Genomic DNA, 57,671 nt, shown 5'->3' on the forward strand with positions numbered 1-57,671 from the left:
GCCCTGTGCGGCGCCACCATGTGGCGCACCACCCGGGTGAAGCAGCGGCAGCGCCGTGCCGACGCGCCGTCCGGCGGCCTGCGCTCCCGCTGACCTTGCCTGCCGGGCCTCGTCCGGCCGCCCTGGGCCCGGTGCGAATCGCCCGGTCCGGTTGTCACCGCGATGGGGCCAGGCCCAGCCGGGCGCGTGCGTCCGCCGGACTGGCGATGGCGCGGCCGGCACGTCGCGCACAGTCTGCCAGGGCCTCCACCAGCACGCCGTTGCCGCCCGCGCGTTCGCCTCCCGGCAGGTAGAAGGTGTCTTCCAGCCCCGTGCGCAGCATGCCGCCGAGTTCGGCCACGCGCTGGTGCACCGGCCAGATCTCGCTGCGGCCGATCAGCGTGGCCTGCCACACCGCGCCGGGCGCCAGGTAGCGCGGCAGCAGGTTCAGCAGGTCGATGTCGCAGGGCATGCCCGAGGCCACGCCCATCACGAAGTTGTACTCGGGCGTGCCCGTCACCATGCCGGCCTTCAGGTACATGCCCACCGACCGCACGATGCCCACGTCGAAGCACTCGAACTCGGGGTGCGTGCCCGTCTCGGCCATCACCGCGAGCATGGCCTGCACCTTGGCCACCGGGTTGTCGAAGACCATCGGCGGCCAGGCCCACCGGCCGTCGTCCTTGATCTTCAGGTAGTTCAGGCTGCCGGCGTTGCACGCGGCGATCTCGGGCCGCACGCGGCGGATGCACGCCGCCGGGCCGCTGATGTCCTTGCCGACCACGCCGGTCGTCAGGTTGATGACCACGCCCGGGCAGGCGTCGCGAATGGCGCCGACCACGGCCTCGGCCACGTCCGGGTCCCAGCTGGGCAGGTGGCCCATGCCCTCGTCCTGCATGCGCAGGTGCACGTGCATGATGCTGGCGCCGGCGTTGAAGGCGTCGCGCGCCTCGGCCGCCATCTGCGCCGGCGTCACCGGCACCGGGTGCTGGCTGGGGTTGGTCAGCACGCCGGTGAGCGCGCAGGTGAGGATGGCCTTGTCGGTCATGTCGCTCTTTCGTCGATCGTCAAGTCGGCCCGATGTCGCGGGCTGGAAACGCGCGACGGCTCACGTCGGTGCCCACGACGGCTTGCGCTTCTGCAGGAAGGCGGTGGTGCCCTCGATGCCTTCGGCGCCGAGCACCGCGCGCGAGAACACCGCGGCCGCCTCGGCCACCAGCGCTTCCGGTGGGTGGAAGCGCGCCTTGGCCATCAGGGCCTTGGTGGCGGCCACGGCACCCGGCGCGTTGTTGAGGATGCCGTGCAGCACGTGGTGCAACGCGGAGTCGAGGGCGCCGGCGGCATGCACCTCGTGCACCAGGCCCAGCCGCAGGGCTGCGTCGGCATCGAGCTTGCCGCCGGTGATGGCCAGCCGGCGGGCATCGGAGAAGCCCAGCCGCTCGACCAGGAAGGGGGCGATCTGCGCCGGCACCACGCCGAGCGAGGTCTCGGGCAGGCGGAACACCGTGCTCTGGCCGGCGACCACCACGTCGGCCACGCAGGCCAGGCCGAACCCGCCGCCCATCACCGTGCCCTCGACCACCGCCACCAGCGCCAGGCCGGTGTTGGCGTAGGCCACGCACAGTTCGCCGAAGGCGGCGTTGACCTCGGCGATCGGGTCGGTGCCGCCGCCGGTGCCGTCGGACAGCCGCGCACGGGCCGCGGCCATGTCCTTCAGGTCGCCGCCGGCGCAGAAATGCCCCCCCGCGCCGCGCAGCACCAGCACGCGCGAGCCGGCCGTGGCCTCGGCCTCGGCCAGCACCGCGCGCAGTTCGCGCACCATCTGCAGCGACATCGCGTTGCGGCTCTCGGGCCGGTTGAGCGTGACGTGCCAGACGCCCGCGTCCACCTTCACCAGCAGGGTCTGCCGCGCGGCGTCGGCCGTGCCGGTGTCGTCAGGGGCGGCCATCAATGCGCTCCCTTCGGCAGCGTGCCCTCGAGCTTGGCGATGATGCCCAGCATGATCTCGTCGGCGCCGCCGCCGATGGACACCAGCCGGCTGTCGCGGTAGGCCTGCGAGATCGGGTTGTCCCAGGTGAAGCCCATGCCGCCCCAGTACTGCAGGCAGCTGTCGGCCACCTCGCGCACCAGGCGCCCGCACTTGAGCTTGGCCATCGAGGCCAGCTTGGTGACGTCCTTGCCGCCGACGTACAGCTCGACCGCGCGGTAGGTGAGGGCGCGCAGCGCCTCGACCTCGGTGCGCAGCTCGGCCAGGCGGAAGTGCACCACCTGGTTGTCGAGGATGCTCTTGCCGAAGGTCTTGCGCTGGCGGGTGTACTCGATGGTCTGGTCGATCAGCGCGTCCATGCCCTTCAGCGACGAGGCGGCGCCGAACAGCCGCTCTTCCTGGAACTGCAGCATCTGGAAGGCGAAGCCCATGCCTTCCTGGCCGATGAGGTTGCGCTTCGGCACCCGCACGTCGTCGAAGAACAGCTGCGCCGTGTCGGACGAGTTCATGCCGATCTTGCGGATCTTCTGCTTCGTGATGCCCGGGGCATCCATCGGCACGATGATCAGGCTCTTGTTCTTGTGCGCCGGACCTTCGCCGGTGTTGGCCAGCAGGCAGCACCAGTCGGCCTGCAGGCCGTTGGTGATCCACATCTTGCTGCCGTTGATGACGTAGTCGCCGTCCACCGCGCGGGCGCTGGTCTTGATGGCGGCCACGTCCGAGCCGCCGCCGGCCTCGCTGACGCCCAGGCAGCCGACCATGTCGCCGGCGATCGACGGTACCAGCCATTCGCGGCGCAGGTCGTCGGAGCCGAAGCGGGCCAGCGCCGGCGTGCACATGTCGGTGTGCACGCCGATGCTCATCGGCACGCCGCCGCACTTGCAGGCGCCCAGTTCCTCGGCCATCACCATCGAGTACGAGAAATCGAGCCCGGCACCGCCGAATTCCTCGGGGTACTTCAGGCCCAGCAGGCCCAGGTGGCCCAGCTTCTTCAGCACCTCGTGCGCCGGGTACTGCTCGGCGGCCTCCCACTCGGGCACGTGGGGGTTGAGCTCCTTGTCGACGAATCGGGCCACGGTGTCGGCGATCTGGCGGTGCTCGGGGGTGAACTTCATGGTGGGGGATGTCCTGGAAAGGGGTTCAGAAACGGGCCACGCCGAAGGCATTGGGGCGCAGCGTCCGGGCCTCGGCCTCGGCGGCCATGGCCAGGCACAGCGACAGCACGCGCCGCGTGTCGCGCGGGTCGATCACCCCATCGTCCCACAGCCGGGCGGTGCCGAAGAGCACGTGCGATTCGCGGTCGATGCGCTGGCGTAACTGGTCGCTCATCGCGGTCAGCGCGTCCTCGTTGGCGGCCAGACCCGAGCGCGCCAGCTTGGCCGCGCCGACGATCTTCATCACCTGCGCGGCCTGCGCGCCACCCATCACCGCGGTGCGCGCCGAAGGCCAGCTGAAGATGAAGCGCGGGTCGAAGCCGCGGCCGCACATGCCGTAGTTGCCGGCACCGAAGCTGCCGCCCAGCACCACGGTGAACTTGGGCACGCGCGCATTGGCCACGGCCTGGATCATCTTGCTGCCGTGCTTGATGGCGCCGCCGCGCTCGGCCTCGAGGCCGACCATGTAGCCGGTGGTGTTCTGCAGGAAGACCAGCGGCGTGCCGCTCTGGTCGCACAGCTGGATGAACTGCGCCGCCTTGGTCGACCCGGCGGGCTGGATCGGGCCGTTGTTGCCGACCAGGCCCACCGGCCGGCCGTCGAGCCGGGCGTGGCCGCACACGGTGTCGGGTGCGCAGCCGGGCTTGAATTCGAGGAAGTCTGACGCGTCGACCAGGCGGGCGATGACCTCGCGCACGTCGTAGGGCTCGCGGTCGTCGGCCGGCACCACGCCGGGCAATTCGTCCGGGCTGAACAGCGGAGCCGGCGCGGCAGGCCGCGCGGGCACGGTGTCCCAGGGCAGCTTGTCGAGCAGTTCGCGCGCCATGCCGAGCGCATGCGCATCGTTGTCGGCCAGGTACTCGCCCAGGCCGGTGACGGTGGCGTGCAGCTCGGAGCCGCCGAGTTCGTCCTCGGTGGCGTCCTCGCCGATGGCGGCCTTGACCAGCGGCGGGCCGGCCAGGCAGATGCTGCTGCGGTCCCGCACCAGCACCACGTAGTCGCTGAGCCCCGGCAGGTAGGCCCCGCCCGCGGTGGACGCGCCGTGCACCACCGCCACCTGCGGGATGCCGGCCGCCGACAGCCGCGCCTGATTGGCGAAGGCGCGGCCGCCATCGACGAACATCTCGCTCTGGTACATCAGGTTGGCGCCGCCCGACTCCACCAGGTAGACCAGCGGCAGCCTGTTCTCGCGCGCGATCTCCTGCGCCCGCAGGGCCTTCTTCAGGCCCATCGGCGAGATGGTGCCGCCCTTCAGCGACGAATCGCTGGCCGAGATCAGCACGCGCTTGCCGGCGACGGTGCCGATGCCGGTGATCGAGCCGCCGCCCTGCACGCTCTTGCGGCCGTCGTCGTCGTGCATGCCCAGGCCGGCCAGCGGCGAGAGTTCGAGGAAGCCCGAGCCGCGGTCGAGCAGGCGGGCGACGCGCTCGCGCGGCAGCAACTGGCCGCGGGCCTCGAAGCGCGCGGCCTTGGACGCCGACTCGGCCACCACCAGCGCCTCGAGCCGGCGCACCTCGGCCAGGCGCTCGGCCATGCGGGCGGCATTCGCCGCGAAGGCGGGCGAGCGGGTGTCGAGGCGGCTGGAGAGGGCAGGCATCAGCCGAGCACCTTGGGCAACGTGGCCCGGTGGAAGCCGTCGAAGGGCTGGCTGCGCTGGTGGTCGATCGACGGGTAGATGGGGGTGCCCAGGCCGGCACCGCCGTCGATGGCCAGGGTGACGCCGGTGATGAAGGCAGCCGCCGGCGACAGCAGGAAGACGATCGCCGCGCTCACCTCGGCCTCCACGGCCAGGCGGCGCAATGGCACATGGTGCTCGAGCTTGGGGATCAGGGTCTTGGCCAGGCCGCCGTACGTGTCCAGCCCGCTGGAGGCCACCCAGCCCGGCGCCACCGCGTTGACGCGCACGCCGGCATGGGCCCATTCGAAGGCCGCGGTCATCGTCAGGTTGGCCATGCCGGCACGGGCCGCGCCCGAGTGCCCCATGCCGGGCATGCCGCCCTTGTGGTCGGCCGTCATGTTGACGATGGCGCCGCCGTGGGCCTGCAGGCACTGCACGAACAGCTCGCGCATCATCAGGAAGCCGCCAGTGAGGTTGGTGGCCAGCACCGCGTCGAAGCCGCGCTTGCCGATGGCCAGCAATGGCGCCGGGAACTGCCCGCCGGCGTTGTTGACCAGGCCCGTGATGGGGCCGTCGGCCAGGGCCTCGGCGATCTGGGCCTTGACGGCGTCTTCGTCGCGGATGTCGAAGGCGCGCCATGCGCACTGGCCGCCGTCCTCGGCGATCTCGGCGGCCACCTGCTGCAGCTTGTCGGTCTTGCGGCCGCTGATGATCACCCGGGCGCCCAGAGAGGCCAGCTCGTGCGCGACACAGCGGCCGATGCCCGAGCCGCCGCCGGTGACCCAGACGCGCTGACCGGCGAACAGGTCGGGCCGGAAAACGCTGCGGTAGTGCGTGCGGGTGGGCTCGGCCAGGGAGGGGGCGGCAGGCGTCATGGGTACCGCATTGGATCGAAAGGTGACGTTAACGTCAACGATGTGCCTGATCGGTGAATACGCGGATGCAAGCGGCAGGCGGCGACGCTAGCATGCCGGTCAATCTCGAACGGCGCCCCAACGGGTGCCTTCGCCCACGCGTCACGGAGACCCCATGGACATCACCGCCGCCACCGACACCCTTCGCGCCAAGGTGGGCAACGACTGCGGCATCGGCGCCGTGCTCAAGTTCGACTGCGGCGCCGATGGCGTGGTCGTGCTCGATGGCCGCTCGGTGCCCAACACCGTCGACAACGCCGACCGCGATGCCGACTGCACCATCGCCATCACGCTGGCCAACCTGGGCGACCTGCTCACCGGCGAGCTGGAGCCCACCACCGGTTTCATGATGGGCAAGTTCAAGGTGTCGGGCGACATGTCGGTGGCCCTGAAGCTGCAGCGCGTCGTCTGAAGGACCCGGATTGAAGCGCGACGCGCAGCCCGCCGCACCCACCGCGCAAGAGGTGGTGGCGGCGCACCGCGACGACGGCGGCGCCGACCTGTTCGGCATCACCGAGCTGTGCCAGGAGTTCGGCATCTCGGCGCGCGCGATCCGCTTCTACGAGGACAAGGGCCTGCTCGCCCCGCGGCGCATCAACGGCACGCGGGTCTACACCCGGCGCGACCGTGCCCGGCTGGCGCTGATCCTGCGCGCCAAGGCCATCGGCTCGTCGCTGGCCGAGATCAAGCATTACCTGGACATGTACGGCGCCCATGGCGAAGGTCGGGCCAAGCAGTTGAAGTACGTGCTCGATCGCACCGACGACGCCATCGCCGACCTCGAGCAGAAGCGCCGCCACATCGACAGCACGCTGGCCGAACTGCGCCACATCAACGACACGGTGCGCGCGGCCCTGGCCGCCAAGGGCTGAGGAGCCGCGGATGGGCGATGCCGCACTGGGCTTCAGCTGGCGCAGCTTGAAGAACGGCGACGTCGAGGTGCTGCACCACGGCCGTCGCGCCGCCACGCTGCGCGGCCACGACGCGGCCGATTTTCTGGCCGAGGTGGCCGCGGCCGATGCCGACGCGCAGCAACAGGCCATGGCCCGACTCACCGGCAATTACAAGCGTGGCAACGAGCGCCTGGCGGGCGAGCACCCGCGCAACCGGCGCTGACCTGCGCACCCCGAACGACCCCGCAAGGAGATCCGCATGACCGAGGCATTCATCTACGACCACCTGCGCACGCCGCGTGGCAAGGGCAAGAAGGACGGCAGCCTGCACCAGGCCACGCCGGTGTGGCTGCTGCGCACGCTGCTGCAGGCATTGCAGCAGCGCCATGCGCTCGACACCTCGCTGGTCGACGACGTGGTGCTGGGCTGCGTCACGCCGGTGGGCGAGCAGGGTGCGGACATCGCCCGCACTGCGGTGCTCGACGCCGGCTGGGCCGAGACCACCGCGGGCGTCACGCTCAGCCGCTTCTGCGCCTCGGGCCTGGAGGCGGTGAACCTGGCCGCCGCCAAGGTGATGAGCGGCATGGAAGACATGGTGGTGGCCGGCGGCGTCGAGTCGATGAGCCGTTGGCCGATGGGCAGCGACGGCGGCGCCTGGGTCATGGACCCGCGCGTCAACCAGGCCCTCGGCTTCACGCCGCAGGGCATCGGCGCCGACCTGATCGCCACGCTGGAAGGCTGGGGCCGCGAGGAGGTGGATGCCTTCGCGCTGCGCTCGCACCAGCGCGCCGCCGCGGCGCGTGCCGACGGCCGGTTCGCCCGCGCCGTGGTGCCGGTGAAGGACATCGCCGGCCTGACGATGCTGGCCGAGGACGAGACCATCCGCGCCAACGCCACGCTCGAGGCCCTGGGCCGGCTCGAGCCGTCGTTTGCGGCGATGGGCCAGATGGGCTTCGATGCCACGGCGCTGCGCAAGTACACGACGGTCGAGCGCATCCGCCACGTGCACCATGCCGGCAACTCGTCGGGCATCGTCGATGGCGCGGCGCTGATGCTGCTGGGCTCGAAGGAGGCCGGTGCCAAGGCCGGCCTGAAGCCGCGTGCGCGCATCCGCAGCATGGCCGTGATCGGATCGGAGCCCACCATCATGCTCACCGGCCCGGCGCCCAGTTGCGAGAAGGCGCTGCGCAAGGCCGGCATGGCGGCCCGCGACATCGACCTGTGGGAGATCAACGAGGCCTTTGCGGTGGTGCCGATGAAGTGCGCCCGAGCGCTGGACATCGACATGGAGCGCGTCAACGTCAACGGCGGTTCCATCGCGATGGGCCACCCGCTGGGGGCCACCGGCTGCATCATCCTGGGCACGCTGCTCGACGAACTGGAACGGCGAGACCTGTCGACGGGCGGCGCGACGCTGTGCGTCGGTGGCGGCATGGGCATCGCCACGATCATCGAGAGGGTGTGAACATGAGCGCGATCGAACTCCAAGTGGGCGCCGACGGCATCGCCGTGGCCACGATCAACCTGGCCGGCAAGCCGATGAACGTCGTCAACGACGACCTGATGGGGCCGCTGGCCGCCACGGTCGAGCGGCTGGCCAGTGATGCCTCGATCAAGGGCCTGGTGCTCACGTCCGGCAAGGGCGACTTCTGCGCCGGCGGCGACCTCGACCGCCTCTCTCGCCTGCCCGACGCCCAGGCCGCCTTCGACGTGACCACCGCGATGAAGGCGGTGCTGCGCAAGATGGAGACCAGCGGCAAGCCCGTGGTGGCGGCGATCAACGGCCACGCGCTCGGCGGTGGCCTCGAGATCGCGCTGGCCTGCCATGCCCGCATCGTGATCGACGACGCGCGGCTGAAGCTTGGCCAGCCCGAGGTCAAGCTCGGCCTGCTGCCGGGCGGCGGCGGCACGGTGCGCCTGCCGCGGCTGGTGGGCATCCAGGCGGCGCTGCAGATCTGCGGCGAAGGCAACGACATCGCGCCGTCGAAGGCGCTGTCCATGGGCCTGGTCACCCAACTGGCCAGCGACCGCGATGACCTGCTCGCCAAGGCCCGCGCCTGGTGCCTGGCCAACCCCAAGGCGCGCCAGCCCTGGGACCTGCCCAAGTTCCGCTTCCCGGGCGGCGATTCACGATCGCCGGCCGTGGTGCAGATGCTGGCCATCGCGCCGTCGATCGCCGCGGCCAAGACCTGGGGCAACTACCCCGCGGTCGGCCACATCATGAGCAGCATCTTCGAAGGCGGCCTGCTCGATTTCGAGGCGGCCAGCGTGGTCGAGTCGCGCTACTTCGCGGCCTGTGCCACCAGCCAGGTGGCGCGCAACCTCATCAACACGATGTGGTACCAGCTCAACGCGCTGAAGAAGGGCGCGTCGAGGCCGGCCGGGCTGCCGCAGCGCAAAGTGGGCAAGCTCGGCATCCTGGGCGCCGGCATGATGGGCGCGGGCATCGCCTACGTGTCGGCCCGGGCCGGCATTGACGTGGTGCTGCTCGACACCACGCAGGAGGTCGCCGACCGCGGCAAGGCCTACTCGCAGGGCCTGCTCGACAAGGCCGTCAAGCGTGGCCGCAGCACGGCGGACAAGCGCGATGCCTTGCTGGCCCGCATCCAGCCGACGACCCGCTACGAGGCGCTGGTCGGCTGCGACCTGGTCGTCGAGGCGGTGTTCGAGGACCGCGCCGTCAAGGCCGAGGTGACGAAGAAGGCCGAGCACGCGATCGGCGCCGACGCCGTGTTCGCGTCCAACACCAGCACCTTGCCGATCACCGGGCTGGCCCAGGCCAGCGTGCGGCCGGCGCAGTTCATCGGGCTGCACTTCTTCTCGCCGGTGGACAAGATGCCGCTGGTCGAGATCATCGTCGGCAAGGACACCTCGCCGGAGACGCTGGCGCGTGGCTTCGACTACGTGATGCAGATCGGCAAGACGCCGATCGTCGTCAATGACAGCCGGGGCTTCTACACCAGCCGCGTGTTCGGTACCTACGTGATGGAGGGCATCGCGATGCTGGCCGAGGGCGTGCACCCGCGCAGCATCGAGGTGGCCGGCCTGCAGGCCGGCATGCCGATGCCGCCGCTGGCGCTGCAGGACGAGGTGTCGTTGAGCCTCGGGCTGCACGTGGCCGACCAGACCAAGACGGACCTGGCCGCCGAGGGCAAGCCCTACGCCGATCACCCCGGCATGGCCGTGGTGCGCCACCTGTGCGAGCTGGGCCGCATCGGCAAGAAGGCCGGCAAGGGCTTCTACGACTGGGGCGAAGGCGACAAGTCGCTGTGGCCGGAACTGACCCGCCTGTACCCGACCGCGGCACAGCAGCCTGAACAGCGCGAGCTGATCGACCGCCTGATGTTCGCCCAGGCCAACGAGACGGCACGCTGCCTCGAGGAAGGCGTGCTGCGCTCGGTGGGCGATGCCAACATCGGCTCGATCATGGGCTGGGGCTTCGCGCCTTTCCAAGGCGGCACGCTGCAATTCATCAATGCGATGGGCACGCGGCGTTTCGTCGAGCGCTCGCGCGAACTGTCGGCGCGCCACGGTGCCCGCTTCGAGCCGGCGGCGCTGCTGGTGCGGCTGGCCGAGACCGACGCGCCTGTGGCCTGAGCCGCGATTGGCCGAGGCAGGCCGATGCGTCGGGTCGGCCGATTCGGGTATCGTGACGGGGCCACCCCACACGATGCCCGACATGCCCGTCAGTGACAACGCCGATCCCAAGGGCAGTGCGCCGGCCAATCCCGGTCGACGGCACTGGCTCGAAGCGGCGGCCGTCGGCGGCGGGGCCGTCGCCTTGCCGCCGCTGGCCTGGCTGGCAGGGGGCGCTGGCGGCGCTGCCGCAGCGACACCCCCGGTCGCCACAGCCGGTCCGACAGGCACCGCTGCAACCCCGTTGGCCCTGCTGGCCGAGGAGCGCATCGACGAAAGTGCGCAGGGCCTGACCTCGGAGTACCTCTACGCCAACTGGTACCGCTGGCGCCACCCGCGCGGCGATTGGGTCGACGCCGCAGGCAAGCCGCAGGGCTACCAGGCATTTGGAGCGTCGGTTGCATCGGCGCAGGGACTGCTGCGCATCGACATCACGCGGGCCGTGCAAGCCGGCCAGCCACTGCAACTGGTGCTGCGGACTTCGTCTCCCGATGGCGGGGCATTGGTCGCCTCACGCAACGCACCCGACGTGACGCGGCGCCCGTTCCTGGCCATCACGCCGTCCGGCGGCAAGCCGCTGCTGCTCGATGTCTCGGCCGATGCCGAAGCCAATGGCAGTACCGTCACCGCCAGGGGAGCCGAGCCGGCGATGAAGGTCTCGGCCGACACGCATGCGTTCCTGGCCTTTCCGCCCGTCGACATCAAGCCGGCCAGTGCCATGCTGGTGCTGCACGTGGAGCAACTGATCGGACAGGGCGGACGGCTGGAGGTCTATCGCATGGCCTCGCCGCGTCTGCCCGATGACCCTTCGCGCGTCAGCCTCGAGAGCGACCCGCGGGTGTTCTTCCGCAGCGCCGCGTTCGAGGAGCCGCTGTTCGAGGGCATCTTCAACACCCGCGGCAGCAACAACTTCGAGCAGCGGCGTGTCGTCGACACCGATCGCGGCCGCGCCCTCGAACTCAGCTTCGATCCTCGCACCAGCCTGGTCCTGGACGCCAGCGTGGCGTTCGTGCCCGAAGCCACCGAGGCGGCGTTCGAGTACGACCTGAAGGTGCTGCCCGGCTTCACGCCGTCCGACGGCGGCAAGATGCCGGGGTGGTCGTCCCGCACCAAGCCCGATGACAAGATCGCGCTGTCGAGGAACAAGGCCTTTGCCGGGTGGCCGCCCGGCTCGATGGGCACGCTGCTGGCGGGCAAGGGTGGTGATCGCGTCAATGGCCACGACGGCTGGTCGCTGCGGGGTGGCTACATCGTGCCCTGGGCGGCCAAGCATCCGCTGCATGGGCAGATGGGCTTGACGACCTATGCCTACCACGCGGCGATGCAGGACCAGTTCGGCGATTCGTGGCCCTGGACGCAGTGGGGGCCCTCGTCGGCCGTCGTCGGGCAATGGCAACGCATCCACCAGCGCCTGCGCGTCAACACCCCCGGCAAGCGCAATGGCCTGCTCGAGGCCCGCATCGACGGCCGCCTGGTGTTCCGCAAGACCGACGTATACCTGCGCGATGGCCAGCGCTGGGACCTCAACGACCTGGGCGTGGCCACCGAGGGCGGCATCGGCCGCGTCTGGCTGAACGTGTACCACGGCGGCACCGCGCTGCCCCCGACGCGTTGCGCCGCCATGCTGCTGCGCAACCTCAAGGTCGCTCGGCTGGCATGAGCCCCGCCCGGCCGCCCGAAGGGGCTCATTCCCGCCCGGCGGGACGGGCCGAAGGCCCAAGGGTGCCCCAGTGACCCCCGCCCGGCCGCCCGAAGGGGCTGATTCCCGCCTGGCGGGACCGGCTGCAGGCCGTAGGGTGCACTGGTGACCCCCGCCCGGCCGCCCGAAGGGGCTCATTCCCGCCTGGCGGGACCGGCCGCAGCCCGGTGGGTGCACCAGTGACCGCGGGCGAGCGCTTCGACCGCCTCGATGCCCTGCGCGGCGTGGCCATCGTGTGGATGGCGCTGTTCCATTTCTCGTTCGACCTGAGCCACTTCGGCCTGGTGCAGCCGCGCCAGAACTTCTACGCCGACCCGTTCTGGACCAGCCAGCGCACCGTCATCGTCAGCCTGTTCCTGGCCTGTGCCGGGCTGGGCCAGGCCGCGGCGCTGCAGGCCGGGCAGGGCTGGCCGCGCTTCTGGCGGCGCTGGGCGCAGGTGGCGGCTTGCGCGGTGCTGGTGTCGGCAGGGTCGGCGTTGATGTTCCCGCGCAGCTGGATCAGCTTTGGCGTGCTGCACGGCATCGCGCTGATGCTGGTGCTGGCGCGGCTCGCCGCGCCCCTGGGGTGGGGCCTGTGGCCACTCGGGGCACTCTGTGTCGCGCTGCCCCAATGGGTGCAGGACCCCTGGTTCGACACGCGCTGGACCAACTGGCTGGGCCTGGTCACGCACAAGCCCATCACCGAGGATTTCGTGCCGCTGCTGCCCTGGCTGGGCGTGATGCTCTGGGGGCTGGCGGCGGGGCAGTGGTTGCTGGTGCACCGCCGCGGCGTGCTGGCCGGCGCGGTGCCCGCGGCCCTGCGGCCGCTGGCGTTGCTGGGCCGCTGGTCGCTCACGTTCTACATGCTGCACCAGCCGCTGTTCATCGGGGCGCTGATGGCCTGGATCGCCATGACGCGCTGAATGATCCGGCGTGGCCGGGCCGGTCGGCGGACGCCGGGGGGCTACCATCGCCGCATGAGCTCACGCATCCTCTTCGGCTTCCATGCCGTCACCGTGCGGTTGAAGACCGCCCCCGAGTCGATCGTCGAACTGCACGTCGATGCCTCGCGGCGCGACGCCCGCATGCGCCAGTTCGTCGAGCGCGCGCAGGCCGCGGGCGCCAAGCTGATCGAGAGCGACGACGACCGCTTGATCCGCCTGGCCGGCAGCCCGCGGCACCAGGGCGTGGTGGCCAAGGTGAACCCGCTGCCGCAGCGCCATTCGCTCGACGAGGTGCTGGACGAGGTGGAAGGCCCGGCGCTGGTGCTGGTGCTGGACGGCGTGACCGACCCGCACAACCTCGGCGCCTGCCTGCGCGTGGCCGACGGGGCCGGGGCGCACGCGGTGGTGGCGCCGAAGGACCACGCCGTGGGCCTGAACGCCACGGTGGCCAAGGTGGCCAGCGGCGCCGCGGAGACGGTGCCCTACCTGATGGTGACCAACCTCGCGCGCACGCTCAATGAACTGAAGGAGCGCGAGATCCAGGTCATCGGCACCGCCGAGGACGCCGAGCAGACCCTCTACGACATCGACCTCACCGGCCCGGTGGCGCTGGTGCTCGGCGCCGAGGGCGCCGGCCTGCGGCAGCTCACCCGCAAGACCTGCGACGTGCTGGTGCGCATCCCGATGGCCGGCGCGGTGGAGAGCCTCAATGTGTCGGTGGCCTCGGGCGTGTGCCTCTTCGAGGCCTTGCGCCAGCGCCGGATCGCGGCCGCCTGATGATGGACGAAGCGGTGCTGGCCCGGGTGCGCGAGCGTTTGCGCGGCGCCACGTCGGTCTGCGCCTTCACCGGCGCGGGCATGAGCGCCGAGAGCGGCATCGCCACCTTCCGCGATGCGCTCACCGGGTTGTGGGCGCGCTTCGACCCTGCACAACTGGCCAGCGAGGAAGGCTTCCGTGACGACCCGGCACGCGCGTGGGCCTGGTATGCCGAGCGCCGCGCCGGGGTGCGTGCTGCCGAGCCCAACGCCGGTCACCATGCGCTGGCGGCGTTCGCACGGCGGCACCCGGGACGGCTGACGGTCGTCAGCCAGAACGTCGACGACCTGCACCAGCGCGCCGGCAACACCGACACGGTGCGCCTGCACGGCGACATGCTGGCCGACCGCTGGTTGCAGCGCTGCCCGCGGGCGCAGGCCTGTGACCCCGCCGACGCGGCACCCGGCACGCCGCCACGCTGCGCCGAATGCGGCAACCTGGTGCGGCCGGGCGTGGTGTGGTTCGGCGAGGTACTGCCCGGCGCCGCTTTCGACGCTGCCGAGCGGGCGGTGCGGGGCTGCGGGGTGCTGCTGGTGGTGGGCACCTCGGGGGCGGTCTGGCCGGCCGCCGGCCTGGTGTCGCTGGCGCGCATGGCCGGGGCTCATGTGGTGATCGTCAACCCGCAACCCAGCGAGATCGACGACGAGGCCGACGAGCTGGTCGCCGGCACGGCCGCCGAGGTGTTGCCGGCGCTGCTGGACACCCTGTAGCGCTCGCTACACTCGGACGAACCGTCCGGAGACCCGCCGCCATGCCTGTGTTCGCCATCAACCACCCCCTCGTGCGCCACAAGATCGGCCTGCTGCGCGAGGACGACATCTCGACCAAGAAGTTCCGCGAGCTGACCAACGAGATCGCCCGCCTGCTGGCCTACGAGGCCACCGCCGACTTTCCCCTCGAGAAGGCCACCATCCAGTGCTGGAGCGGCCCGGTCGAGATCGACCAGATCGCCGGCCGCAAGGTCACCGTGGTGCCGATCCTGCGCGCCGGCCTGGGCATGCTCGACGGCGTGCTCGACCTGGTGCCCAACGCCAAGGTCAGCGTGGTGGGCCTGTCGCGCGACCATGAGACCCTGCAACCGGTGCACTACTTCGAGCGCTTCGTCGGCCACCTGTCGGAGCGCACCGCGATCATCGTCGACCCGATGCTGGCCACGGCCGGCTCGATGATCGCGACGGTGGACCTGCTCAAGGCCCGCGGCTGCGTGGACATCCGCGCGCTGGTGCTGGTGGCCGCACCGGAGGGCATCGCCGCGCTGGACAAGGCCCATCCCGACGTGCGCTGCTGGACGGCCGCGATCGACAGCCACCTCAACGAGATCGGCTACATCATCCCGGGCCTGGGCGACGCCGGCGACAAGATCTTCGGCACCAAGGACGACCACACGCGCTGAGGGGCGCCTTGCGCGGCAGGCGACCGCGGCGCGGGTCAGTGCAGCGGCGGCGCCTGGCGCTGCAGCATCTCGCCGGCGGCCTGGGCCGACAGCGGCGTGCCGAGGTGGAAGCCCTGGCCCAGCACGCAGCCCATCTCGCGCAGCATGGCCATCTGGTCGGCCGATTCGATGCCCTCGGCCACCACCGACTTGCGCAGCGCGCGGCCCAGATCGATGATGGTCTGCACCACGGTGGAGGCGTCCGAGCCGGCGCTCATCCGGCCGACGAAGGAGCGGTCGATCTTCAGGCTGTCGATCGGCAGCAGCGACAGCTGGCTGAGCGATGAATAGCCCGTGCCGAAGTCGTCCACCGCCAGCCGCACACCCAGCCGGCGCAGCGCTGCCAGCGTGTCCATCGCGCCCTCCACCGACGACATCAGCATGTGCTCGGTGAGTTCCAGCGTCAGGTGCTGCGGCCGCAGCCCGGCTTCGACGATGGCCCGGCTGACGCGGTCCACGAAGTGGGGCTGTCCCAGGTCTTGCGCCGAGACGTTGACGCTCATCGTCAGGTCGGCCAGCGCCGGGTGGATCAGCTGGAAGCTGCGCAGTTGCCGGCAGGCCTGGTGCAGCACGAACTCGCTCAGCTGGGCCATCTGCCCGGTTTCCTCGGCGATGGCCAGGAAGGCCGCGGGCCCCAGCGTGCCGTCCACCGGATGGCGCCATCGCACCAGGGCCTCGAAGCCGCTGGCGCGCCCGCTGGCCAGGTCGAACAGCGGCTGGTAGTCCAGCGCCAGTTCACCGTCCTGCACCGCGTGGCGCAGGTCGCCCTCGAGCCGCAGGCGGTCGGACACGGCCGTGTGCAGGCTGGCGTCGAACAGCGCGTAGCCGGCCTTGCCCCGGCTCTTGGCCTTGTACATCGCGGTGTCGGCGTCGCGCAGCAGTTGCTCGCCGGATTCGCAACCGAAGGCGCTGTAGGTGATGCCGATGCTGGCGCTGGCCACCAGGTCGACCTGGCCGAGGCGGAACGGCTTGCGCAGCGCGGCCATCAGCCGCTCGGCCAGCACGATCGCGTCGCGGCTGTGGGCCGAGGCGGGGCCCGCCTGGTCGGCGAGGATCGCGAACTCGTCACCGCCCAGGCGCGCGACCACGTCGCTGGGCCGCAGGTTCTCCTGGATGCGCCTGGCCATCTGCACCAGCAGGTCGTCGCCGGCGCCGTGGCCCAGGCTGTCGTTCACCAGCTTGAAGCGGTCGAAGTCGAGGAACAGCACTGCGAAGGCATGCGAGCGGTCGGCCTGGCAGCGCGCCACCGCGCCGCTGAGGCATTCGAGGAAGCGCCGGCGGTTGGGCAACCCGGTGAGCGGGTCGTGGAAGGCCAGGTGCTGCAGGCCGGCCTCGGCCTGGCGCCGGGCCGACACGTCCTGCGCCTGCAGGATCAGGCAGGGCGACTCGGCATCGGGCTCGGTGAAGAAGCTGCAGTGCACCTGCACCCACACCGTGTGGCCGTCGCGATGGCGGCAGCGCAGTTCGGCGGCAAAGGGCTCGAACTCGCGGTGGTCCGACCGGCCCAGGCACTCGTCCAGTGCCGCCACGTCGTCGTCCAGCATGAACTCGTGCAGGCGGCGCTGCAGCAGATCGGCCTCGTCCCGGCCGAGCAGGGCTCCGAGGGCGGGGTTGGTCTGCAGCAGCCGCCCGTCGAAGGCCATCAGCGCCATGCCGATCGAGGCGTGCGTGAAGGCCGCGTGGAAGCGCCGCTCGCTGGCCTGAAGCTCGCGCAGGTGTCTGGCGGTGGCCTCGGCCTCGCGCGCCGCGGCCTCGGCCCCGGATTCGCGCATCGCCTCGGCCGATTCCTGCTGCTTGAAGTAGAAGTGCAGCGTGACCAGCAGCATGGCCAGCAGCGGCACCATCATCATCAGCACGCCGATGCCCTGCTGCCGGTAGGTGATGAACAGCAGCGTCGCGATGGACGCGCTGCCGGCGTAGGCCATGCCCACCCAGCGGAACACGCTGACCAGGTCGCGCAGCGCGAAGAAGGGCTCGCCGCGCTTGAGCCGCGGCACGCCATTGATCATCTGCGCCGACACCAGGAAGTAGCTGGCGGCGAACACCATGGTGGCGCCCAGCAGCGTGGCGGCGTCGGTCCAGCCCGAGGTCTCGATGCGCGCCAGCGCCGCGTCGAGCAGCGAGCCGGTGCCGAGCATCGCCACCGCCGCGATGGCCGGGCTGACGATGCGGCTGGTCCAGCGGCGGGAGGTGCGGTACGAGCCCATCGCCGCCTCGCCGGCCGCCGCCACCGTGGCCGCCGCCGGGCCCTGCACCAGCAGCAGCAGGAAGATGAAGATCTCGCCGGCGACGAAGGAGTTCTTGGAGCCGGGCACCCGCACCGGGAACAGGCCGGCCAGCATGGCCAGCAGCATGCCGCCGATGACCTGGGCCCAGCGCGCCAGAGACGAATCCGCCAACACCACCAGGCTGTGCAGCAGCGCCGCCGCGCCCAGTGCCACCGCTGCGCACCAGAACCAGGTGGCACGCCGGTTGTAGTCCGGCATCAGAGCGGCATGCAGCCGGCTCCACCACGCGCGGGGCGGGGGTGGTGAGACTAGGTCGTCGGCGGTGCTCACCCTGCGATTCTTGCTCAGGTCGACGACCGGTCCCCGGTGCGCCGCCCTTTGTCCGGGCGCTTGGCCGGTGCCGTCATCGGCACCGGAACCGCTGACCTTTGGTTCAGATCAAGGCTCACCGGTGACGTTCGCTTCGCGCTTGTTGGTCGGGTTCGTCGTGCCGGCCTCGCTGAGTACCAGGCCTTCGCTGAGGACCAGGCCTTCGCTGAGCACGAGCCCCTCGCTGAGCACGAGCCCCTCGCTGAGCACCAGACCTTCGCTCAACACAAGGCCTTCGCTGAGCACCAGCCCTTCACTGAGCACCAACCCCTGCGACAGCGTCTTGCCACTGCTCAGCCAAGACGACAGCGTCGCCGAGGGCAGGAACACGCCCGTCTTGCCGACCATCGACGAGGTGCCGGCCAGTTCACCCAACGTCACCACGCCCGGGGTCAGCAGTGCCGTGTTGGCCGCAGGCGACGACAGCACGGCCATCGGGTAGACGTTGTTCGTGTTGGGCCAGTAGCGCACCGTCATCTTCTTCACGCTGCCGCGCGCCCACAGCAGGCGCGGGTCGAAGGCCGGCTGCCATTGCTTGAACAGGGCCTCGCCGGTGACGACGCGGTTGCCGCCCACGAACACCAGGCGGCCCCAGGGCACGGCCTGGCCGTTGATGACCGAGGTCGGCGCGGGCAGGGTGGCGCCGCTCCACCACAGCAGCGACTCGCCCGCGGCGATGGTGCCGCCGGCCGCGATGCGCTGGGCCATGTCGTTGCGGATGGCGCCGGCCAGGCGCACGGCGCCGTCGATGTTCAATGCGCCCGCCCCCTGCTGCACCAGGTTGGCGTTGGGCAGGGTCTGCGCGGTGTACTGCAGGATGGCCTTCACGAGACCGGGCGTGAGGCCGTTGTTGGCTTCCAGCATCAGGGCCACGGCGCCGCTGACCACCGGCGCGGCGACGGAGGTGCCACTGAGTTGCATCAGGGCCTTGTCCTGTGCCTGGGAGACGCCGCTCACCTGCGCCAACGCGGCGTAGCGCGTGGCCAGCACGTTCCAGGCGCCGCCCGCGGCCACGGTGTCCTCGCCCAGCGCCGAAATGATCTTGTTGCCCGGTGCCACGAGGTCGGGCTTGAGCAGGTTGTCGTACTGGCGCACGCCGTTCGCGTCGACCAGCGAGCCCCGCGTCGGACCGCGCGAACTGAAGTTGGCGACGACGTCGTCGGTGCGACTGGTGGTGCCCTTCATGTTGAGCGCCCCCACGGTGATGACGCTGGGCTCGTGGCCGGGCGAACTGATCGTGCCGTAGGCCTGCTTGCCCGCGGCGTTGAGGCCGAAGTTGCCGCCCGCCACCACCACCACGATGCCCTGTGCCACCGCGCTGCGCACGGCGCGCGCCAGCGGGTCGGTCTGGTACGACTCGGTCGAGTCGGCACCCAGGCTGAGGTTGATGATGCGGATGTTCTTGAACTTGCCGTAGTAGATGACCCAGTCGATGCCGGCCAGCACGTCGGACAACTGGCCGTAGCCGTTGTCGTCGAGCACGCGCACGTCGAACAGGTTGGCGTTTGGCGCGATGCCGGTGGTGTCCACCGCCTGGTAGGCCCCGCGGCCGGCGGCCACGGCCGCCACGTGAGAGCCGTGGCCGTAGCGGTCGGCCTTGGGCGCGAAGCCGTTCTGCAGGATGCCCAGGTAGGTGGTCATCGTGGGGCTGCCGGGGTAGAGCACGCCCGACACGTCGATGCCGGCCTTCCAGTCGGTCACGCCGGCGCGCACGGCGTCGCCGGCCTTGGTGAAGCTGATGGATTCACGCACGCGGCTGGCACCGCCATCGTCGAGGAACTCGGCGTGCTGCCAGGAGATGCCCGAATCCAGCACCGCGATGCCGATGCCCTTGCCGGTCACGCCGGTGATGCCGTTGTAGTTGGTGGTCCCGGTGGTGCGGACGGCCGCCGTGCCGGTGACGGCTTCGATGGTGCTGGCAGAACGCGTCATCAGGCGGTTGGGCGAGATGCTCTGCACGTCGGTGCGCGAGGCGATGGTGGCCACCTTGCTGGCCGGCAGCATCGCGGCCAGCGCCAGCACCGAGCTGTAGCGGTAATAGATCGAGCCACCAGCGGACATCACCGCCGAGCGGAGGGCGGTGAGTTCGGCGTCGTCGCTGCCGCTCACGATCAGCACCTTGACGTAGCGAACGCCATTGACGTCCTTGGCCCAGTTGATCTTGGGCGTGGTCGTCGCAGTCAACACGGACTGCAGGTCGCGGGCGATCTTGGGGCTCAGGGTCTGCGCCTGTGCGGACTGCACGACAAGTACCGTGGTCAGCAGCAGCACACCCAGCACCATCGCCAGCCAGCGGGCCAGTCTCAGGTCGGAAGACACAGGGGTCTTGGGTCGGCTTGGGGTCATGGTCTCGACATCTCGGTCTGCGGTGGAAAACGCAGACCGGGGTCTGCGACTGTCGGCCGAATGAAGCGCCGGGCAGTGCTGCAATTTTCAGATGCTTGTGACCGCTTGTTTCATTTTTATCGATTTCGACCCGTGCGAATTCGGTCCTTTTCTACGAACCAAGAAATCTGATATCGGGGCAGGACGTGGCCTGCCCTTTCGTCCTTGGGATATCGGCGCCTCGACGATCAACTTGAGTGCGATTTCGAGGCGCCGAACCGCGGCTGTTCCAGGGTTCGACAGACACGTCGATTGGGTACCATCGCCGCCGTCTGAACTGGTCACAACGGAGGGACGTCATGGCAATGGATGTGGTCGACTACGAGATCAAGGGATCCGAAATGCAGTTCGTCGAGGTCGAACTCGACCCCGGCGAGGCCGCCGTCGGCGAGGCCGGCAGCCTGATGTACATGGAAGCCGGCATCGGCATGGACACGGTGTTCGGCGACGGCGGCAAGAGCACCGGCGGTTTGTTCGGCAAACTGCTGGGGGCCGGCAAGCGCCTGGTCACCGGTGAATCGCTGTTCACCACGGTCTACACCAACAATGCGCCCAGCAAGCAGCGGGTGGCGTTCGCCGCGCCGTACCCGGGCAAGATCCTGCCGATGGACCTGCGCCAGATGGGCGGGCTGCTGATCTGCCAGAAGGACGCGTTCCTGTGCGCCGCCAGGGGCGTGTCGCTGGGCATCCACTTCCAGCAAAAGCTCTCGGTCGGCTTCTTCGGCGGCGAGGGCTTCATCATGCAGAAGCTCGAGGGCGACGGACTGGCCTTCGTGCACGCCGGCGGCACCGTGCTCAAGCGCGAACTGCGGGCCGGCGAGACGCTGATGGTGGACACCGGCTGCGTGGTCGCCTACACGCCGACCGTGAACTTCGAGATCCAGTACGTGGGCAAGATCAAGACGGCGCTGTTCGGCGGCGAGGGCCTGTTCTTCGCCAAGATGACCGGCCCCGGCACCGTGTGGTTGCAGAGCCTGCCGTTCTCGCGACTGGCCAGCCGCGTGTTCGCGGCGGCGCCTCAGACCGGCGGTGGCGGCCGCGAAGAGGGCTCCATCCTCGGCGGCTTTGCCGGTGGCGGCGTGCTCGGCAGCATCCTCGGCGGCGACAAGGACGACTGATCAGGCGCCCCGGGGCGAGCCGCGTCGCCGGGGCCCGGTGTGTGACCGATGTCAGGCGAAGGCGCGGCGGCGCGCCCGGTTTTGCCGTGCCCGGCCAGGGGCCGGCCGTGTCGACACATACACTTGCAGGTTGGCCGATCCCCTGGTTCCCCATCGTGAAGCTGTATTACTTCTTGCGCGCGACCCTGGTCGCCACCCTGGCCGCCGCGGCCTGTTCGGTCCACGCAGAGGGTGCCAGGCCGCCGCGCCCGATCTTCATGCTCAACTCGCTCGACGCGACGGTGAGCGTGATCGACCCGGTCAGCTTCACCGAGCGCAAGCGCATCCCGACGGGCAAGGAGCCGCACCACCTGTACCTGTCGCCCGACGAGAAGAGCCTGATCGTCGCCAATGCGCTGGGCAACTCGCTCACCTTCATCGACCCGATCACGGCCGAGGTGCAGCGCGTGGTGCCGGACATCCTCGACCCCTACCACCTGCGCTTCTCGCCGGACATGAAGTGGTTCGTCACCGCGGCCAACCGGCTCAACCACGTCGACCTGTACCGCTGGCAGCCCCAGGTGGCCGATGCCCCGCTGAAGCTCGTCAAGCGCATCTCCGCGCCCAAGACGCCGAGCCACCTGTCCATCGACTCGAAGAGCACGGTGGTCTATGCCTCGCTGCAGGACAGCGACCAGCTGATGGCCATCGACCTGGCCACGCAGAGCCCGCGCTGGACCATCGGCGTGGGCAAGATGCCGGCCGACCTCTACCTCAGCCCCGATGACAAGCGGCTGTTCATCGGCCTGACCGGTGACCGGTTCGTCGAGGTCTACGATGTCACGCTGCCGACGCCCAAACTGCTGCAGCGCATCCCTACCGGCGAGGGCGCGCATGCGTTCCGCTCGCGTGGCGACGGCAAGCACCTGTTCGTCAGCAACCGCGTGGCCAACACCGTGAGCATGATCGATATCCACAGCATGACGGTGGTGGCCGAACTGCCTGGCCCCGGCGGCCCCGATTGCATGGACCTGATGGCCGACGGCAAGACCCTGCTGCTGAGTTCCCGCTGGGCCCGCAAGCTCAGCTTCATCGACATCGACAGTCGCAAGGTCGTGCGGCAGATCCCGGTCGGTCGCTCGCCCCATGGCGTGTGGACGCTCGACCATGCGCCGCGCCAGTAGTCGACCCTTTGCCGGTGCGGTGGCCATCGCCGTGGCGGCCAGCGCCGGCGCCGCCTGGGCCGCCGCGCCCTGCAACAAGCCGGTGTTCCTGACCTTCGACACCGGCCACATGGCCGTCGCGCCGCTGGTGGCAGAAGTGCTCACGCGACAACAGGTGAAGGCCACGTTCTTTCTGGCCAACGAACGCACCCGCGAGGGCGGCTGGAGCCTGGATGACCGCTGGGCCGACTGGTGGCGCGCGCGCGCCACCGAGGGCCATGCCTTCGGATCGCACACCTGGGACCACGGCACCTGGCAGGCCGATCGACCGGACGGCGGCTTCGACCTGCGCCCGTCGATGGGGCCGCAGGCCGGTCGCCGGGTGGCCGTGTCCGCTGCCGGCTATTGCGCCGAACTGCGGCGCCCGGCCGATCGCTTCCAGGCCATCACCGGCCAGGCGATGCTGCCGCTGTTCCGCGCACCCGGTGGCAAGACCTCGCCGGCTCTGCTGGCCGCGGCCAAGGCCTGCGGCTGGACGCACGTGGGCTGGTCGCCCGCCGGCTTCCTGGGCGACGAACTGCCCAGCGACCGCTACCCGAACGAAGTGTTGCTGAAGAAAGCGCTGGACGGCATCCGCGGGGGCGACATCCTGCTGGCCCACCTGGGCATCTGGTCGCGTCGCGAGCCTTGGGCGCCGGCCGTGCTGGAGCCGCTGATCGAAGGCCTGAAGTCGCGCGGTTTCTGCTTTGCCACGCTGCGCGACCATCCTGATCTCGGGGCGCCGACCCGATGAACCCGCTGGACCTGTTCGACGACCTGCAGCAGTGGCTGTTCGAAGGGGTGGTGCAGCCCCTGATGTTCCATGGCGGTCTCGGCAATCTGATGGCCGACGGTTTCCGAGCCACCGGCTGGCTGATCATCGGCGTGCTGCAGATCGTGGTGATGGTGACTCTGTTCCGGGCCTTCGAGCGCTGGCGGCCGGTGGAAGCCGTCACCGACCGCGCGAGCGTGCGCACCGACATCGGCTACACGCTGATCCACCGGCTGGGCCTGCTGCGTGTCACGCTGTTCTTCGCCATCGACCCGTTCTGGGACTGGACCGCAGGACAGTTGCACCTGCATGGCGTGCCCACCTTCGAGCTCGACCGCCTGTGGCCCGGCGCCACCGACGTGGCCTGGATCAGCTTCGTGCTCTACCTGCTTCTGTTCGACTTCATCGACTACTGGTACCACCGCGCCCAGCACCACGTCGACTGGTGGTGGCAGCTGCACGCGGTGCACCACAGCCAGCAGCAGATGACCCTGTGGACCGACAACCGCAATCACCTGCTCGACGACGTGCTGCGCGACAGCCTGTTCGTCGTGGTGGCCCTGGCGGTGGGGGTGCCGCCCGGGCAATTCGTGGGGCTGGTGGCCCTCACTCAGCTGATCGAGAGCTTCTCGCACGCCAACGTGCGCCTGGGCTTCGGGCCGCTGCGGTGGCTGCTCGTCAGCCCGAGCTACCACCGCCTGCACCACGCGGTCGGCCTCGGGCACGAGTCCGCCGGCGAGGGCACGCTGGGCGGCCACAACTTCGCGGTGCTGTTCCCGGTCTGGGACCTGCTGTTCGGCACCGCACGCTTCGACCCCGGCTACCGGCCCACCGGCATCCGCGACCAGCTCGAGGGCCGCGACTATGGCCGCGGCATCCTGGCCCAGCAGTGGCTGGGACTGCAGCGGCTGGGCCTGCCCCGCAGGATCGGCCGTTGGGGTAGGCTCCGCCACCTATGAAGGAACTGCTCGACGCGTTCTGGCGTGCCGCGGCCTACTGTCTCCACCCCAAGGTCATCGGCCTGTCGCTGCTGCCCCTGCTGATCGGCGCCGGCCTGGCCATCGGCCTGGGCTGGTTCTACTGGGAACCAGCCGTCGCGGCGGTGCGCCAGACCCTCGAAAGCTGGGCGCTGGTCGAGGCCGGGCTCAGGCTGGTCGAGTCGTGGTTCGGCACGGCGTTCCGCACGATGCTCGCGCCGCTGATCGTCGTGCTGCTGGCGGCCCCGGTGATCGTGGTGCTGTCGATGCTGCTGGTGGCCCTGCTGATGGTGCCGTCCATCGTCGGCCTGGTGTCGTCGCGGCGCTTCCCTGCGCTGGAGGCCCGGCGTGGTGCGGGGCTGGTCGTCAGCGCGCTGTGGTCGATGCTGTGCACGCTGCTGGCGCTGGTGGCGCTGGTGGTGTCGCTGCCGCTGTGGTTCATCCCGCCGCTGGTGCTGATCGTGCCGCCGCTGATCTGGGGCTGGCTCACCTACCGCGTGATGGCCTTCGATGTGCTGGCCGAGCACGCCGATGCCACCGAGCGGCGCGAGCTGATGCGCCGCCACCGCTGGCAACTGCTGGCCATCGGCGTGGTGTCGGGCTACCTCGGTGCGGCGCCGTCGCTGGTGTGGGCACTGGGTGCGTTCACGCTGGTCTTCGCGCCCATCCTGATCGGCGTGTCGGTGTGGCTGTACACGCTGGTCTTCGCCTTCAGCGCGCTGTGGTTCGCGCATTTCGCCCTTGCTGCATTGCTCAGGCTGCGCAGCGAGTCCATGCCCGTGCCGGCGGCCACGCCACTGGACGGCACGGTGATCGACCTGCCGGGCTCCGGTGTGGCCACGCCGCCCTCTCTCCAGCCCCCCGCACCCCATGCCTGACATCGGCCTCATCATCATCGGCGACGAGATCCTCTCGGGCAAGCGCCAGGACAAGCACCTGCCCAAGGTCATCGAACTGCTCTCGGCGCGCGGACTGGCGCTGTCCTGGGCGCGCTACGTGGGCGACCACCGGGCGCACATCACCGCCACGCTGCGCGACGCCTTCGCCAGCGGCGACATCGTCTTCAGTTGCGGCGGCATCGGCGCCACGCCCGACGACCACACCCGCCAGTGCGCGGCGGCGGCACTCGACCGTCCGCTGCAGTTGCACCCGGAGGCCAAGGCCCTGATCCAGCAGCGCATGCGCGACCTGGCCACCGAGCAGGGCATCCCCTACGAGCCCGACCGCGCCGACAACGTGCACCGGCTGAACATGGGCGTGTTCCCCGAGGGCGCCACGCTCATCCCCAACCCGTACAACAAGATCCCCGGCTTCACCCTCGGCGAGGTTCACTTCGTGCCGGGCTTTCCGGTCATGGCCCATCCGATGATCGAGTGGCTGCTCGACGGCCGATACGCAGCGCTGCATGGCGCCCATGCGCAGCAGGAGCGCAGCGTCATCGTCAAGGGCTCGATGGAGGCCACGCTGACGCCGCTGATGGAGGCCATCGAGGCCCGCTTCGCCGACGTGCGCGTCTTCAGCCTGCCGAGCGTCGACCATCCCACGCTGGGCCGGCACATCGAGCTCGGCGTCAAGGGGGCCGTCGGCGCCGTCGATCTCGCCTTCGAGGCCCTGTGCACGGGGCTGACATCCGTGGGCGCCGAGTTTCGCACCGACGTGGTGCGATGATGGGGGCCTGATTCGCACCTGATTGGGGCGCATTCGCGCCCATCATTGGGGCGCGGCGGCCCGTGGTGCCCGGTCCATGGCGGTCGATGCCGAAACCGGCCCGGGCATGCTTTCTGCTAAATTTCGGTGCGCCTTTCCGGTGGGGTCTCGCCTCTCGGCCAAGGTCAGCTTTCACACCCCCCATCCCAAAAACCTGTTTCGCGCCCCCCGCTAGGAGATCCTTGATGGCAAAGACCGTCGCCGACGTGATGTCGATGGTGAAGGAAAACGAGATCAAGTTCGTTGATTTCCGTTTCACCGACACCCGCGGCAAGGAACAGCACGTCTCCGTGCCTGTGTCCCATTTCGATGAAGACAAGTTCACGTCGGGCCATGCCTTCGACGGCTCCTCGATCGCCGGCTGGAAGGGCATCGAAGCCTCCGACATGCAACTGATGCCGGACCCCAACACCGCCAACGTCGACCCGTTCTTCGAAGAGCCGACGCTGATCCTGACCTGCGATGTGGTCGACCCCGCCGACGGCAAGCCCTACGAGCGCGATCCGCGGTCGCTGGCCAAGCGCGCCGAGGCCTACATGAAGAGCACCGGCCTGGGCGACACCGCCTACTTCGGCCCGGAGCCCGAGTTCTTCGTCTTCGACAGCGTGCGCTGGGGCAACGACATGTCGGGCTGCTTCTCGAAGATCGAGGCCGAAGAAGCCGCCTGGAACACCGGCAAGGAATACGAGCACGGCAATTCGGGCTTCCGCCCGGCTGTCAAGGGGGGCTATTTCCCCGTGCCGCCGGTCGACTCGGGCCAGGACCTGCGCTCCGAGATGTGCCTGATCCTCGAATCGCTGGGCATCCCGGTCGAGGTGCACCACCACGAGGTGGCCAACGCCGGCCAGATGGAAATCGGCACGCGGTTCTCCACGCTGATCCAGCGCGCCGACTGGGTGCAATTGCAGAAGTACGTGATCCACAACGTGGCCCACGCCTACGGCAAGACCGCCACCTTCATGCCCAAGCCCATCGTCGGCGACAACGGCAGCGGCATGCACGTGCACCAGTCGGTCTGGAAGGACGGCAAGAACCTGTTCGCCGGTGACGGCTACGCCGGCCTGTCCGACTTCGCCCTGTACTACATCGGCGGCATCATCAAGCACGCCCGTGCCCTGAACGCCATCACCAACCCGGGCACCAACAGCTACAAGCGCCTGGTGCCGGGCTTCGAAGCCCCGGTGAAGCTGGCCTATTCGGCCAAGAACCGCTCGGCCTCGATCCGCATCCCGTACGTGGCCAATCCCAAGGGCCGCCGCGTGGAAGCGCGCTTCCCCGATCCCCTGATGAACCCGTACCTGGGCTTCGCGGCGCTGCTGATGGCGGGCCTCGACGGCGTGGAAAACAAGATCCATCCGGGCGAAGCCGCCACGAAGGACCTGTACCACCTGCCGCCGGAAGAAGACGCGAAGATCCCGACCGTCTGCGCCAGCCTCGAACAGGCGCTGGAGTACCTGGACAAGGGCCGCGCGTTCCTCACCAAGGGTGGCGTGTTCACCGATGCGTACCTCGATGCCTACATCGAGCTGAAGATGCAGGAAGTCACCCGCTTCCGGATGGCCACGCACCCGGTCGAGTTCGACATGTACTACACCCTCTGATCGAGGGCACTGCGGGACAAGGGCGGCTTCGGCCGCCCTTTTTGCTGGTGGGCCACAATGCCGTGCGGCCCTTGGTCGATGTGGAGTGCGCGCGATGGTTCGCAGGGCGTGGCTGGCAGGTTGGATGATGGCGGCGGTATGCGGTGGGGCAGGGGCCCAGACGACCGCGGTCTATCGCTGCCCGGGCCCGCCGGTGCTGTACACCGATGCACTCACCCCGGCCGAGGCCCAGGACAAGGGCTGTCGCCTGATCGAAGGCGCGCCGGTCACCGTGATCCAGGGCCCGCGCCCGCGCCCGGCGGCCGCGGGGCCGTCGGCCACGCCGTCCGGTGCCTCGGCACCGCGATCGGCCGACGCCAAGGTCGAGCCCGCCGCCCAGCGCCAGCGTGATGCCGACGCCCGCCGCATCCTCGAAGCCGAACTGCGCCGCGAGGAAGAAAAGCTGGCCGCCCTGAAGCGCGAGTACAACAACGGCGAGCCCGAGCGGCGCGGCGAAGAGCGCAACTACCAGACCTACCTCGATCGCGTCGCGTCGATGAAGGCCGGATTGATGCGCATCGAGAGCGACATCGCGGCCATCAAGCGCGAACTCACCAAGCTCGGCCCCTGAGGCGCCGATGAGCCGAAGCCGCGTAGCGTCGCTGGATCTCACGCGTTACGACGCGCTCGACCTGCTGGCCACGATGGTGGCGGTGGTGCAGCCGAACGGTTCGCTGCTGTTCGTCAACGCCATGCTCGAGACGGTGGCCGGCCTGTCCCGGCGCACGCTGATGCGCACCAGCCTGCTCGACTGGTTCGTCGACGAGCGGCCGCTGCGCGACACGCTGGCTGCCGTGGCGCGCAACGAGGTGTCGACAGCGCGTTTCGATGCCGTCATGCGGCGCGCGCCGGTGGCCGCGCACGAGCACCTGCCGGTGCACGTGATCGTCACCCAGATCGACCACCAGGCCGACCGCCTGGTGGTGGAGATGCTCGAGATCGAGCAGCAGACGCGCCAGGACCGCGAGGAGCGCGCGCTGGGGCAGGTGCAGGTCACCAAGGAACTGATCCGCAACCTGGCGCACGAGATCAAGAACCCGCTCGGCGGCATCCGCGGCGCGGCGCAACTGCTCGAGATGGAACTCAGCTCGCGCGAACTCACCGACTACACGCAGGTGATCATCCGCGAGGCCGACCGCCTGCAGGCGCTGGTCGACCGGCTGCTGGCGCCGCACCGTCGCCAGCAGGTGGTGGGCGACGTCAACGTCCACGAGGTCTGCGAGCGCGTGCGCTCGTTGATCCTGGCCGAGTTCCCGCGCGGCCTGAAGGTGCGGCGCGACTACGACACGTCGCTGCCCGAGTTCCGCGGCGATCGCGAGCAACTCATCCAGGCGGTGCTCAACATCGCCCACAACGCGGCGCAGGCGCTGGCCGAGCGCATGGACGAGGGTGATGCCTGCATCGTGCTGCGCACCCGAGCGGCCCGACAGGTGACCATCGGCAAGCAGCGGTTCAAACTGGCACTGGAATTGCATATCGAAGATAACGGGCCGGGTGTGCCCGAGGAAATCCGCGATCGGATCTTCTTCCCGCTGGTGTCGGGTCGAGATGGCGGATCAGGCCTCGGGCTCACGCTGGCGCAGACCTTCGTGCAGCAACACCAGGGCACGATCGATTGCGTCAGTGAGCCCGGTCGCACGATCTTCCGGATCGTGATTCCGCTGCCTTAGGGTGGTATGCATCAAGGGACGACACGGGCCGCCGGCGCATGAAACCCATCTGGATCGTAGACGACGACCAATCCATCCGATTCGTCCTCGAGCGTGCCCTGGCACGGGAGCAACTGGCAGTCCGCAGCTTCTCCAACCCGCGCGACGTGCTCGCGGCACTCGACGACGATGCACCGCAGGTGCTGGTCAGCGACATCCGCATGCCCGGGGGCTCGGGCATCGACCTGCTCACGCAGGTCAAGCAGCGGCTGCCCGGGCTGCCGGTCATCATCATGACGGCCTATTCCGACCTGGACAGCGCCGTCTCGGCCTTCCAGGGCGGGGCCTTCGAGTACCTGCCCAAGCCGTTTGACCTGCCTCGCGCGGTGGAACTGATCCGCCGTGCGCTGGACGAGAGCCTGCGCGAGGCCGTGCGCGACACCGGCGTGGCCGAGATGCCCGAGATGCTGGGCCAGGCCACGGCCATGCAGGATGTCTTCCGGGCCATCGGCCGGCTGTCGCAGAGCAACGTCACGGTGCTGATCACGGGCGAATCGGGCTCGGGCAAGGAACTCGTCGCCCGCGCGCTGCACAAGCACAGCCCGCGGGGCGATTCGGGCAGCAACGGCCCCTTCATCGCCATCAACACCGCCGCCATCCCGAAAGACCTGCTCGAGAGCGAACTCTTCGGCCACGAGCGCGGCGCGTTCACCGGTGCGCAGACCACGCGGCGCGGCCGCTTCGAACAGGCCGACGGCGGCACCTTGTTCCTCGACGAGATCGGCGACATGCCGTTCGACCTGCAGACGCGCCTGCTGCGCGTGCTGTCCGACGGCCAGTTCTACCGCGTCGGCGGCCACCAGCCGCTGCGCGCCAACGTGCGCGTCATCGCCGCCACGCACCAGAACCTCGAGCAGCGCGTGCGCGACGGTGCGTTCCGGGAAGACCTCTTCCACCGGCTCAACGTCATCCGGCTGCGCCTGCCGCCGCTGCGCGAGCGGCGCGAGGACGTGCCGGCACTCACGCGCTTCTTCCTGGGCAAGAGCGCGAAGGACCTGGGCGTCGAACCCAAGCGCATCACCGATGCCGCGCTCGAGCGCCTGATGGCCTTCGACTTTCCTGGCAATGTCCGTCAACTCGAGAACGTCTGCCACTGGCTCACCGTCATGGCGCCCGCCCAGGTCATCGAGCCGAAGGACCTGCCGCCCGAACTCGGTGCGGTGACGGCACTCACCGACGCCCATCCCGCGGTGGACAGCAGCCGGCAGGTGGCCGCGTTGTCGCCGTCGAGCGGCCCCGATGCCATGCCCACGGCACCGGTGGTTGCCCTCGCGGGCAGCCTGACCCAGGGCTGGATGCCAGACCTCCAGCGCGAGGCACGCCGCATGCTCGAAGGGGGTGAGCCGCAGGTCTGGGACGCCCTGACCCGCCAGTTCGAGGCCGGTCTCATCCGCGTGGCGCTCGAGATCACCCGGGGCCGCCGCATCGAGGCCGCGCTGAAGCTGGGCATTGGCCGCAACACCATCACCCGCAAGATCCAGGAACTCGGACTGGACGACTGACCGACCCGCGGCATGCCACGCCCTGGTGCGCCCCTCGTTGGGGCGGGCGGGTGCACCAGCTTGGCGGCACCCAGGTGGCTTGGCGTTGAACTCAGCGGCCCGAAGACAGCGACATCGGTGAGGTCCAGCCCTGCTCGGCCTCGTTGAAGGCGGATTGCGAGGCGTCCTTCACCTCGAGGCCCAGGGTCGACTGACCCGACAGGCGCACGCCGGCGCGGCCTATCGTCGAGACGCTGCGCAGCGCGATCGCTTCGACCAACCGTGTGCGCAGCACCGCCAGGTGCGCGTTGTTTTCGGTGTATTGCAGGTCTTCGAGTTGTTCCAGCGCCCGCTGCAGCACATGCACGGCCACGCGACGCAGGGCCTTCGAGCCCTTGCGCGCCAGGGCCCGCTCGAGCAGGCTCAGGTGGGGCAGCACCTGGCGCAGGCCTTCCTGCTTCTCGAACAGGTCTTTCAGAGCGCGGTGCGCCAGACGCAAGGCCTGGCCGCGTCCCACCGGCGGTGGGAAGTTGGCCAGCGTGGACCGTGTTTCCTTGGAAGGCGCGGTTCGCGCGGGGGAGAACAGTCGGGCGCGGATCCACCGCAAGGCCCGGGAGCTGCTGCGGACCTGCGACTGCGGCAGGCCATCCAGAGGGACTGGGGTGGTGGCGGCGTTGCTCATGGAAGATGGACGGCTCGTTGAAACAACCGGGCAGCCGATCGGCCGAAGTGCTGGATCATGCCACGCAGACGCCGTGCTGTTAAGCCATCAGCTCTACCACGACCGGTGCGTGGTCACTGGGCCGTTCGTTCTTTCGCGGTGCCTTGTCGATCCGGCAGGCTGTGACCGTTGGTGACAATGCGTGACCCACCAGGACATGGTCGATGCGCAGACCCTGGTTCTTTCGGAAGGCCAGGTTGCGATAGTCCCACCAGCTCCAGCTGCGCGGGGGCTGGTCGAACAGCCGGAAAGCATCCACCAGGCCCAGGTCGAGCAGCGCGCGGAAGTGGGCGCGCTCCTCCGGGGTGCAGTGGATCTGGCCGGCCCAGGCCACCGGGTCGTGCACGTCGCGGTCTTCGGGAGCGATGTTGAAGTCGCCCATCAGCACCAGCCGCGGGTGCGCGGCCAACTCGTCGTGCAGCCATTGGCGCAAGGCCTCGAGCCAGCGCATCTTGTAGACGAACTTGTCCGAGTCGGGGGCCTGTCCGTTCGGCATGTAAGCCCCGACCACGCGCAAGTCGCCCACCGTGGCGGCGATCACGCGGGCCTGGTCGTCGGCCATGCCGGGGATGTTCCTCACCACCTCCGTGGCCGGCTGGCGCGAGAGCAGCGCGACACCGTTGTAGGTCTTCTGTCCGAACCAGGTGCTGTGCCAGCCTGCCGCGGTGATCTCGGCCTGCGGGAACTTGTCGTCGGTGAGCTTGGTTTCCTGCAGCACCAGCACGTCGGGTTGCTCGGCGGCCAGCCAGTCCAGCACCTGGGGCAGGCGCACGCCCAGCGAGTTCACGTTCCAGGTGGCGAGTTTCATTACAGAGATGAGTCCTTGATCTTGTTGTGTTGTCTCTCGGAGTCTTCAGATGCTACCCCCTCTCATGCCCAGACGGCATTCCTCTGTTGGTTCGCTAACTCGTCCCAGCTGATGTAGCCGGGATGATGATCGCGAAACAATGCGTTCCAGGCCTTCATCGGTTTGTGGTGCTCGGAAGTCTTCCGCGCTCGACCCTCCACGACCCGTGTTCGATTGCCCCTGCGCCCGAAGACGTAGGCCCCGTGGTAGATCCGGTCAGCCCACTGCAAGAGTACCGCCGAAGGTGCACCACGACCTCGTGCGGAAACCGCTGCGCAAGGCTCAAGAAGGCACGGCAGTTGTCTTCGTGCGCGGCGACTGCTGGCCGGTCGCCTGTCGAGCGTGCGTGTCGGTCACGCCATCGGCGGTGCCCGGGCGCACGGCGCAGCCACTCAGTTGGGCGGCAACCATGCCTCCGGCCGGTGTAGCCCGAAGCCCTGCGCGTAGTCGACGCCAATCTCCTGAAGTCGCTGGCCGATCTCGTCGGTCTCCACGAACTCGGCGATCGTCTTCAGGCCGACGACGTGAGCGACCCTGTTCACCGACTCGACGATCGCGCAGTCAAGTTCGTCGGTCGTGATGTCGCGCACGAAGGCACCGTCGATCTTGAGGTAGTCGATCGGGAGCGCCTTGAGATACGTGAACGAGCTCAGCCCGGCGCCGAAGTCGTCGAGGGCGAAGGCACAGCCCTCGGCGCGGATGCCCTCCATGAAGCGCACCGAGCGATCCAGGTTGCCGATCGCGGCAGTCTCGGTGATCTCGAAGCACAACATCGACGGCGGCATCCCAGACCGTCGGATGGCTTCGCGCAGGAAGTCGTAGAAGCTGTCGTCGGTCAGCGTCACGCCAGACAGGTTGATGAAGAACCGTTGTTCCCGCGTTGACAACGCTGAAAGACGGCGTGATGCGTAGGACTCCAGCAGGTGGTTGACGACCCATCGGTCGATGGCCGGGGCCAAGCCGAAACGTTCTGCCGCGGGCAGGAACGAGGTCGGGCTGGCCAGCCGGTCATCTTCGTCGCGCAGACGGATCAGCAGTTCGCAACGGTCGCTGAGGTGGCTGGTGGTCTGCAGCGGGACGATGTTCTGGCGATGTAGCACGAAGCGGTTGTTTTCGATTGCCCAGCGCAACCGCGCCACCCACTGCATCTCGCCGCGGCGCCGCTGCAGGTCCTGGTCGTCCTCGGTGTAAACGTGAAGCCGGTTGCGACCATGCTCCTTGGCCAGGTAGCAGGCAATGTCTGCATTGCGCAGCACATCGTCGACTCGCAGATCCAGCGCGGTGATTGGCGCCACGCCGATGCTTGCACCCACCGTCAGCAGCTTGCCGTTCCACGGCATGCGGAATGCATTGATCGTCTGCAGCATCTGGCCCGCGAGCTCCTCGGCTCGCTCCAGTGGGCAGCCCTCGAGCAGCAGGCCGAACTCGTCGCCACCTAGTCGGGCCAGGGTGTCGCTGTCGCGCATCTTCGCCCGCATCGTTTCGGCTAGGTGCTTGAGCAACTGGTCGCCTGCCATGTGTCCGCAGGTATCGTTGACGACCTTGAACTGATCGAGATCGATGTACAGCAGAGCATGGCGCTTTTGCCACTCGCGTGCACTGGCCAGCGCAAGGCCGAGACGTTGTTCAAAATGGTGGCGGTTGGGTAGGCCGGTCAGGCTGTCATGGAACGCCAGGCGTCGGATCGTCGCCTCCGCCTCACGGTTCTGCGACCGGGTCTCGGCTTCGCGCAACTCGCGGTCGATTGCCGGCGCCAGCCGTGCGAGGTTGTCCTTCATGATGTAGTCGCTGGCGCCCGCCTTCATCGCCGCCACGGCAACGTCCTCGCCGATCGTGCCGGAGACAATGATCACGGGCAGGTCCAGCCCCAGCTCCCGGGTGCGCGCCAGGGCGGCGTCCGAGCTGAAGCTCGGCAGGTTGTGGTCGGTGATCAACACGTCCCAGGGGTTCGCCACGATGGCCTGCTCGAAGGCCTCGCGCGTGTCGACGCGGTGCAGCTGCGGCGCGAAACCACTTCGCGCCAACTCACGCTCGAGCAACGCGGCATCGGTTTCGGAGTCCTCGACCAGCAGGATACGCAAGGCACGTTTCATGACCTACAACACCGGTGCGGGCGGCGGCAGGTTGAGCGTCAGCCAGTACTCGCCGATCTCACGCATCACGTCGTCGTACTGCTCCGAGCTGACGGGCTTGCGCACGTAGCTGTTCACGTGCAAATGGTAGCTGTTGCGCAGGTCGCTCTCTTCGTTGGAGGTCGTCAACACAACGATCGGCTGGGAGCGTGTGCGCTGGTCCTCGCGCAGGCGGCGCAGCACGTCCAGCCCATCGACCTTGGGCAGCTTGAGATCCAGCAACACCAGCGCCGGCCGCTGGCGGTAGTCGCGCCCGGCGTACGCCCCGGTGCCAAACATGTAGTCGAGTGCCTCTTCGCCGTCGTTGGCAATGATCACCGGGGCTCGGATGTCGCTGCGTTTGAGCGCACGCAACGCCAGGGCCTGGTCGTCCGGGTTGTCCTCCACCAACAGTACTGGATGTGCGTTGCGGTTCATCAGTCTTCCCCTTGAGAAGGTGGCACGTTCAGGATCAGCCAGTACAGCCCCAGCTTGCGGACGACACTCATGAACTCCGCGAAGTCCACTGGTTTTCGGATATAGCTGTTGGCGAACTGGTCGTAGCTGCCGGCGACGTCGGTCGGCTCGCTCGAGCTGGTCAGAACCACCACCGGCAGCGGCGCGGTGCGCGGGTCAGCGCGCAGGCGGCGCAGCACCTCGAGGCCGTCGATGCGGGGCAGCTTCAAGTCGAGCAGCACCAGCACGGGCACCTGGCGCCCGTCACGTCCCGTGTGAGCGCCCGTTGCAAAGAGGTAGTCCAGCGCCTCGACGCCGTCACGTGCCACCACCACCTCATTGGCAATGCCGTTGCGCGCGAGCGCGCGCAGCGTCAGCGCCTCGTCGTCGGCGTTGTCCTCCACGAGCAGGATCGTCCTTTGTATGTTTCTCATGCATCCACCCTGCCATTGACACCACTGGTCTTCGCCGCCGAAGCCTCACCCAGCTGGCCGATCGTGAAGTAGAAGGTCGCTCCCTTGCCAACTTCCGCCTCGGCCCACACACGGCCACCGTGCCGGCTGACGATGCGTTCCACGGTGGCCAGGCCGATGCCGGTGCCTTCGAAGTCCTTCTGATGGTGCAAGCGCTGGAATGCACCGAACAGCTTGGAGACGTACTTCATGTCGAAGCCGACGCCGTTGTCGCGCACGAAGTAAATGGTCTCACCGTCGCGCGTCATGTGGCCGAATTCGATGCGGGCATCGGTTCGACGCGAGCTGTACTTCCAGGCGTTGCCCAGCAGATTCTCCAGCGCCACCAGCAGCAGACCCGGGTCGCCGTGCACCGAAGGGCTCGGCTGCACTGTCGTCAGCGGACGGTGGCCCGGGTGTTCTTCCTCGAGTTGATGCAGCGCGTGCTGCGCCAGCTTGCTGAGATCGACCCGGTGCGGTGTCAAAGGCGCCCGCGTCACTCGCGAAAGCTTCAGCAGGTCGTCGATCAGATGGCCCATGCGCTGCGTGTTTGCGCGCACGCGCCGCAGGTAGTCGCGCCCAGTGTCGTCGAGCCGGTCGCCAAAGTCCTCCAGCAGCGCCTGCGAAAAGCCGTCGATGCCGCGCAGCGGCGCGCGCAGATCGTGCGACACCGAGTACGAGAACGACTCGAGCTCGCGCACCGTGGCCTCGAGCTGCGCCGTGCGATCGCGCACCCGCTGCTCCAGCTCCGCGTTCAGGCGCTGTATCTGCTCACCGGCGCGCTTGATCTCGGTGATGTCGGTGAAAGTGGCCGTCACCTCGTAGGGTTCGGGTTCGCCGGGGCGCACGCGCGGGATCGCGCTGACCAGGATCCAGCGGTGGTCGGGCTCGTCCGGGCGCACCACACCCATCGTGACGTCCTTCACCGGCCGGTTCGTGCGCAACGACACCATCGCCGGATGCTCGTCGCCGGGAAAGTCGCGGCCGTCGGGCAACACGGTCCGCCAATGCGGGTCCATCGACGTGCGACCCTGCATCTGTTCGAGGCTCAGGCCAAGGATCTCCTGCGCCGCCGGGTTGGCATCGACGATCGCGCCGCTGCGGTCCTGCGTCACCACGCCCTGGTTCATCGTCTCGAACAGTGTGCGGTAGTTCAGCTCGCTGCGGCGCAGGGCTTCCTCGGCCTCGCGGCGCTCGGTGATGTCGATCACGCCGCCAATCGTGCGCACCGGGTGACGCTCGGTACCTTCGCCGGCGAACAGCGTCTGCGCGCTCGACCTCAGACAGCGCAGCGTCCCGTCTCTGCGCCGGATGCGGAATTCGATCTCGTAACGGCCATCGCCAGCCGGATCGTGGGCACGCTTGATTGCAGCTGCAAAGCGATCGCGATCCTCGACCAGCGTGGCCTCCGCGACGCTGGCAATCGTGATCGGCTCGTCGGCGGACCGACCGTGCATGGCGCGGTACTCGGGCGACCAGTAGATCTCGCCCGAGACATGGTCGTGATCGAAGATGCCGGTGTTGGACGCCTGCACGACGCGGGTCAGACGGCCTTCGCTGAGTCGCAACGCTTCCTCGGCCTTGCGGCGCTCCGTGATGTCGATGACGCCGCCGACCGTGCGCACCGGGTGACGCTCGGCGCCTTCGCCAGCGAAGTAGGTCAGCGCGCGCACGCTCAACCAGCGCACCACCCCGTCGCGGCGGCGGATTCGGTGCTCGGCGTCAAGGGCGCCGTCGCCGGCCGGATCGTGGCTGCGCATGATGGCAGCCCCGAGTCGATCGCGATCCTCGGCCAGCGTGACCGCGACGATGTCGGCAACCGAGATCGGCTGGTCGGCTGACCAGCCGTTCATGATCCGGTGATGGGGCGAGCAGTAGACCGCGCCCGACGCATGGTCGTGCTCGAAGATCCCGGTGTTGGATGCCTGTACCGCCTGTGTGAGCCGGCGTTCGCTGCGACGCAGGGCTTCCTCGGCCTCGCGCCGCTCGGTGATGTCGATGGCGCCGCCGACCGTGCGCACCGCGCGACGATCGGCACCCTCGCCAGCGAAGAAGGTCTGCGCGCGCGCGCTCAGCCAGCGCACCGCTCCGTCCGGGCGACGGATTCGATGCTCGATGTCAAGGACACCGTCGCCGGCCGGATCGTGGGCGCGCCGGATCGCAGCCGCGAGCTCTTCGCGATCCTCGGCCAGCGTGGCGGCCATGATTTTGGCGGCCGTGATCGGCTCGTCGGCCGACCAGCCCTTCATGACCCGGTGCTCGGGCGAACAGTAGAAGTACTCTGAATCAAAGTCGTGCTCGAAGATGCCGGTGTTGGACGCCTGCACCGCCTGGCTCAGCCGGCGTTCGCTGCGACGCAGGGCTTCTTCGGCCTCGCGGCGCTCGGTGATGTCGATCACGCCGCCGACCGTGCGCAGCGGGTGGCGATCGGCGCCGTCGCCGGCAAACATCGTCTGCCCGCACGACCGCAGCCAGCGCAGCGTTCCGTCGCGGCGCCGGACGCGGTATTCGATGTCGAACAGGCCATCACCGGCCGGGTCATGGGTGTGCGCTATTTCGGCCGCCATGCGATCACGATCCTCGGCCACATTGGTCTGGACGATCTTGGCAATCGTCACCGGCTCGTCGGCGGTCCAGCCGCACATGGCGCGCAACTCGGGCGACCAGTAGATCACGTCCGAGGCATGGTCATGGTCGTAGATGCCCGTGTTGGACGCCCGCAAGGCGTGCGTCAGTCGGCCTTCGCTGCGACGCAGCGCTTCCTCCGCCTCGCGGCGCTCGGTGATGTCGACCGCGCCGCCGACCGTGCGCACCGGGTGACGATCGGCCCCGTCGCCAGCGAACAGCGTCTGCCCACATGCCTTCACCCAGCGCAGCGCCCCGTCGCTGCGCCGAATGCGGTACTCAACATCGTAAAGGCCGTCGCCAGTCGAGTCATGGCTGCGCGCGATCGCAGCCTCCAGACGATCGCGATCCTCTTCCAGCACGGCCGCTGCGAGGTAGGCAATCGTGACCGGCGCGTCGGCGGGCCAGCCGAAGATGGCGCGCATTTCGGGCGACACGTACATCACCGCGGACGCCAGATCGTGGTCGTAGATGCCGGTGTTGGCAGCCCGCACGGCGTACCTGAGACGGCTTTCGCTGCGTCGCAACGCCTCTTCGGCCTCGCGGCGCTCGGTGATGTCGAGCACTGCGCCGACCGTGCGCGCCGGGCGGCGCGCCTCGCCCACGCCTTCGAACAAGGTGATCGATCGCGTCTCCAGCCAACGGATCGCGCCGTCGCGCCGAATGATGCGATGCACGACGTCGAAGTGGCCGTCGCCCTTGGGATCGTGGGCCCGCTCGACCGCCGGGCCGATGACGGCGAAGTCCTCCGGGTACACGCAGGCCATGATGGCTGGCAGGGTCACCGGTTCGTCTGCGCTGAAGCCGTAGTTGGTGCGCAGTTCGTGCGACCAGTAGATTGTGTCGGTGCGGTGATCGTGGTCAAGGATGCCGCTGCGCGTCAAGCGCACCGCCTGTCGCAGCCGTTCCTCGCTGCGCTCGAGCGCGGCATGGGCTTCGCGACGTTCCGTGATGTCGACCATCGCGCCGGTGGTGCGCAACGGCCGGCGCGCGCTGCCTTCGCCTTCGAACGTCGTCAGCGATCGGCAGGACGCCCACCGCACGCCACCTTCAGGGAGAAGGTGCCGGAAGACGATGTCGAAGATGCCGTCACTGATCGGGTCATGGGCACGCCGCGCTGCCTGCACGAACGCGGGCCGGTCGTCGGGATGGATGCGTGCAACGAGATCGGCAAAACCGATCGTCTGATCGGCGTCGAAGCCGAACTGCTGGCGCGACTCGAGCGACCAGTAGAGCGTGTCGATGTCGTGATCGTGCTCGAACACACCGGTGCCGGAGGCTTGCAGCGCCTGGCGCAGGCGGGCCTCGCTGCGCTGCAGGGCCACCTCGGCGCGCTTGCGGTCGGTGATGTCGCGCATGATCGTCGACAGGTAGGTCACTTGGCCATTGGCGTCGCGATGGCAGGTGATCACCTGGGAAATGGGCACCTCGCGGCCCTGGGCGTCGAGGACGGCCGTCTCGCCCGACCAGGTGCCCACGCGCATCGCAGTGGGCAGGCCTTGCTCCAGGATCAGCCGGCCCGCCCATTCGGGGTGCACCGACGGGATCGTGATCGCGGCCACCGGCCGGTCACCGACCCCGGTGATCTCGCGACCGGCCCGGTTGAGGTAGGTGATGTTCAGATCCGGATCACTCATGCTGACCAGATCGCTCGTCGATTCGATCAAACCGATCAGGCGATCACGCTCCATCTGGATCTGCCCGCGTTCGGCGATCACCTCGCTGATCTGTTGGTCCTGCCGGGCGACCGCTGCGGTTCGATCGCGCAAAGAGCGACGCATTCGTTCGAAGCTCGCACCGAGTGCCACCAACTCTGGCGGGCCATGTGGGGGCGCGGTCAGGCTGTCCGCACCGTCGGCGACCACCGTCGCCGTCCGGGTCCACTCGGCGATCGGGCGCGCGATACCCCTCGCGACGAGGAGGGCAGTCGCGCCTGCGGCCAGCATGAGCGTGACCGCGAAGGCGAACAGCGTGCGCAACTTCGATCGCACGAGCTGATCGGCACGGGCGGTGCTGTAGTCGACGCGAACGTCACCAAGCACCTCGTCGCCCAGCCTTAGCGTCTGGCTGCGCGAGACCTGCTCGCCCACCGCACCGGCATCAGCACCGGTGCGCTCGCGCGTCAGTGCCGGCGCCAGGCCTTTCGGTTCGAGCCACACTCGCACCAGGTCGGGCTGGTCCTGGAGCGCGTCGAGTTCGGCGTTGACCCGCGCGATCTCCCCGCTTCGCAGCGCCATCGTCAGCGCATGCTGCACGTATTGCTGGTGCTGGGCAATGCGCTCATCGAGACCGGATCGTGCTTCGAGTCGGGCACTCTGGCCGTACCAGGCCAACCCCGCCAGGCTCAACGCGGCGAGAACCGCCGAGATCGCAACGGCAAAGCGACCTCCTATCGACAAGCCTGCTGGCCAGGGGAAACGCTCTTGCGGCACGCCGCTCGAAGTGGATACCACGTTCACAAAGGTCGTCTGTCGTCGTCAGAAACCGACGGCGTGCTTCGTCACCACCGAGCCTCGACGCTGCTGCTCCGTGGACCATGGGCCGTGGGCCGTGCGCCGATCATTGCCCAGTTGCCGCCTTGGCGGGACTCGGAGCTACCCTCGCGCGCACCGATGTACGGGGTTTCCCGAGGGTCTGCGTGGTCTGAACGGTCGCCCCTCCGCGCACCAAGGCGGTGCCGCTTCCGGGCGCACAGGCGATCGTGGCGCGTGCAGGGCTGTACGCGGCATGGCGAACCAAATCATGCGAAGACTGGGCGTGCGGGAGCATGGGCAGACGGGGGTTGTTGCTGGTGGCCTGCGAAGATGGTCACATGGCGGGCGCATTGGCGCTGGGGCCAGAAACAGTGGCACCAGCATTGCGCCTCGACCGAGGACGCCTGGGGCCGCCGCTTGGCCGAAACGCCCGCGACGAAGCGGCCGAGCGCGTCGAGCAGCGGTGCGGCGTCGAATGACGGGCGCTCCAGCATCGCCAGCGCCTTCACGGTAGCCTCCAGCGTCGAGACCTGACTGGCACGTCCGGCGATAGCCGCGGCATCGCCGCCAGGGCCGGGTGCTCGAGAAGCATCCGTAGGCACTTGCGCCACGTCGGCAGGTATGTCTGGGTACAGCAGCCGCATGCCCCGCCCACTGCGCCGGGTGGCGATGCGCTGCCGGTGGCGGGTTCAAGTTACGGCAGTGACGCGCATCGTGCGCTCAGGCCGGAACTGGCCCCGGTGAGCCGCCCTATTCGACGCGCTGCGCGCAGGGGCTTCAACTCAAGATAGGTCACTGACAGCCGAAATCGCAGGGGGCGCCGCGTGTCGCGAGCGCCCGTTTCGCATCCCATTGACTCTGAAGGAGATCCGACCATGAATTTCACCCATGTCCTGGCTGGTGTCGCGCTGACCGTGGCGGCACTCGCCGCCCGCGCCGAGACGCCCGAAGCCGCCAAGTCTTTGCTCGATGCGGCCGTCGGCGAGGTTAAGGCATCCAACCTCGACAGCGCCGTCAAGAGCATCAACGCCGGCGGCAAGTGGAACAAGGGCTCGCTCTACATCGTGATGGTCGACTTCCAGGGCAAGATGCTCGCGCACTCGGCCAACGACAAGATGCCCGGCAAGAACATGTTCGAGGCCAAGGACGCCGCGGGCAAGCCGTTCGTGCAGGAGGCCATCGCCGCCGTCAAAGGCCCGGGCGCCGGCGCGGTCGACATCCGCTGGCCCAACCCGCAGACCAAGCAGATCGCCGACGCGACGATGTTCGTCAAGCGCGTGCCTGGTCAGGACGCCTACGTCGGCTCGGTGGTGTTCAAGTAGACCGCACGCCGACGGACCCGATCAACGCGCACTTTCCACGGAGTCCCCGACGATGACCTGGTTCGATGACCTCTCGCTGAAGTTCAAGCTCGCGCTCGCTCCGGCGGTCTGCCTGGCCCTGCTCGGCATCGCCGCGGGTGGCGCGGTGTGGGGCTTCGCCCGGCAGCAGTTGGCGCTGGAGGCGCTGCATGCGAATCGGCTGCCGGGCTATGCCTTCAGTGCCCGGTTCGAATCGGGGCTGCGCGATATGAACGGACTGATCAACCGTTCGATCGGCTACGAGGCGATGGGATTCAATGCCAAGGAGGTCGGCGAGGTAGACCGCCAACTCCTGGCCAAGGCCGTCGAGCTGAAGGGTGCCATCGCCGAACGCCAGACCACCACTGCGGACGAGGAAGAGCAGCGCGCCCTGGACAGCTTGTCGCAGGCATTCGGCCGCTACGACAAGTCGGTGAAGGAAACGCTGGAGATGAAGTCCGCCGGCGCCGCCATTGCCGCCACCTTCCTCAGCACCGCGCAGAAGGAATACGACACGCTGCTGAAGGACATCGCCCGTGTCAGTCAGGGCAAGCTCGATGAGGCAGCGAAGGATGTCGCATCGGCCGGTGCCGCGGCGAGGTGGGCGCAGGGTGCGATCGCCATCGCGTCGGCGTGTGCCTTTGCGCTCGGCATCGCGATGACCCTGCTGGTCGCTCGCGGTCTGGCGCGCCGCATCGGAACCTTGTCGGCAAGCGCTGCGACGCTGGCCGCCGGCGACTTGAGCCGTGGGCTGCAGCCGCAAGGCCGCGACGAGGTGGGGCGTCTGATGACGGACCTGGAGGCCGTGCGCCTGCGCCTGGCTGGCTCGATCCAGACCGTGCACCAGGCCGCCGAGTCGGTGCGCATCGCCTCCGCTGAAATCGCGGCCGGCAACGCCGACCTCAGCCAGCGCACCGAGCAGCAGGCCGGCAGCCTGCAGCAGACGGCGACCTCGATGGAAGAACTCAGCGCCACGGTGCGCCAGAACGCCGACACGGCCCTGCGCGCCAACCAACTGGCCGGTTCGGCCAGCGCGGTTGCCAGGGAGGGCGGCGAGGTCGTCGGCCAGGTGGTGCAGACGATGGAGGGTATCACCCACGCGAGCCGGCGCATCGCCGACATCATCGGCACGATCGACGGCATCGCGTTCCAGACCAACATCCTGGCGCTCAACGCCGCGGTGGAGGCGGCGCGCGCCGGAGAACAAGGCCGCGGCTTCGCGGTGGTGGCCGGCGAGGTGCGCACACTGGCGCAGCGCTCGGCTGCGGCGGCACGCGAGATCAAGACACTGATTGGCGACAGCACCGACAAGGTAGAGGCCGGCTCGCGCCTGGTGAAGCAGGCGGGCACGACGATGGACCACATCGTCGCGCAGGTGCGCCACGTTGGCGACATGATCGGGGAGATCTCCGCGGCCAGTGTCGAGCAGACGACGGGCATCGGCGAGGTCAGCAGTGCGGTGACGCAACTCGACCATGCCACGCAACGCAACGCGGCGCTGGTGGAACAGAGCGCCGCTGCGGCCGAGAGCCTGAAGGAGCAGTCGCAGCGATTGGTGCAGGCGGTGGGGGCCTTCACGCTCTGAGGTAGACCCGGAGCCGACCAATACCGGCCGTGCTCCGTGCGCAACGGGCCAGGTGGCTGCACCTGCAGTCCAGCCCGGTCGCGCGACGACGCGATCCCGGTGGCGCAGGGCTACCTTGCCAGATCCGGCAGCTTGGGCACCTCGAGTTGTCCTCGGAGGACAGTACTTTCGAACGCTCTGTTTCCTCCCCCATGGCACCCTGAACATGGCACCCGACGCGCCTGAGTCGGGCTCTGTCAGCCGCTGAGATCTGTTGAGCGGTGACAACGCCGCCGAATTTCGCTTCTAGCAGGCATCATCTGCTGGGTTATCCCTTGTCGCCTGCCCGATTCCATGTTCCCGCAAACACTGCGGACGCAGTCGACTCCAGTGGCCCTGGTCGCCGTGTCGGCTGAGCGGTCATGGTTGGGCTGCGTCACGCCGCTTGCAGCGCCTTGCCACTGCCGGTGCGCGAGGCAGTACGCGCACATGCAAGCCCAGGTGCGTGAGGATCTTCTCGATCGCCGGCGCTCCCAATATCGCCGCGATGGACATGAGCTCACCGCCGCAGTTTGGGCAGTGAACCGCACCGGGTTCCGAGGAGGCCTGTTGGCTTGAGTCAGACCGACGTGGTCTGACTACCTTGGCTATTGAGTCTTTCTCACTTCCAGCCCCCGCGCAGTGGCCGACGGAGGCGCCCCCCTCCCGGTTGGGCATGTCGTCGGCAGGTTGGAGGTGACAGTGGCGCGGGCTTCGATGCCATCGTATGAGGCGTTGGCGATACGGCGTCACGTCCGCGACACGGGGATGCACCCATGCCGATGTCCTCGGCCAGCGGTCACACTGGGAGTTGCATCGCCCAAGCGGCGATGCGCCGCCGTCGCGTGCGCCGTGCGCGATTCCTCCACTGGGCCAATTCGAGCACTCCATGACCATCGACCATCGGCTCGAAGACTGGCGCGGCATCGCACTGAATCTGGAGCGCGAGGTGGCCCGCGCCGTCATCGGCCAAGCGCAGACCATCCGCCTCATCAACGTGGCCACCTTCGCGCGTGGCCACGTGCTGCTCGAGGGCGACGTGGGGGTGGGCAAGACCACCGTGCTGCGCGCCTTTGCACGCGCCATCGGCGGCGATTTCGAGCGCGTCGAAGGCACGGTGGACCTGATGCCCGGCGACATGATCTACCACACCTATGTCGACGCCGACGGCAAGCCGCGCATCGATCCCGGCCCGCTGCTGCGCCATGGCGAGCGACTGACCACCTTCTTCTTCAACGAGATCAACCGCGCCCGGCCGCAGGTGCAGTCGCTGCTGCTGCGGGCGATGGCCGAGCGCACGGTGTCGGCCTTCAACCGCGAGTTCCGTTTTCCGCACATGACGGTGTTCGCCGACCGCAACAAGGTCGAGAAGGAGGAGACCTTCGAACTGGCCTCGGCCGCGCGCGACCGCTTCATGTTCGAGCTGAACATGAGCAAGCCCACCGACCGCGGCATCCGCCGCTCGCTGGTCTTCGACACCGCCTACCACGACGCCGACCTGCTGATCGAGCAGGTGCCCGCGGCGATGCTGCCCTGGGACCAGCTCAATGCCGTGGGTGCGCTGATCCAGCGGCAGGTGCACAGCAGCGAGACCATCGAGCGCTACGTGCTCGACCTGTGGGAGGCCAGCGAAGACCCGCAGCGTTTCGGCATCACGCTGTCCGGCGTCGACATGCAGCGCCTGGTGCTGGCCGGTGCCAGCCCGCGCGGCATGAGCGCGCTCATGCGTGCCGCGCGCGTGGTGGCCTGGATGGAAGGCCGCGACCACTTGCGGCCCGACGACGTGCTGGCGGTGCTGCCTTCGGTGCTGGGGCACCGCGTGTTCTTCACGCCGATCTACGAACTGCGGCGCGCCGAACTGGCCCCGGCCCTGGTGCGGCAGATCATCGACAGGGTGGCCGCGCCATGAGTGCGCCGAGCAACTCCCTAGCGCGAATCCCGCAGCGCGCCGCGCGGAGGGCGGTCCGGTGAGTGCGCCACAGCCCGCGCGTGTCCAGGAGTTCCACTACCGGCTGCCGCATCGCTTCGGCGGTCAGCGGCCGGGTGCTCACCGCGGCACCAGCCTGGGGGCAGGGCAGGGCTTCGCGGCCCACCGGCGCTTGTTCGATCACGCCGATCCGCGCCGGCTCGACCTGCGCGCCAGCGTGCGCGACGTTCGGCAGGAATGGCTGGTGCGCATCCAGCGCCAGCGGGTGGCGGTGCCGGTGCATGCGCTGGTGGATGTGTCGGCCTCGATGTTCTTCGGCGCGGCCCGCAGCAAGCTGCAGGTGGCGGCGGATCTCGTCGAAGCGCTGGGCCACAGCGCCTTCCGGGCCGGCGACCCCGTGGGGCTGCTCGGGTTCGACCACGCCGAGCGAGACGACCTCTTCGTGCCCGCCCGCCACAGCCGCGGCGCGGCGGCGATGATGGCCGCGCTGCTGCGCGCCTGCCAGCCGGAAGGCGCCTCCCAGCGCGACAGCGCGCACCGCACGCCCGAAGTGCTGCTGCGCACCGCTTCGCGGCTGTCGGGTCGGCAAGGGCTGGTGTTCCTGGTGTCCGATTTCCACTGGCACCTGGCCGACCTGGGCGACGTGCTCGACGCGCTGCAGCCGGCCTTCGTGATGCCGGTGATCGTCTGGGACCCGGCCGAGACCGAGCCCCCCTCCGGGCGTGCCCTGCTGGCTGTCGGCGACGCAGAGAGCGGCGTGCGACGCACGCTGTGGCTGCGCGACGGCCTGCGCCGGCAGTGGCGCGACGGTGTGGCGGCGCGGCGCGCCGAACTGCATGCCTTGTTCGATGCCCGTGGCCTGCAGCCCTTCCACTTGAGCGGCCACTTCGATGGCGAGGCGCTGACGCAGCACTTCCTGGAGACGGTGGCGTGAGCCGCGTGGCCTCACCCTTGTCTGCCGTGGCGGGCGTGCTGGTCGCGGTGTTCGCCGCCGGCCTGCCGCGGGTGGCCCGGGCGGCCGATGCCGACGTCGCCGCCTTGCCGTCCGTGGCCGCGGCGGCGCCGGCCGCTTCCGCCGCGTCGGCCCCTGCACCCGGGGTGATCGCCACCACCGAGCCGCCGCGCAGCTTCGGCCATGTGCTGGGCGACGTGCTGACGCAGCGCGTGTTGCTCGCCATCGGAGGTGTGCCGGTGCAGCCCGTCGCATGGCCCGCCGCCGGGCGCCTGGACCGTTGGCTGGAACGCCGGCCGGCCCGCGTCGACACCGATCGGCAGGGCCGGCGCTGGCTGGTCGTCGAGCATCAGGTGATCAATGCGCCGCAGGCGCTGATGGCCATCGAACTGCCGGCGTTGCGCATCGCCACCACTGGGGGCGGCGTGCTGGTGGTGGCGCCATGGCCGGTGAGCATCGGGCCGCTGGCGCCGGCCGAGGTGTTCGGCCGGGGCGACCTGCAGGCGATGCGGCCCGACCGCGAGGTGCCGTTGCGCGACACGGCAGCCCTGCAGCGCGATCTTCAGCGCACGCTGTCGGTCCTGGCCGCGGTGCTGCTGGCCTGGAGCCTGTGGTGGGGCTGGCGCCAATGGCAGGACGCGCAGCGCCTGCCGTTCGCGCAGGCCTGGGCTCGCATCCGCCGGCTCGAGGCGGGCGATGCCGAGGCGTGGCTGGCCATGCACCACGCGCTGAACCTCAGTGCCGGGCGGGTGGTGCATGGCGCCACGCTGGCGCAGTGGCTGGCCGACGCGCCGCACCTGGCGCCGCTGCAGGACCGGCTCGAGGCCTTCTACCGCCGGTCGGCCGAGCGCTTCTACGCCGACGACACCGCGGCCCGGGCCGCCGAGTTCCCGCTGGCCGCATTGAGCCGCGCGCTGCGCGACGCCGAACGCCGCCACCAGCGCTGATGCCCGTGCCGTTCGACTTTGCCCAACCCCTGTGGCTGATGCTGCTGCCTCTGGCCGCGCTGCCGCTGCTGCGGCGGCGCAGCGACACGCTCGTGTTTTCGGCCATCGCCTGGCTGCCGCACGACCGCGTCGGCCAGGTCGCGGGCTTCCTTTGGCGAGCCTTTGCGGTGGCCGCGATGGCCTGCACGGTGCTCGGGCTGGCCGGCCCGGGGCGCTCGGGCACCGAGGTGCTTCGCACCGGCCGCGGCGCCGAGATCCTGATCCTGATGGACCGCAGTTCCAGCATGGACGCCAACGTGGTGCCCAAGGATGTGAAGGCCGGTGGCCAGTTCAACGACAGCATGCCCACCAAGGGCCGCATCGTGCGGGAACTGCTGGCCGACTTCGTGCGTCGCCGTCCCGACGACCGCCTGGCCCTGATGACCTTCAGCACCAGCCCGATGATGGTCGCGCCATTCACGCAGCAGCACACCCCCATCCTGGCCGGTCTGGCGGCCACCGCGATCGGCCGCGGCCTGCCCGACACGCACATGGGTCGGGCGCTGGTGGCGGCCATCGGCGAGTTCGACGGGCGTCCCTACTCGGGCAGCCGCATCGTCATCGTCGTCTCCGATGGGGGCGCGCAGCTCGACGTCGCCACGCAGCAGCGCATCCGGGCGGGCCTGGCCGAGCACCGCATCGGCCTGTACTGGATTTACATCCGCAGCGGTCCCAACTCGCCCGACCTCATGCAAGAGTCGGTGGGCACGATGGATTCGCAGGACGAGCTGGCGCTGCACACCTTCTTCCGCACGCTGCCCACCCCCTACCGGCTGTACCAGACCGACGATTCGGCCGCCATGGCCGCGGCCATGGCCGAGATCGACCGGCAGCAGAATGCGCCGCTGTCCTACCTCGAACGTGTGCCGCGGCTGGATCACAGCCCGGTGTTCTTCGCCGTCGCACTGGGGTGCTGCCTGGGCCTGTTGGCCAGCCGCGCGCTGCAGTTGCCGGACTGGGGGCACGCCGCATGAAGCGACTGTCGGTGCACGGCGTGTTCGCCGTGGCGGCGCTCATTGCCGGCGGCATCGCCGCCGGGCTGGCCCTGCGGCTGCAGCAGGTGGAGCAGCTCAATGCGGCCATCACCGCGGCCGCCCGCCTGCCGCCTGCGGCCGATGGCAAGCCGCTGGTCCTGGCCGATCCCGGCTGGGAGCGCAGCGCGTCGCCCGAGGCCCGGCTGGCCCGCGCCACCGCGCTGGCCGCGGCCGGTGCCCACGACGCCGCGTTCAAGGCCTACAGCGAGTTGGTCGCCGCGGGCGTGGACGTCGGCGAGCAGGGCGCGGTGGGGCGCCACGCACTGTTCAACCTCGGCAACATGCTGTTGCGCCAGGGGCTGGGTGCCGTGCCCGGCGTGGGCGATGGGACAGGCCGTGGGGGCGATGTCGCGACGCCGCTGCCGCCGAGGGCCGGCGGGGACGCCGGCACCCTGGTCGAACTGGCCAAACAGCGCTACCGCGACCTGCTGCGCGTGGACCCGCTCGACTGGGACGCCCGCTACAACCTCGAGCGCGCACTGCGCCGTGCGCCCGAGGCGGAGGAGGCCGTGGCCGAACCGGATAACGTTCCGGTGGAGCGTCGTCGCGTGCAACTGCGCAGCATGGACGCCGGGGACCTGCCGTGACCGTCCTGGCTGGCCTCGGCGGCAGCGCCCGGCGCCTGGCGCGCCGCCTGTGGTCGCGCCGTGGGGTCCGCGACACCCTGCCGATCGCCGTCGCGCTGCTGCTGCTCGCCGTGGCGGTGGCCATGCCGCCGCTGACGCTGCAGCGGTCCACCTACCGCTACCTCGTCACCTTCGACGTCACGCAGAGCATGGACGTGGAAGACCTCCGGCTCGACGGCGCAGCGGTCAGCCGCCTGGCCTTCGCGCGTGCGGCCACCCGCGAGGCGCTGCGCCGCCTGCCCTGCGGCTCGCACGTCGGCTGGGCAGTGTTTGCCGACTACCGGGTGATGCCGCTGATGGAGCCGGTGGAGGTCTGCAGCCACTACGAGGCCCTGCTGGCCTCGCTGGCGCGCATCGACGGCCGCATGCGCTGGGCCAATGCCAGCAACATCGGCAAGGGCGCCACCTGGGTCGTGCGCACGGCGCGGCAGTTCGACGCCCACACGCGCGTCGTCTTCTTCACCGATGGCCACGAATCGCCGCCGCTGCGCAGCGCGCAGGTGCGCCCGCCGATGCAGGACATCACCGCCGGGCAGGTGGGGGGCTGGCTGGTCGGCGTGGGTGGCGACCTGGCCCAGCCCATCCCCCGCACCGACCGCGACGGTGTGCGCATCGGCCATTGGGACGCGGCCGACGTGGTGCAGCGCTTCGGTGCAGGTGCGCCGGGCACCGCGCACGAGCACCTGTCCGAGCTTCGCGAGCCGCACCTGCGCGAGCTGGCCGAACTGCTGGGCCTGGGCTACCGCCGCCTGCAGTCCACCGAGGCGCTGGTGGAGGCGATGCTGAGCCCCGAGCTGGCGCTGCCGGCGCCGGTGGCCACCGACCTGCGCTGGGTACCAGCGCTGCTGGCATTGCTGGTGCTGGCCTGGCGCTTCACGCCCGACCTGCGCTGGCCCCGGCGGCGGCCGGCCTGACGCGCCGCACCCGCGGGCCGCCTGGCGGCCCGTCGTCGACTCCGCACAGAATGCGCGGTGAGCGTCCCAGGGCCGGTGCCCGCGCAGGAGGAGTCCACCCCATGCCCAAGTTCCTGCACACCGCCGATTGGCAGATCGGCCGCCAGTACAGCCAGTTCGCCGCCGACGATGCGGTGCCGCTGGCCGAGGCGCGGCTGGCCGCTGTCGAGACGCTGGCGCGCCTGGCCACGCAGCACCAGGTCGATGCCGTGCTGGTGGCCGGCGACGTGTTCGACGCGCAGACGGTGGCCGACCGCACCGTCCGCCGCCTGTTCAACGCGCTGCAGGGCTTTGCCGGGCCCTGGCTGATGATCCCGGGCAACCACGACGCGGCCCTCACCGAGAGCGTGTGGACCCGCGCGGCGCGCCTGGGCGCCCTGCCGCCGAACCTGCACCTGGCACTGCAGGGCGCGGCGCTGGATTTCCCGGCGCTGGGCTTCACCGCCCTGGCTGCCCCGCTCACCCAGCGACACACCTACAACGATCTCACCGCGTGGTTCGACGGCGCCCCGTCACCCGCTGGCCACCTGCGCATCGGCCTGGCTCACGGCTGTGTGCAGGGCCTGCTCGCCGAGGGCATCGACTCGGCCAACCCGATCGCGCCTGACCGGGCCGAGCGCGCCCGGCTCGATTACCTGGCGCTGGGCGACTGGCATGGTTGCCGCCAGATCGACGCGCGCACCTGGTACAGCGGCACGCCGGAGCCCGACCGGTTCAAGGGCAACGAGCCGGGCCATGCGCTGCTGGTCGAGATCGACGGGCCCGGGGCCGAGCCGCAGGTGTCGCGCCTGGCCACGGGCCAGTTCAGCTGGCAGTCGTGGGAGCTGCCCCTGGCCGTGGCCAGCGACGTGGACGCGTTGGTGGCTCGCCTGGCCGGGCTGGGCGGCGGCGACGTGCTGAGCCTGGCCGTCTCCGGCCAGATCGATCTCGCCGGCCAGCAGCGCCTGCAGGCCGCGATCAGCCAGGCCGAGGCCCGGGCGCGCAGCCTGGTGGTCGACCTGGCGGCGCTGCGCCTGATGCCCACCGAGGCCGACATTGCCGCGCTGCGGGCCGATGGCTACCTGGGCGACGTCATCGCCGACCTGCGTGACCGGCAGGCGTCCCGGCCGGACGAGCCCGGTGCCCAGACGGCAGCCCACGCGCTGGCACTGCTCACCGGCATCCTGGCCGAGCGGCAGGCTTCTGGAGCCGCGGCATGAGGCTGCACCGGCTGAAGGTCGACCAGCTCCGCCAGTTTCGCCAGCCGTTCGAGCTGGCCGGCCTCGAGCCGGGGCTGAACCTCTTTTCCGGACCCAACGAGGCCGGCAAGAGCACCTTGGTGCGGGCCCTGCGGGCCGCGTTCTTCGAGCGTCATCGCTCGGGCAGCGTCGAGGACCTGCTGCCCTGGGGCGAGCCATCGGCGGCGCCGAGCGTCGAGCTGGATTTCTCGATCGGCGGCACCGACTACCGGCTGCGCAAGAGCTTCATGCACCGCAAGCGCTGCGAGTTGAAGGTCGGCCCCCGCGACCTGGACGGCGAGGACGCCGAGCAGCACCTGGCCGCGTTGTTGGGGTTCCGCTTCGCCGGCAAGGGCGCCAGCAAGGCCGAGCACTGGGGCATCCCCGGGCTGCTGTGGATCGAACAGGGCAGTGGCCAGGACATCGACGACCCGTTGAAGCACGCCGCCGACCACCTGCGCAAGGCGCTCGACCAGATGGTGGGCGACGTGGCCAGCAGCCAGGGCGACGATGTCATCGGCCGCGTGCGCTCCGAGCGCGAAGCCTTGCTCACGGCCACCGGCAAGCCGCGGGCGGCCTACGCCGAGGCCTTGCTCGAGCGCGATGCGGCCGGCGCGCGCGTGCAGGAGCTCGATGCCCGCATCGCGCAGTACCGCGACCAGGTGGATCAGCTGGGCCAGCTCCGGGCCGAGCATGCGGCCGACGCGGCGGCCCGTCCCTGGGACGGTTTTCGCACCCAGCAGCAGCAGGCCGAGCAGGCGCTGGCGACGATCCAGGCCCTGCGCCTGCAGATCGACGTCGACCGCGCGTCGTTGCGGCAGGTCGAAGACACGCTGAAGCTCGTCGACGAACAACTGGCGGGCCACGAGGACCAGCACCGCGCCCTGCGGCAGCGCGAAGCCGATCTGCTGGAGGCCGAGCGCCTCGTGCAATCCGCCGGCCAGGCCGACGACACCTGGGCGGCAGCCCGCCGCGAGGCCCAGGCGACGTGCGACCAGGCCGCCGAAGCGCTGGTGCAGGCGCAACAGGCCGACCTGCGTGCCACCCTGGCCCGGCGTGTGGGCGACGCACTGGCCCGCATCACGGCCCTGACCGACGCCATCGGCAGGGCCGAGGCCGAGCAGGCGCAGTTGAGCGCCCAGCGCAGGCTGGCCGTGGAGACCGAACTCGGCAAGGCCGACCTCGCCAGGCTGCGCGACCAGCACGCCCGGCTCACCGAACTGCGCATCCGGCAGGACGCTGCGGCCACCCGGGTGCGCTTCGACATCGCCGCGGGGGCCAAACTCACCCTGGCCGGCGAGCGACTGTCCGGCCGTGGCGAGCACTTGATCACCTCGGCCACCGACATCGACATCCCCCAGGTGGGTCGGCTGCAGATCGTCCCCGGCGGCGCCGACCTGGCCGACCTGGCCCGCGACGAGGCCGATCAGCGGGCGGCCCACCTGGCGTTGCTGCAGCGCCTGGGGGTGGCCAGCCTGGACGAGGCCGAGGCCCGCTGCGCGACCCACCAGCAGGCGCTGAAGGACATCCAGCACAGCGAGAAGGCGCTCGCCCATCTGGCGCCCAAGGGGCTGGACGACCTGCGGGCAGAGCTCGGCGAACACACCGTGCGGCGCACCGAGGCCGAGGGCCAGCTGCAGCTGTTGGGGCCCATCGCGGCGCCCGCGGATCGCCCGTCCGAACCGCTGGCCCAGGCCACCGCCCGCCACAAGGCGGCCAGTGCGCACCTGGACCAGGTGGCGAGGCAGGCGACCGAGGCGGCGCACGCGTCGAGCACGGCGCGGACGCAGCGCGACGCCGCGTTGCGAGAGCGCGGCGTGCTGGCGGCCTTGCTGGGCGACGCCGCCCGGCAACAACGCGAACGCGACACGGCACAGCGGCGGCTCGCGGCACGGGCCGAGCGCGACGCACTGGGCCACCGCATCGCAGCCCGCCAGGCCGAGGTGGACCAGGCGCGGCCCGACATCCTGGCGCAGGACGCCGTGCGGTTCCAGCGCAGTGCCGACCAGGCCGAGCGGGCGTTCAGCGAGCGGCAGACCCGCCTGACGCTGCTGCAGGGCAAGCTCGAGGAGGCCGGTGCGCAGGGGCTGGAGGAGGCGCGCGCCGAGCAGGTCGTGCGCGCACAGGCGGCGGTGCGGCGCAGCCAGGAACTCGAACGGCGTGCCCAGGCACTCGACCTGTTGCTGGGCCTGCTGGAGGCGCGTCGGCGCGACCTTACCAAGCGCCTGCAGGCGCCGCTGCAACGGCATGTCAACCGTTACCTGCAGTTGCTGTTTCCGCAGGCCAGCCTGGACATCGGCGACGACCTGGCGCCCGGGCAACTCACCCGCCCGGGCAGCCGCGGCGCCGAGTCCGGCCCGGTGGGCAGCCTGAGCTTCGGCGCGCGCGAGCAGATGGGCGTGATCAGCCGACTGGCCTATGCCGATCTGCTGAAGGAGGCCGGCCGACCGACCTTGATCATCCTGGACGATGCGCTGGTGCACAGCGACGACCAGCGGCTGGAGCAGATGAAGCGGGTGCTCTTCGATGCGGCGCAGCGCCACCAGGTGCTGTTGTTCACCTGCCACCCCGCCTTGTGGCGCGACCTGGGCGCCGTGCCGCGGGCCATCGGGCCGGTGGCCGCGACCCTCGCTTGACCGCGGTACGTCCGGCGCGGGCCTCGGGTCGACAAGGCCACGGTCGTCGACGGGGACGAACGAATGCACCGACGCCGAGTCCAACCGGGATGCGTCCGGCCGGCATCCTCGTGGCTCTCGCCCTCGCCTGGGGTGCGGGCCCGGTGCACGCCGACCCGTTGAAGTCGCCCGCCTGCGTCCAGGCGGTGGCCGCCCTGGACGATGTCGAGCGCGCGATGGCGTCCGCCAGTGCCTCGCAGGCGCGCGGCGGTGCCGCCGACCCGGCCCTGACCGCGCGGCTGCGGGACCTGCGACACCAGGCGGCGCGCCTGTGCCTGGGCAGCGCGCCGGACGAGACCCCCCGGGCGCTGCCGCGCGTCCCGGCGCGCACGGGCCAGGCCGAGCCGCGGGGGCTGCAGCCGAAGCTCGCCGCCGCGGCCGTGGGGCCACGGGTGCCGGCCCCGCCGGCCATCGCGCCGTTCAGGTCGATCACCTCGTGCGATGCCGCCGGCTGCTGGGCGAGCGACGGCACGCGGCTGCAGAAGATGGGGCCGGACCTGCTGGGGCCGAACGGCCTGTGCCGCACGGTGGGCACGGTGCTGACTTGCCCTTAGACTGCCCCCCAGGCGCCGGGCCCTTTCAACCGCCGACATGTCGGCTGCACCCAGCCCGTGCCGGCGCCGTCCGATGGGGCTGTTGCGCGGCCGTGGCGAACGTGGAATACGACTGACAAGCATCAACTGCCTTTGACAAACGTGGCGACACCGCGGCTGGTTCGGAATAGGCTTGCGTCAATCCATCGCCGGACGCGTCGACCACGCAGGAGGCGGTCGACGGGCTGACCGATGCGACATGATCGATCCCGCGCAGTGAACGTCGAATCGGCAGCGCACGTCGCCGCCAGCCTGCCAGTGCTCTTCGGTCATCAATGACACCACCTGTCGCATACCCCCCTGAACGATCGACCCGCCAATCCGACACTGCCGTCGGAGAGCACCGCCCCCACACCGGGCACCCCGGTGCCGAGTGGGCTCCCACCATCGCCCCGCAGTCCGAGGGCACGCACGCCCCAGACCATGGCGGCACGGCCGTGGCAGCGCCACGCCGCAACGCCACGTTGCGCCTGATGGCCGAGGCGCCTGCCGCCGGGGCCACCGCCATGGCGCCGCCGCCCCTGGCCATCCCGTCCTACCTGACGGCCACCTACTGGTGGGCCTACGTGCACCCCCGCGCGGTGGGTGTGTTCGAGCGCGAATGGCTGGTCAGCGCCATCCTGTGGGGCAACTACGCCCGGTTGCGCGACCTGGCGCTCGACGCGCTGGGCACCACCGTGCCCGGCCGCACGCTGCAGGTGGCCTGTGTCTACGGCAACCTCACGAGCCGGCTGCTGTCGCGCATGGCGCCCGACGCCGCGCTCGAGGTGGTCGATATCCTGCCGGTGCAACTGGCCAACCTGAAGGCCAAGCTGCCCACCGACGGCCGCGTCACGCTCACCCGTGCCGATTCGTCGTCGCTGGCCCTGCCCGATGGCAGCGTCGATCAGGTGTTGCTATTCTTCCTGCTGCACGAGCAGCCCGAGGCCGTGCGGCGCGGCACCCTGGCCGAGGCCATGCGCGTGGTCAAGCCGGGCGGCAAGGTCGTGATCGTCGACTACCACCGGCCCAGCGCCTGGCACCCGTTGCGCCTGCTGATGCGCGGCGTGTTCCACTTCCTCGAGCCCTTCGCCATCGACCTATGGCGGCAGGAGGTCGACGCGTTCCTGCCCGAGGGCGTGAAGCCCGCCACCGCGCGCAAACGCACCTGGTTCGGCGGCCTGTACCAGATGATCGAGTGGACCCGCTGATGGCCGGCACCATGGACACCTTCCAGGCCGACGTGGCCATCATCGGCGCCGGTGGCGCCGGCCTGCGCGCGGCCATCGCCATCGCCGAATCCGACCCCACGCTGAAGATCGCGCTGATCTCCAAGGTCTACCCGATGCGCAGCCACACCGTGGCCGCCGAGGGGGGCGCCGCCGCGGTGACGCAGCCGCACGACAGCCTCGAGCACCACTTCAACGACACCGTCTCGGGCGGCGACTGGCTGTGCGAGCAAGACGTGGTCGAGTACTTCGTCGCGCAGTCGCACGAAGAAATGGTGCAGATGGAGCACTGGGGCTGCCCCTGGAGCCGCAAGGAAGACGGCCACGTCAACGTGCGCGCCTTCGGCGGCATGAAGATCGAGCGCACGTGGTTCGCTGCCGACAAGACCGGCTTCCACATGCTGCACACGCTGTTCCAGACCAGCATCCAGTACCCGTCGATCACCCGCTTCGACGAGCACTTCGCGGTCGACCTGGTGGTCGAAGATGGCCGCGCGCAGGGCGTGGTGGCCATCGAGATCGCCACCGGCGAGTTCCGCCTGATCCAGGCCAGGGCCGTGATCATCGCCACCGGCGGTGCCGGCCGCGTGTTCCGCGAGAACACCAACGGCGGCATCGTCACCGGCGACGGCATGGCGCTGGCCTACCGCCACGGCGTGCCGCTGCGCGACATGGAATTCGTGCAGTACCACCCCACCTGCATGCCGGGTACCGGCCTGCTGTTCACCGAGGCCTGCCGCGGCGAAGGCGGCTTCCTGCTCAACAAGGACGGCTACCGCTACCTGCAGGACTACGGCCTGGGGCCCGCCACGCCCGAGCCGCGCAACAAGGCGATGGAACTGGGCCCGCGCGACCGCCTCAGCCAGGCTTTCTGGCACGAGAAGCAGAAGGGCCGCACGGTGGACAGTCGGCATGGGCCGGTGGTGCACCTCGACCTGCGCCACCTCGGCGAAGCCAAGCTGCGCGAGCGGCTGCCGCAGATCTACGAACTGGCGGTGGAATACCTGGGCGTCGACCCCGCCCACGCGCCGATCCCGGTGCTGCCGGCGGTGCATTACACAATGGGCGGCATCGTCGCCGATGGCCGCACCGCGTCCACGCTGCCGGGCCTGTACTCGGCCGGTGAATGCTCCAGCGTCGGCATCCATGGTGCCAACCGGCTAGGGTCCAATTCACTGACCGAACTGCTGGTCTTCGGCAAGGTGGCCGGCCTCGAGGCCGCGTCGTTTGCCAAGCAGCATGCACCCGGCCGCACGGCGGTGCTGCAGTCGCAGGCCGAGGCCGTGCGCCAGCGCGCGCTGGCCGTGGTCAGCGGTGGCGGCACCGAGCGGCTGTCCGTGCTGCGCAAGACGATGGCCCAGACCATGGAAGACGGCTGCGGCATCTACCGCACCGGCGCCGAGATGCAGGCCACCTGCGACACCATCGCCGAACTGCGCCAGCGCGTGAAGTCGCTGCGCCTCGACGACCACAGCAAGGCCTGGAACACCGAGTGGCTGCTGGCCATCGAACTGGGCTACCTGCTCGACGTGGCGCAGGCCATGGTGCACAGCGCCATCCAGCGCAAGGAATCGCGCGGCTCGCACCAGCGGCTCGACGGCTTCGAGCAGCGCGACGACGTGGCCTTCATGAAGCACTCGCTGGCCACCTACCAGGGCGATGCGGCGCCCAAGATCACCTACGGCGACGTCAAGATCACCAAGTCGCCTCCGGGCACGCGGGCCTATGGTGCCGCGGGCGAGAAGGCCGACGCCGAGCGCAAGGCACAACAACAGGGGGCTGGTCATGTCTGAATCCGCCAGCAGTGGGGCCACCAGGACCATCGAGATCGAGGTGCTGCGCTATCGGCCCGAGCAGGAGGCCGAGCCGGTGTGGCAGAGCTTCCAGGTGCCGTTCACCGATGACATGTCGGTGCTGCAGGGCCTGCAGTACATCAAGGACGAGCTCGACGGCACGCTGAGCTTCCGCTGGTCGTGCCGCATGGCCATCTGCGGCAGCTGCGGCATGATGATCGACGGCAAGCCCCGGCTGTCGTGCCAGACCTTCCTGCGCGACCACTACCCCGGCAAACTGCGGGTCGAGGCGCTGGCGCACTTCCCGATCGAACGCGACCTGGTGGTGTCGGTCGACGGTTTCGTCGACAAACTCGAGAGCATCAAGCCCTACATCGTGCCGAAGGAACCGCGCGCGCTGTCGCAGGGCGAGCACCTGCAGACGCCGGCCCAGCTCGAGCAGTTCCAGCAGTTCAGCGGC

At 69.7% G+C, this 57,671-nt stretch carries 49 protein-coding genes (2 of these 49 only partly in view); 35 read left to right on the top strand and 14 right to left on the bottom strand.

Annotation, left to right across the window (positions count from 1 at the left end; all coding sequences use genetic code 11):
* Positions 1-93, top strand: partial view of a hypothetical protein gene (locus EOINJALH_RS21670; RefSeq protein WP_088283999.1) — the final stretch only. Its footprint begins 240 nt before the window's first position; 93 of the gene's 333 nt are visible here — the last part of the coding sequence; its start codon lies off the left edge, out of view; it ends in the stop codon at positions 91-93.
* 61 nt (positions 94-154) lie between these two features.
* Here EOINJALH_RS21670 and EOINJALH_RS21675 read toward each other — a convergent pair whose 3' ends face one another.
* The 5 genes from EOINJALH_RS21675 to EOINJALH_RS21695 are packed head-to-tail and all read right to left on the bottom strand — an operon-like array spanning position 155 to position 5,613.
* Complete coding sequence (locus EOINJALH_RS21675; RefSeq protein WP_088284001.1) at positions 155-1,027, bottom strand: 3-keto-5-aminohexanoate cleavage protein; 873 nt, start codon at positions 1,025-1,027, stop codon at positions 155-157.
* A 60-nt stretch (positions 1,028-1,087) separates the two neighbouring features.
* Positions 1,088-1,927, bottom strand: a complete 840-nt coding sequence (locus tag EOINJALH_RS21680) for an enoyl-CoA hydratase/isomerase family protein (RefSeq protein WP_088284003.1) — start codon at positions 1,925-1,927, stop codon at positions 1,088-1,090.
* Positions 1,927-3,081, bottom strand: coding sequence for an acyl-CoA dehydrogenase family protein (locus tag EOINJALH_RS21685; RefSeq protein ID WP_088284005.1), 1,155 nt, complete (start codon positions 3,079-3,081; stop codon positions 1,927-1,929). Before EOINJALH_RS21685 ends, EOINJALH_RS21680 begins: the two co-directional genes overlap by 1 nt.
* Positions 3,082-3,106: 25 nt before the next feature.
* On the bottom strand, positions 3,107-4,717 hold the full coding sequence (locus EOINJALH_RS21690; RefSeq protein WP_088284007.1) for an acyl-CoA carboxylase subunit beta: 1,611 nt from the start codon (positions 4,715-4,717) through the stop codon (positions 3,107-3,109).
* Positions 4,717-5,613, bottom strand: a complete 897-nt coding sequence (locus EOINJALH_RS21695; protein WP_088284009.1) for an SDR family oxidoreductase — start codon at positions 5,611-5,613, stop codon at positions 4,717-4,719. Before EOINJALH_RS21695 ends, EOINJALH_RS21690 begins: the two co-directional genes overlap by 1 nt.
* Positions 5,614-5,767: 154 nt before the next feature.
* On the opposite strand from EOINJALH_RS21695, the gene EOINJALH_RS21700 reads away from it, so the two are divergent.
* From EOINJALH_RS21700 to upp, 10 genes are all read left to right on the top strand, one after another.
* Positions 5,768-6,064, top strand: a complete 297-nt coding sequence (locus tag EOINJALH_RS21700; RefSeq protein WP_088284011.1) for an SCP2 sterol-binding domain-containing protein — start codon at positions 5,768-5,770, stop codon at positions 6,062-6,064.
* A gap of 10 nt (positions 6,065-6,074) precedes the next feature.
* Positions 6,075-6,524, top strand: a complete 450-nt coding sequence (locus EOINJALH_RS21705; RefSeq protein ID WP_088284013.1) for a MerR family DNA-binding transcriptional regulator — start codon at positions 6,075-6,077, stop codon at positions 6,522-6,524.
* Between the two features lie 10 nt (positions 6,525-6,534).
* The gene (locus tag EOINJALH_RS21710) at positions 6,535-6,768 is read left to right on the top strand and encodes a hypothetical protein (protein ID WP_088284015.1); all 234 of its coding nucleotides are present in this window, start codon (positions 6,535-6,537) and stop codon (positions 6,766-6,768) included.
* 36 nt (positions 6,769-6,804) lie between these two features.
* A complete protein-coding gene (locus EOINJALH_RS21715; RefSeq protein ID WP_088284017.1) occupies positions 6,805-8,010 on the top strand; it encodes an acetyl-CoA C-acetyltransferase in 1,206 nt (401 codons plus the stop codon).
* A gap of 2 nt (positions 8,011-8,012) precedes the next feature.
* A complete protein-coding gene (locus EOINJALH_RS21720) occupies positions 8,013-10,142 on the top strand; it encodes a 3-hydroxyacyl-CoA dehydrogenase NAD-binding domain-containing protein (RefSeq protein WP_088284019.1) in 2,130 nt (709 codons plus the stop codon).
* Positions 10,143-10,224: 82 nt separating this feature from the next.
* Positions 10,225-11,841 carry a hypothetical protein gene (locus tag EOINJALH_RS21725; protein WP_144290123.1) on the top strand — a complete coding sequence of 539 codons (1,617 nt, stop codon included), beginning with the start codon at positions 10,225-10,227 and terminating at the stop codon, positions 11,839-11,841.
* Positions 11,842-12,119: 278 nt separating this feature from the next.
* A complete protein-coding gene (locus tag EOINJALH_RS21730; RefSeq protein ID WP_234413982.1) occupies positions 12,120-12,782 on the top strand; it encodes a heparan-alpha-glucosaminide N-acetyltransferase in 663 nt (220 codons plus the stop codon).
* Between the two features lie 54 nt (positions 12,783-12,836).
* A complete protein-coding gene (gene rlmB, locus EOINJALH_RS21735; RefSeq protein WP_088284025.1) occupies positions 12,837-13,580 on the top strand; it encodes a 23S rRNA (guanosine(2251)-2'-O)-methyltransferase RlmB in 744 nt (247 codons plus the stop codon).
* Positions 13,580-14,329: an NAD-dependent deacylase gene (locus EOINJALH_RS21740; protein ID WP_088284026.1), complete on the top strand. Its 750-nt coding sequence runs from the start codon at positions 13,580-13,582 to the stop codon at positions 14,327-14,329. The genes rlmB and EOINJALH_RS21740 overlap by 1 nt, the downstream gene beginning before the upstream one ends.
* A 41-nt stretch (positions 14,330-14,370) precedes the next feature.
* Positions 14,371-15,012 (top strand): uracil phosphoribosyltransferase, encoded by a 642-nt coding sequence (gene upp / locus EOINJALH_RS21745; RefSeq protein WP_088284028.1) that lies wholly within the window; start codon positions 14,371-14,373, stop codon positions 15,010-15,012.
* 35 nt (positions 15,013-15,047) lie between these two features.
* Here the strand turns inward: upp and EOINJALH_RS21750 are convergent, their stop codons facing one another.
* Positions 15,048-17,609, bottom strand: coding sequence for a bifunctional diguanylate cyclase/phosphodiesterase (locus EOINJALH_RS21750; protein ID WP_144290124.1), 2,562 nt, complete (start codon positions 17,607-17,609; stop codon positions 15,048-15,050).
* Positions 17,610-17,717: 108 nt separating this feature from the next.
* Entirely contained in the window at positions 17,718-19,994 is a 2,277-nt protein-coding gene (locus tag EOINJALH_RS21755) for a S8 family serine peptidase (RefSeq protein WP_088284032.1), read from the bottom strand.
* Between the two features lie 338 nt (positions 19,995-20,332).
* Here EOINJALH_RS21755 and EOINJALH_RS21760 point away from each other — a divergent pair, with 338 nt between their 5' ends.
* From EOINJALH_RS21760 to ntrC, 10 genes are all read left to right on the top strand, one after another.
* Positions 20,333-21,151: a TIGR00266 family protein gene (locus tag EOINJALH_RS21760; protein WP_088284034.1), complete on the top strand. Its 819-nt coding sequence runs from the start codon at positions 20,333-20,335 to the stop codon at positions 21,149-21,151.
* A 155-nt stretch (positions 21,152-21,306) separates the two neighbouring features.
* The gene (locus EOINJALH_RS21765) at positions 21,307-22,314 is read left to right on the top strand and encodes a YncE family protein (protein WP_404872786.1); all 1,008 of its coding nucleotides are present in this window, start codon (positions 21,307-21,309) and stop codon (positions 22,312-22,314) included.
* Positions 22,298-23,086, top strand: coding sequence for a polysaccharide deacetylase family protein (locus tag EOINJALH_RS21770; protein WP_088284036.1), 789 nt, complete (start codon positions 22,298-22,300; stop codon positions 23,084-23,086). Before EOINJALH_RS21765 ends, EOINJALH_RS21770 begins: the two co-directional genes overlap by 17 nt.
* Positions 23,083-24,063, top strand: a complete 981-nt coding sequence (locus tag EOINJALH_RS21775) for a sterol desaturase family protein (protein ID WP_088284038.1) — start codon at positions 23,083-23,085, stop codon at positions 24,061-24,063. The genes EOINJALH_RS21770 and EOINJALH_RS21775 overlap by 4 nt, the downstream gene beginning before the upstream one ends.
* Entirely contained in the window at positions 24,060-24,959 is a 900-nt protein-coding gene (locus EOINJALH_RS21780; protein WP_088284040.1) for an EI24 domain-containing protein, read from the top strand. The genes EOINJALH_RS21775 and EOINJALH_RS21780 overlap by 4 nt, the downstream gene beginning before the upstream one ends.
* A complete protein-coding gene (locus tag EOINJALH_RS21785; protein WP_088284042.1) occupies positions 24,952-25,749 on the top strand; it encodes a molybdopterin-binding protein in 798 nt (265 codons plus the stop codon). The genes EOINJALH_RS21780 and EOINJALH_RS21785 overlap by 8 nt, the downstream gene beginning before the upstream one ends.
* 224 nt (positions 25,750-25,973) lie before the next feature.
* Positions 25,974-27,389, top strand: a complete 1,416-nt coding sequence (gene glnA / locus EOINJALH_RS21790; RefSeq protein WP_088284044.1) for a type I glutamate--ammonia ligase — start codon at positions 25,974-25,976, stop codon at positions 27,387-27,389.
* Positions 27,390-27,582: 193 nt separating this feature from the next.
* Positions 27,583-27,999 carry a hypothetical protein gene (locus EOINJALH_RS21795; RefSeq protein ID WP_310732326.1) on the top strand — a complete coding sequence of 139 codons (417 nt, stop codon included), beginning with the start codon at positions 27,583-27,585 and terminating at the stop codon, positions 27,997-27,999.
* Positions 28,000-28,006: 7 nt separating this feature from the next.
* On the top strand, positions 28,007-29,098 hold the full coding sequence (gene glnL, locus EOINJALH_RS21800; protein ID WP_088284048.1) for a nitrogen regulation protein NR(II): 1,092 nt from the start codon (positions 28,007-28,009) through the stop codon (positions 29,096-29,098).
* A 38-nt stretch (positions 29,099-29,136) separates the two neighbouring features.
* Positions 29,137-30,639 carry a nitrogen regulation protein NR(I) gene (gene ntrC / locus EOINJALH_RS21805; protein ID WP_088284050.1) on the top strand — a complete coding sequence of 501 codons (1,503 nt, stop codon included), beginning with the start codon at positions 29,137-29,139 and terminating at the stop codon, positions 30,637-30,639.
* Between the two features lie 91 nt (positions 30,640-30,730).
* Here the strand turns inward: ntrC and EOINJALH_RS21810 are convergent, their stop codons facing one another.
* The 7 genes from EOINJALH_RS21810 to EOINJALH_RS32885 all read right to left on the bottom strand — a co-directional run bounded on the left by EOINJALH_RS21810 (position 30,731) and on the right by EOINJALH_RS32885 (position 40,813).
* On the bottom strand, positions 30,731-31,300 hold the full coding sequence (locus tag EOINJALH_RS21810; RefSeq protein ID WP_088284052.1) for a hypothetical protein: 570 nt from the start codon (positions 31,298-31,300) through the stop codon (positions 30,731-30,733).
* A gap of 79 nt (positions 31,301-31,379) precedes the next feature.
* Positions 31,380-32,147, bottom strand: a complete 768-nt coding sequence (xth, locus tag EOINJALH_RS21815) for an exodeoxyribonuclease III (protein WP_088284054.1) — start codon at positions 32,145-32,147, stop codon at positions 31,380-31,382.
* 431 nt (positions 32,148-32,578) lie between these two features.
* Entirely contained in the window at positions 32,579-34,279 is a 1,701-nt protein-coding gene (locus tag EOINJALH_RS21820) for a bifunctional diguanylate cyclase/phosphodiesterase (RefSeq protein WP_088284056.1), read from the bottom strand.
* Positions 34,280-34,282: 3 nt separating this feature from the next.
* Entirely contained in the window at positions 34,283-34,735 is a 453-nt protein-coding gene (locus tag EOINJALH_RS21825) for a response regulator (RefSeq protein WP_088284058.1), read from the bottom strand.
* Positions 34,735-35,157, bottom strand: coding sequence for a response regulator (locus tag EOINJALH_RS21830; RefSeq protein ID WP_310732327.1), 423 nt, complete (start codon positions 35,155-35,157; stop codon positions 34,735-34,737). The genes EOINJALH_RS21825 and EOINJALH_RS21830 overlap by 1 nt, the downstream gene beginning before the upstream one ends.
* Before the next feature lie 26 nt (positions 35,158-35,183).
* Positions 35,184-40,289 carry a PAS domain S-box protein gene (locus EOINJALH_RS21835; protein ID WP_144290125.1) on the bottom strand — a complete coding sequence of 1,702 codons (5,106 nt, stop codon included), beginning with the start codon at positions 40,287-40,289 and terminating at the stop codon, positions 35,184-35,186.
* A 281-nt stretch (positions 40,290-40,570) separates the two neighbouring features.
* Positions 40,571-40,813 carry a hypothetical protein gene (locus EOINJALH_RS32885; RefSeq protein ID WP_234413975.1) on the bottom strand — a complete coding sequence of 81 codons (243 nt, stop codon included), beginning with the start codon at positions 40,811-40,813 and terminating at the stop codon, positions 40,571-40,573.
* 366 nt (positions 40,814-41,179) lie between these two features.
* On the opposite strand from EOINJALH_RS32885, the gene EOINJALH_RS21845 reads away from it, so the two are divergent.
* From EOINJALH_RS21845 to EOINJALH_RS21910, 14 genes are all read left to right on the top strand, one after another.
* Entirely contained in the window at positions 41,180-41,626 is a 447-nt protein-coding gene (locus tag EOINJALH_RS21845; protein WP_088284064.1) for a cache domain-containing protein, read from the top strand.
* Positions 41,627-41,678: 52 nt separating this feature from the next.
* Positions 41,679-43,229 (top strand): methyl-accepting chemotaxis protein, encoded by a 1,551-nt coding sequence (locus EOINJALH_RS33355; RefSeq protein ID WP_088284066.1) that lies wholly within the window; start codon positions 41,679-41,681, stop codon positions 43,227-43,229.
* 907 nt (positions 43,230-44,136) lie between these two features.
* Positions 44,137-45,156, top strand: a complete 1,020-nt coding sequence (locus tag EOINJALH_RS21855) for a MoxR family ATPase (protein ID WP_088284068.1) — start codon at positions 44,137-44,139, stop codon at positions 45,154-45,156.
* Positions 45,157-45,214: 58 nt separating this feature from the next.
* Positions 45,215-46,108, top strand: a complete 894-nt coding sequence (locus EOINJALH_RS21860; protein WP_088284070.1) for a DUF58 domain-containing protein — start codon at positions 45,215-45,217, stop codon at positions 46,106-46,108.
* On the top strand, positions 46,105-47,073 hold the full coding sequence (locus EOINJALH_RS21865; RefSeq protein ID WP_234413976.1) for a calcium incorporation protein MxaA: 969 nt from the start codon (positions 46,105-46,107) through the stop codon (positions 47,071-47,073). Before EOINJALH_RS21860 ends, EOINJALH_RS21865 begins: the two co-directional genes overlap by 4 nt.
* A complete protein-coding gene (locus tag EOINJALH_RS21870; protein WP_199873451.1) occupies positions 47,073-48,086 on the top strand; it encodes a VWA domain-containing protein in 1,014 nt (337 codons plus the stop codon). Before EOINJALH_RS21865 ends, EOINJALH_RS21870 begins: the two co-directional genes overlap by 1 nt.
* Positions 48,083-48,733, top strand: a complete 651-nt coding sequence (locus tag EOINJALH_RS21875; protein WP_088284072.1) for an MxaK protein — start codon at positions 48,083-48,085, stop codon at positions 48,731-48,733. Before EOINJALH_RS21870 ends, EOINJALH_RS21875 begins: the two co-directional genes overlap by 4 nt.
* Positions 48,730-49,686: an MxaL protein gene (locus EOINJALH_RS21880; RefSeq protein WP_310732328.1), complete on the top strand. Its 957-nt coding sequence runs from the start codon at positions 48,730-48,732 to the stop codon at positions 49,684-49,686. The genes EOINJALH_RS21875 and EOINJALH_RS21880 overlap by 4 nt, the downstream gene beginning before the upstream one ends.
* A 101-nt stretch (positions 49,687-49,787) precedes the next feature.
* Positions 49,788-50,924: a DNA repair exonuclease gene (locus tag EOINJALH_RS21885; protein ID WP_088284074.1), complete on the top strand. Its 1,137-nt coding sequence runs from the start codon at positions 49,788-49,790 to the stop codon at positions 50,922-50,924.
* Positions 50,921-53,578: an ATP-binding protein gene (locus EOINJALH_RS21890; RefSeq protein WP_088284076.1), complete on the top strand. Its 2,658-nt coding sequence runs from the start codon at positions 50,921-50,923 to the stop codon at positions 53,576-53,578. Before EOINJALH_RS21885 ends, EOINJALH_RS21890 begins: the two co-directional genes overlap by 4 nt.
* A gap of 110 nt (positions 53,579-53,688) precedes the next feature.
* Positions 53,689-54,171 (top strand): hypothetical protein, encoded by a 483-nt coding sequence (locus EOINJALH_RS21895; RefSeq protein ID WP_144290126.1) that lies wholly within the window; start codon positions 53,689-53,691, stop codon positions 54,169-54,171.
* A 476-nt stretch (positions 54,172-54,647) separates the two neighbouring features.
* On the top strand, positions 54,648-55,400 hold the full coding sequence (gene rquA, locus EOINJALH_RS21900; protein WP_234413977.1) for a rhodoquinone biosynthesis methyltransferase RquA: 753 nt from the start codon (positions 54,648-54,650) through the stop codon (positions 55,398-55,400).
* Complete coding sequence (frdA, locus tag EOINJALH_RS21905; protein ID WP_234413978.1) at positions 55,400-57,211, top strand: fumarate reductase (quinol) flavoprotein subunit; 1,812 nt, start codon at positions 55,400-55,402, stop codon at positions 57,209-57,211. Before rquA ends, frdA begins: the two co-directional genes overlap by 1 nt.
* Positions 57,204-57,671 carry the 5' portion of a succinate dehydrogenase/fumarate reductase iron-sulfur subunit gene (locus EOINJALH_RS21910; RefSeq protein ID WP_088284082.1) on the top strand. Its footprint extends 303 nt past the window's final position, so only the first 468 of its 771 coding nucleotides appear in the window; its start codon is at positions 57,204-57,206; its stop codon lies beyond the right edge, outside the window. Before frdA ends, EOINJALH_RS21910 begins: the two co-directional genes overlap by 8 nt.

The sequence above is a fragment of the Ideonella sp. A 288 genome, from assembly GCF_002198735.1.
Taxonomy (GTDB): Bacteria; Pseudomonadota; Gammaproteobacteria; order Burkholderiales; family Burkholderiaceae_C; genus Pseudaquabacterium.

Excerpts from the sequence above, each read along its gene's own strand:
- EOINJALH_RS33355 (WP_088284066.1), top strand. The coding sequence starts at position 41,679 with ATGACCTGGTTCGATGACCTCTCGCTGAAGTTCAAGCTCGCGCTCGCT.
- EOINJALH_RS21785 (WP_088284042.1), top strand. The coding sequence starts at position 24,952 with ATGCCTGACATCGGCCTCATCATCATCGGCGACGAGATCCTCTCGGGC.
- EOINJALH_RS21890 (WP_088284076.1), top strand. The coding sequence starts at position 50,921 with ATGAGGCTGCACCGGCTGAAGGTCGACCAGCTCCGCCAGTTTCGCCAG.
- EOINJALH_RS21695 (WP_088284009.1), bottom strand. The coding sequence starts at position 5,613 with ATGACGCCTGCCGCCCCCTCCCTGGCCGAGCCCACCCGCACGCACTAC.
- EOINJALH_RS21675 (WP_088284001.1), bottom strand. The coding sequence starts at position 1,027 with ATGACCGACAAGGCCATCCTCACCTGCGCGCTCACCGGCGTGCTGACC.
- rlmB (WP_088284025.1), top strand. The coding sequence starts at position 12,837 with ATGAGCTCACGCATCCTCTTCGGCTTCCATGCCGTCACCGTGCGGTTG.
- EOINJALH_RS21685 (WP_088284005.1), bottom strand. The coding sequence starts at position 3,081 with ATGAAGTTCACCCCCGAGCACCGCCAGATCGCCGACACCGTGGCCCGA.
- EOINJALH_RS21700 (WP_088284011.1), top strand. The coding sequence starts at position 5,768 with ATGGACATCACCGCCGCCACCGACACCCTTCGCGCCAAGGTGGGCAAC.
- EOINJALH_RS21845 (WP_088284064.1), top strand. The coding sequence starts at position 41,180 with ATGAATTTCACCCATGTCCTGGCTGGTGTCGCGCTGACCGTGGCGGCA.
- EOINJALH_RS21710 (WP_088284015.1), top strand. The coding sequence starts at position 6,535 with ATGGGCGATGCCGCACTGGGCTTCAGCTGGCGCAGCTTGAAGAACGGC.
- EOINJALH_RS21885 (WP_088284074.1), top strand. The coding sequence starts at position 49,788 with ATGCCCAAGTTCCTGCACACCGCCGATTGGCAGATCGGCCGCCAGTAC.
- EOINJALH_RS21820 (WP_088284056.1), bottom strand. The coding sequence starts at position 34,279 with ATGAAACGTGCCTTGCGTATCCTGCTGGTCGAGGACTCCGAAACCGAT.
- glnL (WP_088284048.1), top strand. The coding sequence starts at position 28,007 with ATGAGCCGAAGCCGCGTAGCGTCGCTGGATCTCACGCGTTACGACGCG.
- EOINJALH_RS21755 (WP_088284032.1), bottom strand. The coding sequence starts at position 19,994 with ATGACCCCAAGCCGACCCAAGACCCCTGTGTCTTCCGACCTGAGACTG.
- EOINJALH_RS21680 (WP_088284003.1), bottom strand. The coding sequence starts at position 1,927 with ATGGCCGCCCCTGACGACACCGGCACGGCCGACGCCGCGCGGCAGACC.
- EOINJALH_RS21875 (WP_088284072.1), top strand. The coding sequence starts at position 48,083 with ATGAAGCGACTGTCGGTGCACGGCGTGTTCGCCGTGGCGGCGCTCATT.
- EOINJALH_RS21870 (WP_199873451.1), top strand. The coding sequence starts at position 47,073 with ATGCCCGTGCCGTTCGACTTTGCCCAACCCCTGTGGCTGATGCTGCTG.
- EOINJALH_RS21715 (WP_088284017.1), top strand. The coding sequence starts at position 6,805 with ATGACCGAGGCATTCATCTACGACCACCTGCGCACGCCGCGTGGCAAG.
- xth (WP_088284054.1), bottom strand. The coding sequence starts at position 32,147 with ATGAAACTCGCCACCTGGAACGTGAACTCGCTGGGCGTGCGCCTGCCC.
- EOINJALH_RS21720 (WP_088284019.1), top strand. The coding sequence starts at position 8,013 with ATGAGCGCGATCGAACTCCAAGTGGGCGCCGACGGCATCGCCGTGGCC.
- EOINJALH_RS21730 (WP_234413982.1), top strand. The coding sequence starts at position 12,120 with ATGGCGCTGTTCCATTTCTCGTTCGACCTGAGCCACTTCGGCCTGGTG.
- EOINJALH_RS21760 (WP_088284034.1), top strand. The coding sequence starts at position 20,333 with ATGGCAATGGATGTGGTCGACTACGAGATCAAGGGATCCGAAATGCAG.
- EOINJALH_RS21855 (WP_088284068.1), top strand. The coding sequence starts at position 44,137 with ATGACCATCGACCATCGGCTCGAAGACTGGCGCGGCATCGCACTGAAT.
- ntrC (WP_088284050.1), top strand. The coding sequence starts at position 29,137 with ATGAAACCCATCTGGATCGTAGACGACGACCAATCCATCCGATTCGTC.
- EOINJALH_RS21780 (WP_088284040.1), top strand. The coding sequence starts at position 24,060 with ATGAAGGAACTGCTCGACGCGTTCTGGCGTGCCGCGGCCTACTGTCTC.
- EOINJALH_RS21770 (WP_088284036.1), top strand. The coding sequence starts at position 22,298 with ATGCGCCGCGCCAGTAGTCGACCCTTTGCCGGTGCGGTGGCCATCGCC.
- EOINJALH_RS21740 (WP_088284026.1), top strand. The coding sequence starts at position 13,580 with ATGATGGACGAAGCGGTGCTGGCCCGGGTGCGCGAGCGTTTGCGCGGC.
- upp (WP_088284028.1), top strand. The coding sequence starts at position 14,371 with ATGCCTGTGTTCGCCATCAACCACCCCCTCGTGCGCCACAAGATCGGC.
- frdA (WP_234413978.1), top strand. The coding sequence starts at position 55,400 with ATGGCCGGCACCATGGACACCTTCCAGGCCGACGTGGCCATCATCGGC.
- EOINJALH_RS21725 (WP_144290123.1), top strand. The coding sequence starts at position 10,225 with ATGCCCGTCAGTGACAACGCCGATCCCAAGGGCAGTGCGCCGGCCAAT.
- EOINJALH_RS21775 (WP_088284038.1), top strand. The coding sequence starts at position 23,083 with ATGAACCCGCTGGACCTGTTCGACGACCTGCAGCAGTGGCTGTTCGAA.
- EOINJALH_RS21810 (WP_088284052.1), bottom strand. The coding sequence starts at position 31,300 with ATGAGCAACGCCGCCACCACCCCAGTCCCTCTGGATGGCCTGCCGCAG.
- EOINJALH_RS21825 (WP_088284058.1), bottom strand. The coding sequence starts at position 34,735 with ATGAACCGCAACGCACATCCAGTACTGTTGGTGGAGGACAACCCGGAC.
- glnA (WP_088284044.1), top strand. The coding sequence starts at position 25,974 with ATGGCAAAGACCGTCGCCGACGTGATGTCGATGGTGAAGGAAAACGAG.
- EOINJALH_RS21690 (WP_088284007.1), bottom strand. The coding sequence starts at position 4,717 with ATGCCTGCCCTCTCCAGCCGCCTCGACACCCGCTCGCCCGCCTTCGCG.